The organism is Pseudomonas sp. PH1b (genome assembly GCF_000633395.1).
Lineage (GTDB): Bacteria > Pseudomonadota > Gammaproteobacteria > Pseudomonadales > Pseudomonadaceae > Aquipseudomonas.
The window spans coordinates 1-55,577 of sequence record NZ_AYMU01000022.1 but is presented as its reverse complement, the minus strand read 5'-3'; the positions used below and the strand labels follow the sequence as shown (position 1 = coordinate 55,577).

Sequence of the window (55,577 nt, the reverse complement as noted above, 5' to 3'; positions counted from 1 at the left end):
GCGTTCAAGGGGCGCAGGTGAAGGCGAGGGGAATGCAGTTCCAGCATGGGGGCTCCAGATCCGTTGGCAGCAAAGACCTGGGCCACTTTACCGGAGAAAAGTCTGACCTCTGCGGTACTTTTTTCGCATAAGATCCTCGGCCTGGGTTTTCAGGGATAGGGCAGGTAAGCGTGAACTGGGACGATCTGCGGTTTTTCATAGCCGTCGCCAATGCCAGCAACATCACCGACGCCGGGCAGGTGCTGAAGGTGTCGGCCTCGACGGTTTCGCGCAAGATCCTGATGCTGGAGCAGGCCTTGAACAGCGTGCTGTTTCTCAAGACCACCCAGGGCTATTTCCTCACCGAGGCCGGCCAGGCCCTGCTGCCCATGGCCCTGGAGGCCGAGGAGCGCTTCCGGCTGATGGAGCGCCAACTGTCCCGGCCTGGAGCGCGCATGGCGGGGGTGGTGCGCATCGACTGCCCGGAGCTGATGGGCAGCCACCTGATCATTCCCGCGCTTGCGCCGTTTCGCTTGCAGCATCCACAGATCCGCTTCGATTTCGTCAATGCGGCGCGCTCGGTCAAGCTCACCCAGAGTCACAGCGACCTGCTGCTGCGCCTGCAACGGCCGGAAGCCGGCAACTTCACCCTGCGCCGGGTTGGCGAGTTGACCCAGGCGCTGTTCTGTTCCCCGGGTTACGCCGCTGCCCATGGCTGCCCCGAAAAGCCGGCGGACTTGCGCCAGCATTCGCTGATCGGCTGGAACCAGACCCTGGCCCACATGCCCCTGGCCCGCTGGCTGGATCAGCTCAGCGGCGACCAGCCGCTGTGGATGCGCACCGGCAACCTGGAGGCGCAACTCAAGGCGGTGCAGGCGGGGTTGGGGATTGCCGCCTTGCCGGTGTACATCGCAGAGCCTCTGGGCCTGCACCGGGTGTTGCCCCAGACTCCGCCCCACCGGGCGGATATCTGGCTGCTGCGCAACCTGGCGACCCAGGGCCAGGAGCGGGTCGAACGGGTGGTGGAGTTTCTCTGCGACTTGCTGGCGCGCCATGGGTTGTGCGGGGAGTGAGTGTTGCGCGTTTGCGGCTAGGCAGTGCCGTTGCGCAGGAAGATCCAGATTGCCACCGCCATCAGCATCACGCCGAACAGGGCATTCTGGGCCAGCAGCAGCCTGGGTCGGGCCCGCAGCAGGACCTGCAGGCTTGAGCCGAGGCAGGCCCAGAGCAGATGACCGAACAGGTTCACCGCGATCAGTGCGGCGCTGAGCGTCAGCACCACGGTGCTGCCCACGTCCGTTCCCGGGCTGAAGGTGGAGAACATCACCAGCAACATGACCAGGCCCTGCACATTGCCCAGTTGCAGCACCACGCCGTCACGAAACTGCAGGGTCACGGCCTGTTCGCCAGGCTTGCGCAGGGGCCGCAGCAACAGGCGCAGGCCCAGCCAGAAAATGTACAGGCTGCCGGCGACTCGCAGCCCCCACAGCAGTTGCGGCTGGTTCGCCAGGCTGTGATACAGCCCCAGCCCCACCAGCAAGGCCAGCAGGAAATAGGTCAGGTCGAGCCCGAGGATAAAACGCAGAGAACGACGCACGCCGCTCTGGGCGCCGGAGCTGGCCACCATCAGGTTGCCGGGGCCGGCGCTCAGGGCCATGGGCAGCATGGTCGACAGCCACAGCGGCCAGTTGATGTCGTGGACAGGGGGCACGGACGGCTCCTCAATGACGGTGCGGATTGCACCGGCGCCAGCTTAAGGCGTCGCCGTGGTTCGGGTTACCGGCAAAAATCGAAAATGGTTTTGCATCGGGCCCGGTAGTGCGGGTGCAGGTGTTCTAATTCTCTTGAGCGTGCAGCGCCCCCTGTAACCACTGGCTGAAACTGCAGGTCAGGGCGCTGCCTTCGCTGTCCCGATGAATCAGCCAGGACCAGGTCGGGCCGCGTACGCTCTGCTCGCACAGCGGCGCCAGTTGCCCCTCGTTACGCGCCTGCTCGGCCAGCAACTGGCTGACCAGGGCAATCCCATGGCCAGCGCAGGCGGCGTCCAGCAGCAACCCGGGGTCGGAAAAATTCAACCCGCTACTGCCCTGGCCAATGTCCGCGCCGCCTTCTACCACCCAGTGGCTCCAGTCCATTTCCCGTTCGCCGTGCAAGGTGGTGCGGCATTCCCGTGGCTGTTCCAGCAGGCGCGGGTGGCAGGCCGGGTAGAGGCGGTCGCTGTAGAGCTCCAGGTAGCTGCATTCGGCCTGGGCGCTGAGGTCGTCGCGAATCGTCAGGTCGATGGTCTGGGTGCTCATGTCCGGCGGCTCGAAGGAGGTGAACAGCCAGAGGTCGACCTCCGGGTGCAGGCGATGGAACTCGCCCAGGCGCGGCAGCAGCCAGTGGCGGGCGAACGCCGGGGTGGTGTTGACCACCAGTTGGTTGGGCTTGCGGTACTGCTCCAGGCGACGGATGCCCACCGCCAGTTGCTGCAGCAGCGACTGGGTGGTGCTGCGCAGGTCATGCCCGGCATCGGTGAGGCTGACGCTGCGCCCGGTGCGGAAGAACAGCGGCTGTTCGAGGAAGGTTTCCAGGCTGCGGATCTGCTGGCTGATGGCCGACTGGGTGAGGTGCAGTTCTTCGGCGGCCTTGTGGAAACTGCCCAGGCGCGCGGCAGCTTCGAAGCCGCGCAAGGCATTCAGAGGTGGCCAGTGTTTCAACATGATTGATAAGTCCAGCTGATCAGTAATGGGCTAAATCTATCGTTTGTTGCGGCTTTTTCAAAGCCATAGCATGGGCGCTATCGAACATTGGTGTTTTGTTGGCTGATAACAAAACCTTAACTGAGAGGTGCAATGCCCATGCTGCGCAATGACAATCAACATAACGGCTGGTCCATGCCCGCGGAGTGGGCCGTGCACGCCGCCACCTGGATGGTCTGGCCACACAACCAGGCGCTCTGGGAGTCCGGCTGGGGCGTGACCCTGGCTCAGGTGCAGGAAGACTTCGCCCGGGTGGTCAATGCCATTGCGCGCTTCGAGCCGGTGAAACTGGTGGTCGACCCTGCGGCCCTGGAGAGCGCTCGTGCCCTGTGCGGGGCCAATGTCGAGTTGATTCCCCTGGCGGTGAACGACAGCTGGTGCCGCGACTCCGGGCCGAGTTTCATCGCGCATCCGCAGCAGGGGCTGGCGGGCGTCAGCTGGCGCTTCAATGCCTGGGGCGGCAAGTCGGCCCACGATCTGGATGAAAGCCTGGCCCGCCGAGTGCTCAACTCCCTGGACCTGGAATGCTTCGGCACGCCCCTGGCCAACGAGGGCGGGGCAATTCATGTGGACGGTGACGGCACCCTGATCACCACCGAATCGGTGCTGCTAAACCCCAACCGCAACCCGGGCCTTTGCAAGGCCGAGATCGAGGAGATTTTCAGCCGCCTGCTGGGGGTGAAGAAAACCATCTGGCTGCCGGGCGATCCGGATCACGTCACTGGCGACATGACCGACGGCCATGTCGACGGCATCTGCGCCTTTGCCCGTCCCGGGGTGCTGCTGGTGGATGCCACCCGCGATTCGGACTCGGTGTACGCCGAAGTGGTGCGCGAGAACCGTCGTGCCCTGCAACTGGCGCGGGACGCCCGGGGCCGCAGTTTTGAAATGCTCGAACTGTTCGAGGCCAGCGAGGCGGTGGACACCCAGGCCGAAGTGTTCTGCGCGTCCTACACCAACTTTTATATCGTCAATGGCGCAATCATCATGCCGGCCTATGGCATCGCCGCCGACCGCGAGGCGGCCGAGGTGCTGGCCCTGGCGTTCCCGGGGCGTGAAGTGGTGCCGGTGCGAATCAATCACCTGGCCCATGGCGGCGGCGGGGTGCATTGCATCACCCAGCAGCAGCCGGCCTGGCCGGTAAAGGGCTGAACCATGACGATCCTGACCGTTGCCACTACCCAGATGCCCTGCAGCTGGAACCTCGAACAGAACCTCGACCAGGCCGAACAACTGGTGCGCCAGGCGGCGGCCGAGGGCGCCCAGGTGATCCTGTTGCAGGAGCTGTTCGCCACCCCGTACTTCTGCATCGAGCAGCACCACAAGCACCTGGAGCTGGCCGAGGAATACGCCCACAGCCGGGTGCTCAAGCGCTTTGCCGCCCTGGCCGGGGAGCTGGGGGTGGTGCTGCCCCTGAGCTGGTACGAGCGGGCCGGCAATGCCTGCTTCAACTCCCTGAGCGTGGCCGATGCCGATGGCCGTCTGCTCGGGGTCTACCGCAAGACCCACATCCCCAACGCCATCGGTTACCAGGAGAAGGAGTACTTCAGCCCCGGTGACACGGGCTTTCGGGTCTGGGACAGCGCCTTCGGCCGCCTGGGGATCGGTATCTGCTGGGATCAGTGGTTCCCCGAGACCGCCCGCTGCCTGGCGTTGCAGGGGGCCGAGGTGCTGCTGTTCCCGACCGCCATCGGCTCCGAGCCCGGCGCCGCCGACCTGGATTCCCGTGATCACTGGCAGATGACCATGCGCGGCCATGCGGCTGCCAACCTGCTGCCGGTGGTGGCCGCCAACCGCGTCGGCCGTGAAGTGGCGACTACCGACCCGGCGTTGCAGATGAGCTTTTATGGCTCGTCCTTCATCTGCAACCACAAGGGGCGCCTGCTGGCTGAAGCCGATCGCCAGACCCCGGGCGTGCTGCTGCACGGCCTGGACCTGGCGGCGATGCGCGAGGAACGCCTGACCTGGGGCATCTACCGCGACCGCCGCCCCGACATGTACGGCGCGTTGCTGAGCCTGGACGGCCGTCACCTGGACCCACGCTGGACCCACCAAGGGGTTTGACATGCACATCACTCACCCATGCTTGCTGGCCTCGTTCGGGTTGCTGCTCGGCAGTGCACTGTCGTCGGCCCAGGCCGATGACCAGACCCTGCGCCTGTACAACTGGGCGGATTACTTCGCCGAGGACACCCTGGCCAAGTTCACCGCTGAAACCGGGATCAAGGTGATCTACGACGTGATGGACGGCAGCGAGGTGCTGGAAGCCAAGTTGATGACCGGCGGCAGTGGCTACGACCTGATCTTCCCGGGGGACACCGTGGCCGAGCGGCTGATGCGGGCCGGCAGCCTGCAGGCCCTGGACCCGACGAAGATCGCCGCCCTGGCTGACATCGAGCCCGGCCTGCAGCAACTGCGCAGCCACTACCCCCACGCCAGCCAGGCCACCGTGCCCTATACCTGGGGCACCATCGGCCTGACCTACAACGCCCAGCAGATCGCCCAGCGCCTGCCGAATGCCCCGGTCAACAGCCTGGACCTGCTGTTCAAGCCGGAGCTGGCGGCGAAGTTTGCCGACTGCGGCATCTCGATGATCGACTCCCCCGACGAGGTGCTGGCGGTGGTCCTCAACTACCTGGGACGCGAGCCGCGCAGCGCCAAGCCCGAGGACCTGGCGGCGGCCAGTGAACTGCTGCTCAAGGTGCGCCCCTACATCCGCAAGTTCCAGTCCCAACCGGTGACCGACCTGGTCAATGGCAACCTGTGCCTGTCCCTGGGTTACAGCGGCGACATGACCCAGGCCCAGCGCACCGCCGACGCGGCAGGCAAGCAGGTCGACTTCGAGTACCGCGTACCGCGCGAGGGCACCACGGTGTGGATGGACAACATGGCGATCCCCAAGGATGCGCGGCACCCGGAGTACGCTTACGCCTTCATCAACTTCGTCATGCGCCCGCAGAACATGGCGGCCATCAGCAACTTCACCGGCTACCCCACGGCCAACGCCAAGGCGCGGCCGGATGTCGATCCGCAGATGCGCAACAACCCGGATATCTACCTGGACGCGGCAACCTATGAGCGGCTGATTCCCGGCAAGGATATTCCCCAGGCCGACATGCGCGCGCGCATGCGCACCTGGACCAAGTTCAAGACCGCGGCGGTCAAGTAGCCGCGGGCCATATCCCCGCCGGTCGTCGATTGATGGCCCGCGGGCTTTCACCACTCTGTACTAACGTATCTACAGCCCTTTTCGAGAGTAAGACCGATGCCCACCCGACGTGTATTCATCAAGCAGGCCTCACTGTTGGCCGGTTTCGGCGCCATGGCGTCCCTGGGCCTGGGGCTCGACGCCAGCCGGGCCCGAGCCCAGGAGCAGGAAGGCTGGTACCTGCCCGACGAGGGCGACCGCCACCGCCAGGCCTATATCGCCTTCGGCGCCCAGGACGCCATCTGGGAAGACTTCACCGGCGATGTACAAGAAGCCCTCGGGCGCATTGCCCGGGCGATCGCCGCCTATGAACCCTTGACCGTGTTCTGCCGTGCTTCCGAGCGCGACCTGGCAGAGGAGCTGTGCGGCAGCCGCAACGTCAGCTACGTGGTCACCGAGCTGGACGACATCTGGATGCGCGACATCGGCGCCAACTTCGTCGTCGATGGCCAGGGTGGGCTGGGCGCGGTGGATTTCAACTTCAATGGCTGGGGCAACAAGCAGCGCCATGCCAAGGATGCGCGCCTGGCCCGGCGCATGGCCGATTCCGCCGAAGCGCTCTACCTGCGCAGCGAACTGGTGGGCGAGGGCGGCGGCATCGAGGTGGATGGCCACGGCACCGGGATCATGACCGAGAGCAGCTGGATCAACGGCAACCGCAACCCCGGCTGGAGCAAGGCCGAGGTCGAAGCAGAGCTCAAGGCCCGCCTTGGGCTGCGCAAGATCATCTGGCTGCCGGGGATCAAGGGCAAGGACATCACCGATGCCCACGTCGACTTCTATGCGCGCTTCATCGAACCCGGGGTGGTGCTGGCCAACCTCGACAACGACCCGGACTCCTATGACCACGCCGTGACCCTCAAGCATCTGGAGATCCTGCGCAACGCCACCGATGCCGACGGGCGCAAGCTGCAGGTGCACACCGTGTCGCCGCCACTGAACCCGCGCAAGAGTCGTTTCAGCCGGGGCAATGACGATTTCGCCGCCGGCTACATCAACTATTTCGTGATCAATGGGGCGGTGATCTCCCCGCAGTTCGGCGACTCGGCCGCCGACACCAAGGCCCTCAACCTGCTCAGCAGCCTGTACCCCGGGCGCAAGGTGATCCAACTGGACATCGACGCCATCGCTGCCGGTGGCGGCGGCATCCTCTGCGTGACCCATCACCAGCCCGAGGTGTGAGGTTCGCTGAGGCTCGTAAAGTGGTCTGCTGATGAAGCTTGAACTGGCCTGATCAAACCTGCCATTGAGCCCCTAAGCTGGCGCTCTTCACCACCCGGGACCTGATGCCTGGTGTGGGTTTTCAAAGGAGAGTGCAATGAGTGATCAACAACACGCAGTGAGCATACGGCCGATTCAGCCTGAGGATTACCAGCAGTGGTTGCAGTTGTGGCTGGCGTACCAGGACTTCTATCAAGTGACGCTGGATGAGCAGGTCAGCGTGCTTGCTTTCGAACGGTTTTGCGATCCCCGGGAACCGGTGTTTTCAGCGGTGGCGGTGCAGGGCGATGAACTGATTGGTTTCGTCAACTCGGTGCTGCACCGTTCGACCTGGGCGCTAACCGACTTCTGTTACCTGGAGGACCTGTATGTAGCCCCATCGGTGCGGGGCAGTGGTGCGGGAAAACGGTTGATCGAGTGGGTGCAGGCCTTTGCCCGGGAACAGCGCTGTGGGCGCTTGTACTGGCACACACAGGAGAGCAACAAGCGCGCCCAGCGGCTGTATGACTGGGTGGCGCAAAAGCCCGGGGTTATCGAGTATCGGATGGCGCTGTGAGGGAAGGGGGGCTTTGGGCTTTTTGGGGGGGCACATGCCCCTCCTACAGGGAACTGCACGGCCTATCTGCCTGCTGTAGGAGCTGGCTTGCCAGCGAAGGCGTCGGCCCAGGCGCTGCATGCCTTGCGGGCCTCTTCGCCGGCAAGCCGGCTCCTACAGGGAACTGCACGGCCTATCTGCCTGCTGTAGGAGCTGGCTTGCCAGCGAAGGCGTCGGCCCAGGCGCTGCATGCCTTGCGGGCCTCTTCGCCGGTAAGCCGGCTCCTACAGGGAACTGCACGGCCTATCTGCCTGCCGTAGGAGCTGGCTTGCCAGCGAAGGCGTCGGCCCAGGCGCTGCATGCCTTGCGGGCCTCTTCGCCGGCAAGCCGGCTCCTACGGACAGGGCGTAAAATGCCCCACTCGCCAACCCCCCAACCCGCTATTGCCCTTGACGAAACACCAGCGCCTTGAGCCCGCACTGCGGATCGGTATCGGCAAACTCCGGCGGGTTCTCCAGCCGCTGTTCAAAGCGCAACCCCGGCGCCGCCTCGGCCATCCCCTCCAGCAGAAACTCCACGGCAAACGCCGGGTCGTTCATGCAGGCCAGTACGCAGCCGTTGGCGGTCAGCAGCTCCGGCAAGCGCCGCAGCACCCGCGCATAGTCCTTGCTCAGCACAAAGCTGCCTTTCTGGAACGACGGCGGGTCAATGATCACCAGATCGTAGGGACCGCCTTGCTTGACCTTGCTCCAGGACTTGAACAGGTCATGGCCGAGAAAACTCACCCGGCTGGTGTCGTGGCCATTGAGCCGGTGGTTGTCGCGGCCGCGGCTCAGGGCCGCGCGGGACATGTCGAGGTTGACCACCCGCTCGGCGCCGCCGGCGATCGCCGCCACCGAGAAGCCGCAGGTGTAGGCGAACAGGTTGAGCACGTTCTGGCCCTGGGCCTGGGCCCGGACCCAGTTGCGTCCGTAGCGCATGTCGAGAAACAGCCCGTTGTTCTGTTTGCTGCCCAGATCCACCAGGTAGCGCAAGCCTTCCTCGGTGATGGTGCAGGACTCCACCGGCTCACCCAGCAGCCACTCGCCATGGCTGTCGGGCAGGTAGCGGTGTTGCAGCATCAGGCTGCGGGCGCCGCTGGTGTGCCATTGTGCGGTATCGCCCAGGGCGACCAGCAGCTGCTTGAGGGCCGCGAGCTGCTCGGCTTCCGGGGCCTTGAACAGCGACACCAGCAACACCCCTTGCAGCCAGTCCACGGTCAGTTGCTCCAGCCCCGGCCAGCAGCGCCCGCGCCCATGGAACAGGCGCCGGGTTTCGCTGGGGGCCGCAGCCAGGGCGGTGAGCAGGTGCTGGTTGAGGGTGGCGAGAGCTTGAGGTGTCATCGGTGGGGCCGGCAATTTTCGGGGGCGGCATTTAACCACAATTGCCGGCGGCCGGCGTTCAGTCGATGTACTGCGGTCGCCCCAAGGCGCGCCATTGCGCAAGGCGCTTGTCCATCACCGCTGCCAGCCGGTCATAGTTGCTCCAGCTGTTTTCCACCCGGTAGATGGTGCCAGGCTCGGGGGCCAGGATCTGTTCGTAGTCGCTGGAAAACCGACCGCTGTCCCGTCCCTTGTAGTAGGCCAGGGCGAAGGCATTGCCTTCGTCGTTGAAATCATCCTCGCTGAGCTTTTCATCCAGTATCCGCAACAGGAACTCGCGGCCATCGAGGGTGCGGGCGTGGACTTGCCCGATCTCCTCTTCGACATCGTCCAGCAGCTCCTCGCTGGCAAAGTCGTGGATCAGCATCCAGGCCAGGAACAGGCCGATATGGGTGGCCCCGGCGCTGGCGGGCAGGTCGGCGGGGAAGTCGCCGCCGTAGTGCCAGCAGGCATCGTCGTATTTCATTTGTGCAGGTCCTGAAAGGTGAGAGGGGCGTGCAAGTGGCAGGCGGGTCACAGAATGGCGTGGGTCCATCGCGGGGTGCCGGCCAGGCGACGCTTGACGCTGTCGATGCGCCATTGCCCCGCGACCCGCTTGACCAGGAAGCGATGCTCGTAGCACAGCGCCCGGGAGGCCGGATCACGCACCAGCACTTCGGCCTGGGCGGGCTTGAGCAACTGGCAGCCCAGTAGTTCGTCGGCCGCGGAGTAGGTGGTGGGGTAGCCGTAGGAGGCTCGGGGGTAGGCCCGCGGCCGCAGGGTGCAGAAACGCTCCAGGAGCTGTTGCGGTTCGGCCCAGAAGGCGGCGTCGACAGCCTCGTGGCCCAGGGCATTGCCCCGTTGTTCCCAAGCCTCCAGGGCCAGGGTATAGGCCCGCACCTGGGTGACCGGATCGCCACTGTTGTCATTGCCTGGTGCCAGCGGCGGCCAGGGCAGGGAGGGGGGCGGTGCGGACGCTGGCGGCGCCCCGGCACCGGCCTGCGCCAGCCATTGCATGATCTGGGTATGGCCCTTCTCTTCGGCCAGGGACCAGGCATTGCGCTGCTGGAAGTCCAGGGGCAGGGGATCGGCGCCGGCTTTGAGCAGCAAGCTCACCATTGCCTCGTGCCCGGCCTGGGCGGCGTTCATCAGGGCAGTGCGTTGCAGTTCGGGGCTGGCGTGTTCGAGCGCGGCGCCATGGGCGATCAGCAACTCGGCGATGGCGGTATCGCCATGGCTGGCGGCCCAGGCCAGGGGGCTGTAGCCCAGGGCCTTGCAGGGTTGCTGGACATTCGCGCCACGGGCCAGCAGCAGCGTCACGGCCGGCCGGTGCCCGGCGATAGTGGCGGCCAGAAGGGCCGTGCGGCCGGTGCCCTTGTGCTGCCATTCAAGGTCCGCACCGGCATCAAGGAGGCGTTCGAGGGCCGCGAGATCGCCGCGTGCGGCGGCTTTTTCCAGTAGGTGAGACAAGGTCGAGAATCCGTTCGGTCAGGGTAGAAACGCCGCGGCATGGTAACGCTCCAGGCGCCGTTGTTGCCATGCCCGGTATGCTCATCGCTGCCGTTCTGGCAGGCCAGTCGCGCTGGGCTACGCGGTGATAGGGGACGCCGGGTACGGCCCGGGCCATTTCAGGCGTCGCAGGCGAGGGCTGGGGGGGGAGGCGCTCAATGACCGGCAGCGCCGACCCGGCCACCTGAGGAATCCTCAGGCGGGTGGGGGGTTCATGGACGCCTTCCGAAGGCTTGCGTAGGATGGCGCGTTCGCGCTCTACGCCGTTGCAGCCTCCCTTGCCAACAGGAGTCCATGATGTTCAAGGCCATTGTGATCGACAAAGACCCCGAAGGTTATCGCGCCCGACTGACCGAGCTGGACGAGGGCCGGCTGCCCGCGGGTGATGTCAGCGTGCGAGTCGCCTACAGCACCCTGAACTACAAGGATGGCTTGGCGATCACCGGCAAGAGCCCGGTGGTGCGCCAGTTTCCCATGGTCCCCGGGATCGACCTGGCGGGCACGGTGGAGTCCAGCAGTCACCCGCGTTTTCGCCCTGGCGAGCAGGTGCTGCTCAATGGCTGGGGCGTGGGTGAAAGCCATTGGGTCGGCCTGGCGCAGAAGGCCCGCTTGCAGGGTGACTGGCTGATCCACCTGCCCGAGGCCTTCACCCCGCGCCAGGCCATGGCCATCGGCACCGCAGGCTACACCGCCATGCTGTGCCTGATCGCCCTGGAACGTAACGGCCTGGAGCCCGGGCGTGGCGAGGTGCTGGTGACTGGCGCCAGCGGTGGCGTCGGCAGCTTTGCCATCAGCCTGCTGTCGCGCCTGGGCTATTCGGTGATCGCCGCCACCGGGCGCCCGGAAGAGGCCGACTACCTCAAGGGGCTGGGGGCGTCGAGCATCATCGAGCGAGGGGAACTGTCCCAGCCGGGACGCCCCCTGGCCAAGGAACGCTGGGTGGCGGCCATCGATTCGGTGGGCAGCCATACCCTGGCCAACGTTTGCGCCGGCACGGCCGCCGATGGTCTGGTGGCCGCCTGCGGGCTGGCCCAGGGCATGGACTTTCCGGCCTCGGTGGCGCCGTTCATCCTGCGTGGGGTGAGCCTGCTGGGGATCAACAGCGTCACTCGGCCCTACCACGAACGGGTGCATGCCTGGGAGCGCCTGGCCGCCGAGGTGGACCTGGCGCACCTGGAGCTGATCACCCGTGAAGTGGGCCTGGAACAGGTGCCGGCGGTGGCCCGGGAACTGCTCGACGGCAAGGTCCGCGGGCGGGTGGTGGTCAACCTCAACCGTTGATGTAAACCCGGGTAGGTCGCGCTTGCCGCTGTGGCTGGCGCGACGGTTGAACCGCTGAACCTATAACAGCCGGTCGCCATACTCTCCAGGGCCCCGTGGCCCTCCGTGCTCCTGATCCGAGGTTGCCCGCTCCATGTCGATTCCCGCCCAGCGTCCGCTCTGGCAGGTGTACCTGATCTTCCTGCTGCCCATGGTGTTGTCGAACTTCCTGCAGTCGTTCTCCGGCACCCTCAACGGTATCTACATCGGCCAGTTGCTCGGCACCCAGGCCCTGGCGGCGGTGTCGGGGATGTTTCCCATCGTGTTCTTCTTCATTGCCCTGGTGATCGGCCTCGGGGCCGGGGCCTCGGTGCTGATCGGCCAGGCCTGGGGCGCCAGGGAGCTGGGCACGGTCAAGGCCGTGGCCGGCACGACCCTGTTGCTCGGCGCCCTGATCGGATTGTCGGGAGCGCTGCTGGGCATCCTCTTCGCGCGGCCGGCGCTGCAGGGCCTGGGCACGCCCGCCGACGTGCTGGACGACGCGGTGGGGTATGCCCAGGTGATGATGCTGATCATGCCGCTGCTGCTGGTGTTCGTGCTCTTTACCCAGTTGCTGCGGGGCGTCAGCGACACCCTGTCGCCACTGCTGGCGCTGATGGTCTCGACCCTGGCGGGGCTGCTGCTGACCCCGGCGCTGATTCGCGGCTGGCTGGGCCTGCCGCCCATGGGCATCCAGAGCGCGGCGTATGCCGGGCTGGTGGGCAACATCCTGGCCATGGGGTTTCTGGTCTGGCGCCTGCGTGGCCGCGAGCACCCGCTGGCGCCGGACCGGGCGCTGTTCGCGGCGCTGAAGCTGAGCCCGGCGATCCTTGCCAAGGTGCTGCGCATCGGCCTGCCCACCGGGCTGCAGATGGTGGTGATCTCGCTGTCCGAGCTGGTGATCCTGGCCCTGGTCAACCGCCACGGCTCCCAGGCGACCGCGGCCTATGGCGCGGTGACCCAGATCGTCAACTATGTGCAGTTTCCGGCGCTGTCGATCGCCATCACGGCCTCGATCCTCGGTGCCCAGGCCATCGGTGCCGGGCGCTTGGAACGCATCACCCCGATCCTGCGCACGGGGCTGGCGATCAACCTGTGCCTGACGGGGGCCCTGGTGCTGCTGGGCTACCTGATCTCGCACTGGCTGCTGGGGCTGTTCATCATCGATCCGGCGGCCCTGGTGAACGCCGAGCACCTGTTGCACATCATGCTCTGGAGCCTCCTGGTGTTCGGCTTCCAGGCGGTGGTGGGCGGCATCATGCGCGCCAGTGGCACAGTGCTGGTGCCGGTGGCGATCTCGATCTTCTGCATCATCGGGGTCCAGGTGCCGGCAGCCTACCTGCTGGATGCGCACTACGGCCTGCAAGGGGTGTGGATGGCGTTCCCGGTGGCCTACCTGAGCATGCTGGCGCTGCAGGTCTGCTACTTCAAGCTGGTGTGGCGCCACAAGCAGATCCAGCGCCTGATCTGATCTGTGCTTCAACGCACCTTGGCACTGCGCCACGAGCGTAGTGCCATGGGCCCGATCTGCTTTCCGGGACACCGGGGGCGAGGCTCAGCACGCTCCTGAGAGGGGCCCAGCAGAAAGGGTGACGGTACGGTTTTGGAAGCACGGTCTATAGCGATTTGCGCATGAGGCCGGTGCCGGTTCATCAGGTTCGTGGCACGGCGCTGCACCTGGCGGGCATCCCTCGGGTTTGCCGAGTCGATGGGGGCAACTGAACAGACGAGGTCGCAGACACCGGCTGTACGGTTGTCATTGAGGGACACAGAAAGAGAACACGAGAAACTCGGGCGCACCTAGGCGAGGCGACTCGATACTCAGGGGCATGGAACTCTCAACTTGCCGCAGTATCGCGGCAAGTTGGTTGGCGTGTGTCCGGAGAACTTGACTGCGCTTCTAGAGAGCCGACTTGCAGCGCAAACCTGCGCTGAAATGGTCGTTCAACGGAGCTTTACAAACTGAATGACAGGGCGGAAAAAACCATGCCTCCGCTGCCGGCCCATCCCATGCAGAACTGATCTTTCTCGGCGTTGCCCTGGCTCACCGCATCGAAGATTCCATAAGGAATCGATGCGGTAATGATGTTGCCTGTCTTATGTCCGACGTGATGCAGTTTCTTTTCAATGCCGATAAGTTCGCCAATGTGTTCCCACATGTTGGGTGAACCGGTATGAATGAATACTTTGTGAATGTCGGAAGCAGGTGCCTTGTGCATGTTGAATACTTTTATCGCTTCGTTCCTGCCATCTTCATGCAGCGCCGCGGCGTAGGAATTGAACTGGTATTGGCCACCTGTCGGTGAAATGCGCGCCATATCCTCCTCATTGCAGAACTGCTTCCAGTCCGGCAGGGAAATGGTCGACAAGTCGCTCAGGTCAGGCCTGTTAATGTAAGAGAACTTGAAGTTTCCAGGTGCCTGATTGCTGAGTATGGTGACGGTTACCGCCTCGCCAATGGTAAAGCTTGGGAACTTGTATGCCAGTTCCGATGGAGACTGCAAAGTAAAGTTCTTGGGCATCACCGGTCCGCCGTCAGACATGCCGAATTCCATGTTGACGATGGCCGCGTAGCGTATCTCGCCTGCTTCCATCTTGCTGTTGATGACATCCATGGCCGTTACCCAGCCGTTGCAGGCGTCGACCACGTCAAAGTTTCTGCAGTTCAGGCCCAGGGCCTTGCAGATGAAGGTGCTATTGGCTGGCTCAATGAACCCGCGTGTCACATTGGGGTAGATCAGCAAGTCCAGGTCGGCCTTGCTGATGTTGGCCTGTGCCAAGGCGGAATCAAATGCAGCTTCCATCAGTTCCATCGGCTTTTCACCGGCACCTAGCCAGTGCCGTGTTTCGATTCCGCTTTTATCCAGTAACTTGCCTATGGTCTTCAAGGTTTTTGGCAAGTCATCCTCAAAAGTATTTCTCGAATGCTCCTCGACCAAATTGAGAACATCCTGGTTTGTAACGATTCGCGAAGGAAGAATTCCTGAAAGTCCTGCAATTTTCATACGACATCCTTGTTTGCGTTGTGTATCCGTGGTGAAGGTTTTACCAGTGGTGCAGTGCTGATTAGTTGCTTTGAAGAACGCTGTGGTGTTGCTGGAAGGCGCTTGTTGTCGAGGCTGTGGGAAGTCTTTTTAGTTGGCTTGGTTAGTGGGAGTACATATTTCTAGCACAGCAAATCAGGAAAACAAGCCAGGCGCTGAAATTTATTTTTTATGATTTTTAGAGTGTCTTAATAGCAATGCTTTGATTGGGTTTTAATAAAGAATTTAAACTTTTGATCATGTGTTATTAGTTATGGTTAGTTCGTGACTTGCATCAATGCCCGCTCGGCAAGTTTGTTGTTTACGCAGTGTTTGGGTGGCTGTTTTCCGCCTGTTGTCCATGAATCATGGGTCGCCAATCCTGCGCGGCCAGGGAGCACAGCCCACGCCGTTTGCAAGGTCGAGCCGGCGCAGGGCGACAGTGGTTCTGACCACCCAGATCGTACCGGCAGGACTGTTCGCCACACGGCGGTGGCTGGCCTGAGCTCGGCTTTCAATGCTTCTGGGCCCGCGCCGGTGACGGGCGGCGCCAGCCTTGCACCACGATGTACAGCAGCGGGCCGATGGAGACGAAGATCGCCGTCAGCAGCAGGTAGGGCAGCACCGAGGCGATCGAGCGCCCGCGGTGGCGGGCGTCCTGCAGCATCCAGGCCGAGGCCAGCAGCGCCATCAGGTACAGGTCGATTACCACTTGCGCGGTATCGGGCCGCGACAGCAGTTGCAGGCCGAACTGCAGCAGGGACTGCTCGGCCTGGAACAGGGTGAACAGGGTGTAGCCGCTGAAGACCAGCAGGGCCAGGAGTGCCAGGTAGGGACGGTGCATGGGACGGTACTCCATCAGCAAGGGTGTGGGTGGCTGGCCTGGCGGCCCAGGTCGAGCATCAGGTACAGCAGGCCGGCAGCGCCGCAGGCAAAGATCAGGCCCTGGGACCAGGGCGAGTCGAACAGATACAGCGGGTGTTGCCGCAGGTTGTAATGCAGCCCTGCATGGACCACGGCGAACCCTGCCAGTAATCGCTGGCTGTTGCGGCGCAGGGCAGGGCGCGAATGCCCGGTGAGCCAGATCAACGCGGCAACCAGGGGCACGTGCAGGGCAATGAACAGCGCCTGGCCGAGCCTTGGGTCGAGGTCGCGTAAGCCATACAGCAGGCGCCATTCGGACTGGGCCACGGCGTCCAGTTCATGACCGGCGAACAGGGCCACGCACAGCACCCAGAGTGTCTTTCTCACGATGAAACTCCTTGAACAACGACAGGCAAACAGGCTAAGTGGCAAGCCCGTCGCCACTCAATGACCCCACAGGTCATAGACAGGCCGCCAGCCGATCCTGTCAGCTGCACCCGGTACGACGATCACCTTCAAGGAGCGAGCAGTGATGAACCCACAGACAGCGGCTCCGGCCACAGGCCGGTTGATCCGTGAAGCGCGGGCCGAGGATGTGCCGGCCATGCTCGGTTTCGATGCCTATGCCGATGCCCACCCCGAACGCGGCCAGGCCCTGCACCGGGCGGTCGAGCAAGGGCAGTGCTGGGTCGAGGTGGAGTCCTCCCGGGTGCTCGGCTACCTGTTGCTCAATCATGATTTCTTCGACCAGGGGTTCGTCTCCCTGGTGGTGGTGGCGCCTGATCAACAGCGCCGGGGCGTGGCCCTGCGGCTGCTGGCAGCGGCGCAGCAGGCCTGCAGGACGACCAAGCTGTTCATCTCCACCAACCGCTCCAACCAGGCGGCCCGGGGGTTGATTGCCAAGGCCGGCTTCGTGCCCAGCGGGGTGGTGGAGAACCTCGACCATGACGATCCCGAACTGATCTATTTCAAGCCTGTCGGCTGATCGCCGAGGCCGCACAACCGTCTCCATAGGATGCCCCCGAGCCATGTTGCCACCCCATGCCCCCGCCGCCGTCGACTCGCCTACCGTGGGCCTGCTGTTGCGCCAGCTACGCCAGCAGGGGCGCTTGAGCCAGTTGGAGCTGGCCTTGCAGGCCGGCATGTCGCAACGCCACCTGAGTTGTGTCGAGACCGGTCGTGCGCAGCCCAGTCCCGAGCTGTTGCACCGCCTGCTGAGCACCCTGGACACCCCGTTGCCAACCCGCAATCGGGTGTTTCTCGCTGCCGGCTACGCGCCGCGCTACGCCGCCCTGGGGTTGAACGATCCGGGCCTGGAACCGGTACGGATGGCCCTGATGCACCTGCTCCAGGCCAACAATCCCGCGCCGGCCATCGTGATTGACAGCCACTGGCAGGTACTGGTGGCCAACCGTGCAACCCAGGCGTTGTTTCAACTGTTGGGCCTGCCGTTGCAGGCGCTCGAACAGGGCTTCAACCTGCTGGCGACCCTGCTGGCGCCCAGTGGTTTCGGGGACTGCCTGGTCAACGCGCAAGAGATCCGCCAGGTGGCCTGGCAGCGGGCCGCGCAGGAGGCCGCGGTGGACCCGGAGCTTGCGGCGCTGCTGGCCAGCCTGCCGTTTCCCGGGGAATCGGCAGGGGCCCCGGACCTGACGACTCCGTTGCTGCTGACCCGGGTTCGCGGGCCCCAGGGCGAGCTGCGTTTTCTCTCCACCTTCACCACCTTCGGCATGCCCCAGGACATCACCGTGGCGTCATTGCGCATCGAGCACCTGATCCCTGCCGACGAGTCCACTTGGCAAGCCTTGACCCAGGCCTGCGAAGGTCTCGCGGCAAGTACTTCGGGCTAGATCGCCAGGGCTCGGGCCGGCAGCCCGGAGCCCATGTCCGAGGCGGGCAGCGCGCCGCCCAGGACCATGCGGGTCAGGGTCGTGGCAACGGCCTGGAAGTCCTTGGCGCTGGGGCCGTCGTTGTGCTCCATCAGGGCGATCTGCCAGCCGAGGGTCGGGTAGATCTGGGTGGCTGCACCGATGAACAGCAGCAGGTGTTGCGGATCGACGGCGGCGATCAGCCCGCGTTCGGCCCAACGGCGCAAGCAGGCTATTTCACTGCGGTTCTGCGCCTCCAGGCTCTCGCGCCAGGCCGCTGGCAGCTGTTGCCCGCCATGCAGCAGTTCGCTGCAGAGAATCTTCGAACGCAACGGATAGCCCTGGACGATCTGCACCCGTGCCTCGATGTAGGCCGCCAGCGCCTGTCGCGGCTCGGCCTCCTCGTGCAACAGCCGCGAAGCCTGTTGCAAGGGTTCCATCAAGGGCAGCAGGACCTCGGCGTAGAGGTTTTCCTTGGTGTGGAAGTAGTAGTAGAGATTGGCCTTGGGCACCCCGGCGCGCAGGGCGATGTCCAGAGTCTGGCAGGCGCTGAAACCCTTGGCGGCGAATTCATTGCGGGCGGCGTCGAGAATCAGCTGGCGGTGGCGCAGCCGGGAGTGGCGTTCCCGGCCTGCCGGCGTTGCGGTCAGGGGGCGTGCCGAACCGGCGTCGACGGCGGGCGAGGGCAGGCTGGCCATGGTGGATGAAGGGCGATGCATGGGGCAGTCTCGTGGGGCGGATTCGCAATATACAAAAGTATATAGCGAAACACCTGGGTCACGCTCGGCTGCACGTCGAGGTGCTGAGCCCGGCGATTCGGAGATAAGGGTGCAAGGTGCAACCGGGGCTGACTGGCCGTCCCGGTTGCTGGGCCTGGATCAGGCGCTGCGCGAGCGGATCCAGCGCCAGGCCAGGTAGCCGTAGACCGACAGGTTGACCAGCAGCACCAGGCCCCCCAGCCACAGCTGGATACCTGGTGTCAGCCCGGCAGGGTAGATCAGCGGGATCAGATAGTGCTCGATGAACCCGGCGCCGTAGCCGTCCTGCCCGGCGGCGTGGCGCAGCAGGTTTTCCCAGCGGGTCAGCGGGCATTCCAGGTGCAGCACCTCCACGGCCACGCCCCAGGCGGCAGCGGGCAGGTGCAGCAGCATCAGCCGGGTATGGCGCAGTACCAGCAGGCCCCCCAGCAGCACGAAGACGATGAATGACAGGTGAAACAGCACCAGGCTGTCAGCGGCAATGCGGTAGAGCATGAAGGTTCCTTGTGGGGGAGACGGGTCCGTGGCGCAGGCGCCCCGCGCAATATACCGATGGCGCGGGCAGCGTGGTGGGGATTTGCGTTACGCCGGCCGGGGATTTTCCCAAGGGCCAGGGGACGCTACCTATACTGCTGGAAGTCCTGGCGGCCGCTGTCGCCGACACTGCCCTTCAGGGAGGGAAATGCCTTGTGCCTGCAGGCGCTGCGCTCCCGCTGCCCCTTGCTCCCCTGGCTGAGTCGGGGGCTGCTGTGCCTGGCGCTCATCGCCATGGCCGGTTGTGCCAGCCGGGCCCCTGAGCAACCGGTGGCGGCTCCGGTCGCTCCTGGCACCTGGCAACAGGTGGATGGCGAGTTGCTGGAGGCTTGCCGTTCCGCCACCGCGCAGGTCGAGGTCTATGCCCGGGGTTCCATGGAGCACTGGCGCACCCGGATCTATGAGCAAACCGACGAGGCCTTCATTCCCTGGTTCACCGGCTACTGGACCCAGGAATGGCTGTCGCTCAAGGTCGGCTGGTATTCCCTCAACAGCCGCGGCGATGCCGACCCGTCTTCCAGGCGCCTGGCCGCCTACCTGCAGGAGCAGTATCAACAGCGGGTCCTGGCACCGGTGGCTCTGGAGATCGATGCCGACGACATCACCGGCGAGGCCATGGAATTCTATGTGCAGCTGCTGCGCCGGCAGGTGGCGGTCATCACTGCGCGTCATCAACTGCCGGCGCCGCAGTTGCAGCAGCACCTTGGGCGGATCACCGCCATCGATCTCGGTCCGCAGGCCGGGCAACGGGCCTCGCTGCAGCAGTTGATCCAGGTGCAGCCCATCGCCCGGTTGCCAGCTTATGGGCCGCTGTTGCAGCAGATCCACGGGGCACCCGCGAGCGAGGGGGATGCAACGTCGGGCATTGCCCAGGTGGCCCTGGTGACCAGCGACAAGCTGCAGGCCCAGTTCGCCGGCCGCAGTGTGGCCGGTGCGGTGGCGGCGGCCGTGGGCCGGGTGGCCGGCACCCTGCTCTCGGTGGGGGTGGCGGGCGTACGGGCCTTGGTGCACGACAATGACCGCGAGGCGCTGCAGGAGCAGACGCGCCGCGACCTGGGCAAGGCCTTCGACCAGGCATGGCTCAGGCAACTGCACGACCCCGAGCACGGGGTCATGGCCGGGGTCTACTACCTCGGTCGGCAGATCGAGGGCCAGTTGCAAGCGGCGCAACCTGCGGTAGGGCTGGACAGCGGCACGGGCTTTAGTCCCTGAACCAGTTGCGCTTCCCCCTCAGGCGTGGGGTGTGGCAGCAGCTGCGGTCCTGGCGTGGCGAGGCTGTTCCAGTGTCACTTCATAGGCGCTGATGCCTGCTGCATGGCGCCCGACAATGTAGCCGAAGGTCATGGCCGGCCCCAGGTTGATCCCGCCGGACGGGTAGAACCCGCCCATGACACTGGCCATGTCGGTGCCTGCCGCATACAGCCCGGGGATCGCCGTGCCCGACGCATCCAGTACCTGGGCCTGAGGGTTGGTCCTGAGCCCGGCAAAGGTGCCGAAGCTGCCGGGCAGGACTTTAACCCCGTAGAACGGTCCCTGTTCGATCGGCGCCACGCACGGATTCGGGCCCGGGTACAGCGGGTCGCCCTGCTTGCGGTTGTAGGCGGTCGAGCCCCGGCCGAACTCGGGGTCCTGGCCTTGCCGGGCCTGCTGATTGAAGCCCTGCACCGTGTGCGCCAGGCCTTGCGGGTCGATGCCGCAGCGCCGCGCCAGGGCCTCGATGGAGTCGGCCCGCTGCAAGTAGCCGCTGCGCACCAGCGGGCCCACCGGCAAAGGGAAGGGGCGAGCGTAACCCAAGCCGTAGCGGCGCTGGAAACGGTGGTCGCAGATCAGCCATGAGGCCACTTCCTGCCCCGCGGGCACGGCCTCGACCATGGCCGCGGTGTAATCGTAGTAGCCGTCGGCTTCGTTGACGAAACGCTTGCCGCTGGCCAGGACGCCGATCAGCCCGGGCTTGGCCCGGTCGATGATATGGGGAAAATGCCCGACACTGCCGTCGGCATGCTGCACCCGCGACACCGGGGCCCAGGCCACCGGGCTGGCGAGATCGCGGGACAGCACTGCGCCGGCGGACTCACCAAGGCGGATACCGTCTCCCGAGCAGCTCGACGGTGGCAGCGCCAGGTGCTCATCGGGCCCTGGCGCTCGGGGAAACAGGGCCTGGCGCCGTACCGGGTCATGGGCAAAACCGCCGCTGGCCAGCACCACGCCACGGCGCGCGCGGATTTCCCGAGCCCCCTGGGGCGTGTCGACCAGGGCGCCATGCACCCGCTGTGCATCCTGCAGCAGTGAACGCGCCGGCGCCGATTCCAGCAGTTGTACCCCCAGCATCTCGGCGGATTTTGCCAGCCGGCCGATCAGCGCCACGCCGTTCACCAGGTGCATGGCCCGGCCGTGCAGCGCCAGGTCCCGCAGGTGACGGAGAAAACGCTTGCCGACATGCACCAGGGACTTGAACGAGCGGGTCATGCTGAGAAAGGCCCCGAGGTCGGCTCCGGCCATGATCGGCATGCCCATGAACGAGGTTTCCCGCAGGGTCCTGCGCAGGCGTGCCAGCAACGGGCCGATGTGCCGGGCGTCATAGGGCGCGGCAATGACCTGGTGACCCTCGACGCCGGCGCCGGGCACCCGGCCATGGATGTCTGGAATGCCGTTGCCGTCAACAAACTGCAGGGCCGTGTGCTGCTCGAAGAACGCCACCATCTGCGGCCCGTTGTCGAGAAAGGCGTCGATCAGCGGCGCGTCGTAGCGCGCGCCCAATTCATGCCGCAGGTAGGTGCGCGGTTGCTCTGGGTCTTCATGGATGCCGGCACGACGGGCCAGGGGGTTGCCTGGCACCCACATCCAGCCGCCGGACCAGGCGCTGGCCCCGCCGAACGTCGCGTCCTTTTCCACCACTATTACCTTGAGACCGTGCCAGGCAGCGGTTACGGCGCAGGCCAGGCCGGCGGCGCCGGAGCCGATCACCAGCAGGTCACAGTCCAAAGGAGGCAGGGTTGCAGCGGGGACTTCGCTCACGATGACGGGCCTTTTTCGATAGAAATGAATAAATGGAATTCGGTTCCATTTTTTTTGAAAAACTATTCCACAGTGCTCGGGAGGCTGTCAAACTCGATGTGCCCAGCCCTGTGCAACGCCCGTGGAACAGGGTTGCAGGGGCATGCTGAGGACGATGCTGGCCGCCCGGCAGGGCGCAGCTCAGGCCAGGGCCAGGGCGCCAATGGCCGGCGTGTTGTTTTCAGGGATATTGGGGGTTCAGGGAATGCGCCTGCTGCACGCTCGAGCGCGAGCCAGTTCCCTCGCCACGCTGTGCGGCGGGCAAAAAAACGCCGCGCTCCCGGGAGGGCAACGCGGCGTCGTTCAACGCTTGACGGGGCGCCGGATCAGCTCACCACGCGGTAGCAGGGCACATAGGCCGCGCCACCCGGCAGCTTCATGCGGTGCTGGGCGACGAAGGCTTTGAGCAACTCGTCCAGCGGCTGCATGATCGCCGGGTCGCCGTGGATGCTGTACGGCCCTTGCTGTTCGATCAGGCGGATGCCCTGGTCCTTGACGTTGCCGGCGACGATGCCGGAGAACGCCCGGCGCAGGTTGGCCGCCAGTTCGTGGGGCGGCAGGGCATGGCTCAGTTGCAGGTTGGCCATGTTCTCGTGGGTCGGGTCGAACGGGTGCTGGAAGCCCTCGTCGATCTTCAGCAGCCAGTTGAAGTGGAAGGCGTCGTTGCGCTCGCGGCGGAACTGCTTGACGGTCTTCAGGCCCTCGGTCATCTGCCGCGCCACTTCGGCCGGGTTGTCGATGATGATCTGGTAGTGCTTGCGCGCCGCTTCGCCGAGGGTGGCTACGACAAAGGCGTTGAGCTGCTCCAGGTAGGGCGCTGCGCTCCTGGGGCCGGTGAGGATCACCGGGAACGGCAGGTCCTGGTTGTCCGGGTGCATCAGGATGCCCAGCAGGTAGAGGAACTCTTCTGCAGTGCCGGCGCCGCCGGGGAAGATGATGATGCCGTGGCCGACACGGACGAAGGCCTCCAGGCGCTTCTCGATGTCCGGCAGGATCACCAGTTCGTTGACGATGGGGTTCGGCGCCTCGGCGGCGATGATCCCGGGCTCGGTCAGGCCCAGGTAGCGGCCGCCGCTCATGCGTTGCTTGGCGTGGGCGATGGTCGCGCCCTTCATCGGGCCCTTCATCACGCCCGGGCCGCAGCCGGTGCAGATATCCAGTTTGCGCAGGCCCAGTTCGTGGCCGACCTTCTTGGTGTACTTGTATTCCTCGGTATTGATCGAGTGGCCGCCCCAGCACACGACCATTTTCGGTTCCACGCCGGGGCGCAGGGTGCGGGCGTTGCGCAGCAGGTGGAAGACGTAGTCGGTGAGGCCCTGGGAGCTGTCCAGGTCAATGCGCTGGCTGCCCAGTTCGTTCTCGGTGTAGACGATGTCGCGCAGGGCGCTGAAGAGCATTTCCCGGGTGCTGGCGATCATCTCGCCGTCGACGAAGGCATCGGCCGGCGCGTTCAGCAGTTCCAGGCGTACGCCTCGGTCCTGCTGGTGAATGCGTACTTCGAAATCGTGGTAGGCGTCGAGGATGGTCTTGGCGTTATCGACGTGGGCGCCGGTGTTGAGAATGGCCAGGGCGCACTGGCGGAACAGGGTATAGATGCTGCCGGAGCCGGCGGCACTGAGTTGTTGCACTTCGCGTTGCGAGAGCGTCTCCAGGCTGCCTTTCGGGCTGACCGAAGCATTGATCACGTGTCTTTGCGGCATTAATGAATTCCTGAAAGCGAAGCCACCGCGACGCAAGCGGGCAGTGGCGAAAAAAGAGCAGGGCAGTGAATGGGACCGCCGATGGAGGCTGTTTACTCCTGGGGTCGAGTGAGAGAGTAAAGCGGATTTGCCGATCCTGCGCTGGCTGAATCTAACTCATTGCGGCCGGCCCTGGGGGCAAAAAATGTTGCACCGAGCCCCTGGCCCAAATCTGCGGGCCGTCCCGGGCATTGCCCGGGGGCTGCAGTTGCGGCTCAGAAAGTCGCGGCTGGCCCGGGCCTGAATCGCCATCCGGCCCGGCGCGAAGCCGGGCAGGGCACACGGATGCTAGAGCACGCTGCCCCGCGTCGGATCGACCAAGGGCGAGGCCCCGGCCTGTGCCAGGCGCTGCTGCAGGGCCTGATAGTCGTGGGCCTGGCCCCAGGCATGTTCGTCCAGGGTCACGCCGACCAATTGTAGGAACTCGAAGCGTCCGCTCGGCAGTTGCCAGGGGCCGGTAAACCCGGGTGCGGGAATGAACAGCAGGGCTTGCAGCAGGCTGTCGCCCCCGGTGATCGGCTGCCCGGTGCGCATCCGGTCCCAGGGGCCCAGGGGCTGTTGCCCGGCAAAACGCTCGGCGGCCAGCAGCAACTGGTAGGCGCAGAAGTTGCGCAGCAGGCGCAAGGCCCAGGGCGATTGCTCGGGGGTTTCCAGCAACAGTTCCAGGCCCAGGCCGGAGTCGCCGTCCGGTTCGGGCTGCTCATCTTCCCAGGCGTTGGACAGCCCCGAGGTGACGTACAGCCAACTGCTGCGGCCGGCGTTGGGCGGTGACTCGAACACGCCGTGGGTCAACCAGCGCGGATCGACCTCGCTCTGGCCGAAGACCTGGCTGAACAGCGCCATGTCCAGGGGGTAGATGCCCGGGCCCAGATCGCCGAACAGCGCCGGATAGAGCTCTTCTTCACGTTGCGCCCAGGCGGCTTCGAACCATGGGGCGGGGGTGGCTTGCGACATGCGGAGGCTTCCTTGAATGAGGCGGGCGGTTGCCCATCAACCGCCCTGAAGTCTGGCCCGGGTGCGCAGCAGAAGCTGCGCTGGCGCGGTCAGTGGCAGGCCGGGTCAGCCGATCACCAGCGATTGGGTCGCTTCCATCAGCAACGGCACCAGTTCATCGACCATCCGCGTCGCCGGCCACTGGCTCAGTGAGGCGGTGATGTTCACCGCGGCCACGGTCTGCAGGTGCAGGTTGCGGATCGGCGCGGCGACGCCGATCTGGCCGATCAGCACTTGTTCGCTGGCCAGCGCATAGCCTTGCTGGCGCGCTTGCAGAATGTCCTCGAACAGCTGCTGGCGATCCACCTGGGTCTGCTGGGTGAAGGGTTCCAGGGACTGGGCGGCGAGGCTGTCGCGGATGCGTGCGTCGGGCAGGGCGGCCAGCAGCACGCGTCCGGCGGAGGTGCACCAGGCCGGCATGCGGCGCCCGGGGAGCATTTCGGTGAAGGTCTGCTGAGTGCCGGGGATGCGCATCACATAGACGATGTCGTGGCCGCTGAGCAGGCTCAGGTTGACTGTCAGCGCGCAGCGTTCGCGAATCCGCGTCAGGGCCGGCAGCGCCTTGCTGATCAAGGGGTCCGAGTTCAGGTACAGGAAACCCAGCTCCAGGGCCTTGTGGGTCAGGCTGTAGCGTCGCGAGCGCTCGTCTTTTTGCAGGTAGCCCAGCTCGCACCAGGTGTAGGTGAAGCGTTGCGCCGCACTTTTGGTCATGTCGCAGTTCTGCGCCAACTCGGTCAGGCCGAGGGAGGCGTGGCCGCTGCGGAACATCTCCAGGACCCGGATGCCTTTCTCCAGTGTGGCGATGAACTGTGGATTGGCCTGTTCGCCGGCTTGTTCTGACACCTTGCATGGCTCCTTTATTGGGCTGCCTCCGGGGCGGGGCGAGCAGGGTAGCGCATATTGACCTACCCGGCACTTGGGATTATAAATAGTACCAAAATACAATACGCAGTATCGCTATACGATACTTTAGGAAAAAGATGAGCACTCAATCCGACGCCTCCCTCGTCATGCAATCGGCCTGCAGCCTGGCCGCGGACATCCGTGCCGGGCACCTGTCCGCCCGGGAACTGACCGAAGCCAGCCTGGCCGAGGTCGAGCGGCGCAACCCGCAGCTCAATGCCCTGGTCACCCTGGATGCCGAAGGCGCCTTGCGCCGTGCCGCCCGCGCCGATGAATACCAGGCCCAGGGTGGCCGGCTCGGGGCCCTGCATGGCTTGCCGGTGGCCCACAAGGATTCCTTCCCCACGGCGGGCATGCGCACCACCTGGGGATCGCCGGTGTATGCCGAGCATGTACCGACCCAGGACGCCCTGATCGTGCGGCGCCAGGCCGAGGCCGGTTCGATCCTGCTGGGCAAGAGCAACCTGCCGGAATTCGGCGCCGGCTCGCAGACCTTCAACCAGGTGTTTGGCGCCACCTTGAACCCCTATGCGCCGGGCATGACCTGCGGCGGTAGCAGCGGCGGTTCGGCGGTGGCCCTGGCTTGCGGCATGGTGGCCCTGGCTGATGGCACCGACATGGGCGGCTCGCTGCGCAACCCGGCCAGCTTCTGCAACATCGTCGGTTTGCGCCCGTCCATTGGCCGGGTGCCGAACTGGCCCAACAACAACAGCTTTGGCCAGCTCACCGTGGCCGGCCCCATGGGGCGTTGCGTGGCGGACGTGGCCTTGCTGCTGAGCGTGATTGCCGGCCCCGACCCCCGTGATCCCTTGTCGCTGCAGGAAGCGGCCGAAGGTTTTGCGCAGCTGCCGGAGCGGGACTTTCGCGCCGCGCGCATCGCCTACAGCCCGGACCTGGGCGGCCTGCCGGTGGACCCTGAGGTGCGCGCGGTGATCGAGGCTGGTGCCCGGCGCCTGGCTGGGCTGGGCTGCAGTGTCGAGCACGCCGAGCCGAGTTTCGCCGGTGCGGCCCAATCCTTCCAGGTGTTGCGGGCACTGACCTACGCCAGCGGCTACGCGTCGTTGCTGCAGAGCCATCGCGCACAGTTCAAGGACAGCCTGGTGTGGAACATCGAGTTGGCCAAGAGCTTCTGTGCCGAGGATGTGATCGGCGCCGAGCAGGTTCGTGCGCGGCTGTTTCGCGACATGCAGCAGTTGCTGGAGACTTACGATTTTCTGATCGCTCCGGTCAGCCAGGTGCCGCCGTTCCCGGTGCAGCAGGCGTTCGTCGAGCGCATCGGCGAGCAGCCGATGCACAGCTACATCGACTGGATGCAATCCTGTTCGCTGATCACCCTGACCGGGCATCCGGCGATTTCTGTGCCCTGCGGGTTCACCGAGCAGGGTTTGCCGGTGGGGCTGCAGATCATCGGCCGCTATCGCGATGAGCGCAGCCTGCTGCAATTTGCCCAGATGTTCGAAACCGCTAGCCGCGAGCACACTGCCCGCCGGCCGGATTGACCCGGCGCGGCCACGGCCGCACCCCACTGCAACCCCTATAACAATGCCAATGATTGGGAAGTTCTATGTCCAGTACTCGCAGTGCTTCACCCCAGCCCGCGGCCGCGCAACCGATCCGTGCGGCCTTGGGCTCGTTCCTCGGCACCTTGATCGAGTGGTTCGACTTCTATATCTACGCCACCGCCTCGGCGCTGATCTTCAGCCATGTGTTCTTTCCCGGCAGCAGCCAGTTGGTAGGCACCTTGTCGTCCTTCGCCACTCTGGCCGTAGGTTTTTTCGCCCGGCCCTTGGGCGGCATCATCTTCGGCCATTTGGGTGACCGTTTCGGGCGCAAGTACTCGCTGATTCTCACGCTATTCATGATGGGCGGCGCGACCGTGGGCATCGGCCTGCTGCCGTCCTATGCGCAGATCGGCTTCATGGCCCCGGTGCTGCTGGTGGTGCTGCGGGTGTTCCAGGGCATCGCCGTGGGCGGCGAGTGGGGCGGGGCGGTGCTGCTGGCCAGTGAGCATGCGCCCGAGCGGCGCAAGAGCTTCTATGCCTCGTTCGCCCAGCTGGGCAGCCCGGCGGGGCTGGTGCTGTCGCTGCTGACCTTCCGCTACATCAGCTCGCTGCCGGAGGCCGATATGCTGGCCTGGGGCTGGCGCCTGCCGTTTCTCGGCAGCGTGCTGCTGTTGCTGCTGGCGTTCCTCATCCGCCGCGGGGTCAATGAGTCGCCGGAGTTCGAGGCGCGGCGCAAGGACATTGCCGCTCGGACCCAGAAGCAGTCGCCGGTGAAAACGGTGGTGCGCGAATCCTGGCCGCTGATCCTGCTGGTGATGGGGGCCTGCACCATCGGCATTTCCTCGGCCTATTTCACCAACACCTTCATGATTGCCTATGCCACCCAGTTCATGGGCATCAAGAGCCAGGTGATTCTCGAATGCCTGTCGGTGGTGGCCATCGTGCAGTTGATCAACCAGCCGATCGCCGCCTGGCTGGCAGACAAGGTCGGTGCGGGGCGCTTCTTGTTGCTGGTGTCGGCTATCAGCGTTTTCGTGCCGTACCTGATGTTCACCCTGGTGGGCACCGGCCAGACGCTGATGATCATTCTCGGCATTTCCCTGACCAAGATCTTCTCCTCTGCGTTCTACGCGGTCATTGCTGGCTACATCGTCGAGATCTTCCCCTTGCATCAGCGCTATTCCGGCATCTCCCTGGCGTATCAGGGTTGCGGAGCGCTGATCGGCGGCACCACGCCGATGCTCGGAACCCTGATCGCCGGGCAGTTTGGCGGCCAGTGGTGGCCCCTGGCGGTGTTCTACTCGGCGCTGGCACTCACCTCTTTTGTCTGCGTGCTGTTGCTGATGCGTCGTCGCGCCCAGGCGGGTCGGGGCTGAGTGGAGGCCCCGGGCCTGGTAGCCGGCGCCGGGAAATCAGCCAAAGGCCTGGCGCAGCAGTTGCGGCAGGATCTGTCCGGCCGGGCCCACCAGGCTGTATTCCCCGGGGGCGCTGCAGGTGTGGGGCTGCGGGTTGATGTGCACCAGGGTGGCGCCCTGGTGCAGGGCCCGCAGGGGAATCTGCGCCGCCGGTTGCACCAGCCCCGAGGTGCCCACCGATAGCAGCAGGTCGCATTCATCGGCCGCCTTGAACGCATCCTTGAGGGCCTGCTGTGGCAGGGCTTCACCGAACCACACCACCCCGGGACGGATCTTGCCGTTGCAGCCGCTGCAGCGTGGCGGTTCCAGGCTGGCCCCCTGTTCCGGCAGCTCCGGCACCGGCAGTTGGCCGTTGAACGGGCGATTGCAGGCAAAGCATTTGGGCGTGTGCAGGCTGCCGTGCAGATGCAGGACTTCGGAGCTGCCTGCGCGCTCGTGCAGATCATCGACATTCTGCGTGACCAGGGTCAGGCGTGGCACCCGCCGGGCCAGTTCGGCGATGGCCAGGTGCGCGGGGTTGGGCTGGGCCTCGAGTACCTTCAGGCGCCGCCATTCGTACCAGCCCCAGACCAGCGCCGGGTCTTCGCGAAAGGCCTGGGGGGTGGCCAGGCGTGCCGGATCGAAGTGTTCCCACAAACCGCTCAAGGCATCGCGAAAGGTCGGGATGCCACTTTCCGCCGAGACGCCGGCGCCGGTGAACACCAGCAGGTGCCGGGCCTGGGCCAGGCGTTGGGGATCGAACTCCATGAACCGTGCGTCTCCATGGTCGAGGGCTATGGGCAGATGATTATCCGGACTCTGTTCGGACCTGTCCGAAAAACTCGTCGCAAGGCGTTCTGAAAGTGAATTAATCCGTTCGGCACCGCTCATAACTCTTGTCAGCGGTCCGGTCCGTATCCAGTTCATCCTCCCAGGGAGTGCCCACCCCATGAATCCAGCGTCGCCAGCCCAACAGGGCGCCTCACCCCGATTGATCCTGGTGGTGGAGGACGAGCCTACGGTGCTGGGTTTTCTGTGCGAGATCCTGGAGGACGAGGGTTTTACCACCCACGCTTGCGAGCGCGCCGACCAGGCCTGGGCCTTTCTGCAGAAGCGCGCCGCGGACGTGGCCATGCTGCTGACCGACATCACCATGCCCGGCACCCTCAATGGCGCCAGCCTGAGCAACCTGTGCCACGAGCACTGGCCGTGGATACCGATCCTGGTGATGTCGGGATTCGAGACCCCGGAGAGTTCCGGGGTGTGTTATCCGGTGAGCTTCATCCGCAAGCCCTGGACCATCGGCCAGATCCTCGACTGCGTGGAAGGCGCGCTGCAGTCGGCCCAAGGTTGACGCTTTGCGCCCCAACCCGGCCGATCGCTGGGGTTACTCCTTGACGCTCATGAACTCACGGGCCCAGACGATGTAGTCCTCGGGCAGGGTGTAGGTGTGAGCCAGTTCGGTGGCGCTCAGATCCGAGGCCTGGGTGAAGATCTGCCGCTGTTCCCGCAGGCAGTCGTAGGTGGCCTTGATCGCGGCAAAGTAGGCGGCGTGGCCGTCGACCGCAATTTTCACCCCCAGCTCGGCCAGGCGCGCATCGTCGCGCAGTGCCGGGTTGCCGTAGGTCACTAGCATCAGTGGCACGCTCAGGTGCTCGCTGATCTGTTCCAGCTGTTCGAAATCGCGAATGCCGACCATGCAGATCGCATCGGCGCCGGCCCGCTCGTACTGCTGGGTGCGGTTGATGATTTCCTGCACCGGGAGGATCCCGGCGTTGGTCCGGGCGATGATCGCCAGTTCCGGGTCGATCCGGGCCTCCAGGGCTGCGCGGATCTTGCCGACGCCTTCGGCGACGGAAATCAGGTCGGTGGATTTGCGCCCGAACTGCGCCGGCAGCAGGGTGTCCTCGATGGTCAGCGCGGCGATGCCGGCGCGTTCCAGTTCAACCACGGTGCGCATCACGTTGAGGGCGTTGCCGTAGCCGTGGTCGGCGTCGGCGATCACCGGCAGCTGGGCCACGCGGCCGATGCGGGTGGCCTGTTCGGCGAATTCACTGAGGGTGATCAAGGCGAAGTCGGGGGCTGCGAGAACCTGCAGCGAGGCCACGGAGCCGCCGAGGATGCCGACTTCAAAACCCAGGTCGGCAGCGATCCGCGCGGACATCGGGTCAAACACCGAAGCGGTGTGGTAGCAGGAGTTGGAAGCGATCAGTTCACGGAAACCGCGGCGCAGATCTTGATGGGAAAGCCTGGACATAACAGCTCCGAGATAGGATCGAGAGATCGACCTTGAGGTCGAGTCAAATTTTGCAATCAGTTCCCTTGGCGAGCCGGGGAAAGAGCGGCTCACAGCGAAACGTTAGTTGGGCAGATGAAGATGAAACAAGGTGGGTAGCAAGGCGTCTTTATCCCGCTCGGTTGCGCGAACCGGCGAGTTTGTTATGCGAGGCCGACATAGCAGGACGAGGCTATCACGCTCCGAGGCCCTAGTTGATGAGGATTTTGCATAGCATTATGCCGGACCGGCATTGGCATTTTTTTCTAACCAGATGTTTCCGAGATTCACTACATAACTTTCTGCAGGTTTCGCGACCCGCCGGCCAAGAGCCCGGGCACTTGTCGATCCCTGGCAAATCAACCAAGCTGCCGCGCCTCGGATTGCGGCTTTTCAGTGGCGCGACGGTTTTTGTTCAAGGATGCAGGCAATGGCGCTCAAGGTGTTGGTGGTCGGTGGTTATGGCAATTTTGGCAGCATTATCTGCCGCTATCTGACCCATATGCCCGGGTTGCACCTGGTGATTTCCGGGCGCGACCCCCTGAAGCTGGCGGCCAAGGTCGCCGCCCTGCAGGCCGAGGGCGCGACCTCCTGCGAGGGCTGGTGCGGCGATGCCATGGGCCCGCAATGGGCGCCGGCGTTGCAGAGCCTGGGCATCGACTGGGTGATCCACACTGGCGGGCCGTTCCAGGGTCAGTCCTATGCAGTGGCCCGGGGCTGCATCGAAGCCGGAGTCAATTATTGCGACCTGGCCGACTGCCGCCAGTTCGTGCGCGGCATCGACGTGCTGGATGCCCAGGCGCGGGCCGCCGGGGTGACGATCCTCAGTGGCTGCAGTTCGGTGCCGACCCTGTCGTCGGCGATCATCGATGAGCATCGCGGGCGTTTCTCCCGCATCGAGCGCATCGAGCACGGCATTTCCTCCTCGGCGAAGATGCCCGGGCTGTCGACCATCCAGGGCGTGCTGGCCTACGCCGGGCGGCCCATCCTGCAACTCAAGGATGGCCAGCCCGCTGCGGTGATCGGCTGGCAGGGCCTGACCCTGCGCACCCTGCCCAGGCTGGGTACACGCCTGCTGGCCAACGTCGATGTGCCGGACCTGGACCTGTTCGCCGCGCGCTACGGCGCCCACACCCTGAGCTTCAAGGCCGGTGCCGGGCTCAAGGTCGCCGGGTTGGCCAATGCCCTGCTGGCGCAGTTGGTGAAGGTTGGCCTGATCCGCGATCCGGCACCCTGGGCGGCGCGCCTGCACCGCTGCGGCACCTGGTTCGAGGCATTCGGCGACGGCCTTAGCGCCATGTATGTCGATGTCCACGGCCTGGGGCTGGATGGCCAGCCGCTGTCGATGACTGCGCAGCTCACCGGCAGCCACGACCACGGGCCGGAGATTCCCAGCTGCGCGGCGGTGGCGGTGGTGCGCAAGGTGCTTGCGGGCCATGTGCCGGCGCCGGGGGCCCGGGCCTGTGTCGGTGAGGTCAGCCTCGACGAGTACCTGCAGGCGATCAACGATCCGGACCACCTGCAGATCCAGGTTTGGTTTTCCCGCGAGAGCGCCTGAAGCCCTCTACCACTGCAGGGGCTGGGCGAAGTCCTTCCAGAACAGCCAGCGCTCCACCTCATGGTGCTCGCCGGTGCCGATCTGCCAGTCCGGGCGAGCGGTGTCCAGGGCGATCCTGACGATGATCCCGGCATAGGTCGCGGCCACCAGGGTCTTGCCGTCGGGGCTGATGTCCATGGCGCTGAAGCTCGAACCGACATAGTGCTGCCAGCGGTCCTCGCCGGTTTCGCTGAAGGCCCGCAGGTAGCCGTAGGCATCGCCGATGATGAACTCGTCGCCCCGGGACGTGGCGGCGTACACCCGGGCGCCGTCCTGCAGCACCGGGGTGCGCGGGTCGTCGCTGTAGAAATCGGTGGACAGCCCCGGCAGGTCGGCCACCGCCACCCCCAGGCTGGCACCGTTATAGAAGTGGCAGGCATTGAGCAGCAGGCGATCGCCGCGCCGGTTGAAACAGGCGAAGTGCGGGTACTCGCTGCCCGGGCCGATCTGTGCCACCAGTCGCAGTTGGGCGTCGTACACCAGGTGCGAGCCGCACTGTTCGCCTACGGCGATCCACTGGCCGTCCGGGGACACCGCGCCGTGCTCCATGCACAGGCCGATGTTCAGGTCATCGGCGACCACGCCGTCCTTCAGGTCCTGCTCTATGTCTTCCAGGCGCCGCAGCAGCCGGGTGGCGCCTTCGGCGTGCAGCACGAAGATGCCGTCGGCGCTTACCAGCAACACCCGGCGACCATCGGGGAAGGGGATCAGGGCGCTGGGGTTGGGGCGTTCACGAGCTTCCAGTTCCAGGCCTTCGGGCAGGCCGGCCAGCGGGTCTGGCCAGGCCAGGCTGGCCACCAGCGGGCCGTTCCAGCCATCGGTGACCTGGATTCCTTCGGCCCGGCCCCAGGCGAAATAGCGCCGCTGCGGGCACACACCAAAAAACTCCACCTGCTCCAGCACCTGGCTCTGGCCGTCAGCGATATGCACCACGGAACCGGCCTGGTAGGGCGCGCCGATGCGTGCCAGCAGGCTGCCGTCGTCGAGCAGGGCCAGGGCCGGGATCATCTGTCCCTGTTGATCCAGGAGTGGCGACAGCGGGAAGTGCGCCGGCGGCCAGTCCTGGCGAAAGGCTGCCCGCCGGGCCGGGTCGTGGCCGCCCCGGTTGCTTTCTTCCAGGGCGGCCTGCCAGGCCTCCAGCAGCTTCTCGGTGCGCGGCATGTAGGGTTCTTTCAGGCCTTTCCAGCCTTCGCGGTTGCCGGTCTCGACGTAGCGATTGACGCCTTTGGCATAGATCATCACGGCGCGATGCCATTGTTGTTGCGGGGACAGTGGGGGGCTCGAATCGGCCATCTGCGCAGGACTCCTTGTAGCGTCAGAGAGGGGCAGTGCGGCCCCTGGATGGACCGCAAAGGGCCGCAGTCTATCCCGTCGCAGGGATTCGATGCACCCCGCCCGCGGCTCAGGGCGCGTAGGTGCTCACGCAATTGCGCCCGGCGTGCTTGGAGGCATACAGCGCCTGGTCGGCCCATTCGATCAGGCAGCGATGATCCCGCGATGGCCGATCGAGGCAGGCGATGCCCAGGCTGATGGTGAAGGCGATGGCCTGGTCGTTGTGCAGGACCCTCTGGGCTTGCACTGACTGGCGCAGGCGCTCGGCCAGGGTGCGGGCCCCGGCGAGGTCGGTGTGGGGCAGCAGGATGGCGAACTCTTCGCCGCCATAGCGCCCGGCCACGTCGCTGTCGCGCACGTGCTCGTGGATCAGCTCCGACAGGCGCTTGATCACCGCATCGCCGGCCTGGTGGCCGTAGCGGTCGTTGATCGACTTGAAGTGGTCGATGTCCAGCATCAGCAGGGCGATGCCATGGCCGTGGCGGCTGTACTCGAACTGCAGGCGCTGTTCCCAGTGGCCGCGGTTGTACAGCTGGGTCAGGTGATCGGTGCGCGACAGGTGCTGCAGCTGCTGGTTGGCCTTCTGCAGTGCCAGGCTGTTGATCGCCACATCGGTGAGGTCATAGATCACCAGGCACACATGATGGATCTCGCTGTTGGCGGAGCGCAGCGGCAGCAGCGTGGTGTTCTGGTACATGAACTCGCCCTGGCCGGTGATCGGCTGGTAGTTCTTGAAGCGCACCAGGTACGGCCGCTGTTTCCAGATGGTGAAGGCTGGCGTGCCGAGGGCCACCACACGCCCGACCTTGCGGCTGAACCAGGGCCGCTCGACCTCGGGGAACAGCTCGAAGAACGAGCAGTCGATGGCCTGTTTCGACGGCACCCCGGAGCGGTTTTCCATGAAGCTGTTCCACACCTGGACCCGGCACTCGAGGTCGAGCACTACGATCCCCACGTCGATGCTCTGGACCACCGCCAGCAACCAGTGCAACTCACTGAAATCCATTCGTCTGGGCATGGCTCAATTCATCAGGTAGGCGAGTTTCTGTTCCAGCAAGGCCATGGAACCCTCGGTGAACAACAGCAACAGGTCAAAGTGAATGTTCTGCTCCTCCAGGCTGTAGCTGATCTCCACCGCCTGGGTGGTTTTCCAGCGTTGCTGGTTGAGCACGATCAACTCGTCGATGCTGGTGTGCTCCCCCAGTACCTGGGGATGGCCGACGGAGAAGAACACGTCCAACTGGTCGGCGATGCTGCTCAGGCAAGCGCCGATCAGCACGCTGGACAGGTCGATCAGCACTTCCATTTCCTGGTAGGGATCGGTGCCTTGCTCCATCAACTGGGCGATGTCGGCCACCTCCGAGTCGTAGAACATCAGCAGCGCCTCGCCGGCGATGCCGCTGCCGATGTAGCTCTGGCAGATGGCGGTCAATTGCCGGGCGCGATTGGCGTCGGCCAGGAGCATCTGCAACTCGCCGGCTTCCAGCACATTGACGTGGGGAATGGGCAAGTGCACGAAGACGTCCAGGACCCTGGCGATCAGCGCCGCGGCGTAGCCCATGGAGACATTCACGGTTTCCCGGAAGGCATCGCGAAAGCTCACCAGCGGGGCCGGCGACAGGTGCGGGGTGAGCGGTGAGTCGGCGCTGTCCAGCAGTTGCAGTTGGTTGAGCAACTCACGCAGTTGCTGCGGATCGAAGGGCTTCTTGAGGAAGGCCCGGGCCCCGAGCTCGCGGGTGCGGCGCACGGCTTCTTCCTGCACGTCGCCGGAGATGACGATGATCTGCGCGTCGATGCCTTCTTCCTGCACCGCGCTCAACACCTGGTAGCCGTCCATCACCGGCATGGTCAGGTCCAGCAGCGCCACCTTTCCCAATCCGCGGCGCAGGGCTTCAAGGCCCTCCCGCCCATTGCTGGCCTGGGTCACGGACACCCGCCACTCGCTGGGCAGGGTACGCAGTACCTGCTTTCTGGCCATGCTCGAGTCATCGCAGACGAGAAGGGGAATCATCGGGATCGGACGCTCATTCGAAAAAATCCGTAGTGGGATAGTGTTCGGGAATGTAACGAGTTGCCGGTGTGATAATTATCTTGTAACAGGCTGTCCGTGCCGCGCCGCACTATAGTTCGACGGGCAATCAAAGAACAAGTAGTTCGGTGTCGTGAATATTTGTTTCAGGTCAATATTCGAACAAGTTCGATATGCCCTGTGCTACTTCGTGGTCCGGATAAGTATTCGCTACTGTGTCGCCGGTTGTTCTCGGTGGGCTCCGAGCCTGGGTTAGCTTACCCGGGCAAAGGAGGGCGAGGGCTATAGACTGCGGTTCTGGCTTATTGCCTGCCTGTTTTCTGGCGTTCAAAAAATGACGCGCTGTACATTCAACTCCATTGTTGGAAGTTGTAATTGTCCAGTCGCTTCGTGGCCGGTGCGGACATATCGAGAGTGTTGGCAAGTATCACTTCAATGGCAGTGTTGCAAGTTGACCACCAGTGATCTTGCGTTGGCGATGATTGTCTTTTGCAATATTCACTCAACTATAAAACTGTGCACTCGGTGGCAATTGGCACTCGCTGCATCAGTGTCTTCGAGGCACTAGGGAGTGCTACCCGTTGCGCTGTTGACAGGTCGAGTCGCCTGGATCCCGTGAGCGATCCCAGTGATGGTTTGCCGTGAGGCCGAGCATGCGAACCCTGGACCTGCGCGGCTGTTCCAGCGGCGGAATCCGGGCTAAATGCAACAAAACCTTGCTGCGAACAGTTCGCGGGTCGCCGCGCAAATGGCTGCAGCCCTTGTCGGGTGCGGCGTGGGCAGGTGGGGAGGGAAGCGGCGTGGTTGCGGCCAAAAAAATGTCAGATTTTGAGTCCCGGCCTGGACCTTTTCTCGCAATGCGCAATCATTACAGCGTGGAAAACATAAGGAGAGACGCATGTTCATTCGGTCATTGACCCTCGCTACTCTGCTGGCTGTTGCCGGTCCCATCCTGGCTGCCGATAACGATGGCCCCTTGACCCAGGACCTGGGCAAATCCCGGCCGCTGATCGTGATCGCCCCCAGCACCGTGGACCCGACCCTGGTGAGCCTGAAGAAGTCCCTGGACGAACCGGCCACCCGTCAAGCCTTCAACGAACGCAACATGGTCCTGTACACGGTGATCAACACCATCGGCCAGCGCGACGGCAAGGACATCGACCCGCAATCCACCATGGCCCTGATCCGCAGCCTCAAACTGGGGGCGAGCGGCCAGACCAAGGTGATCCTGGTGGGCAAGGACGGCGAGAAGAAGCTCGAGCACTCCGGGGCCATCGAGCTCAAGGACGTGTTCGCTGCCGTCGACCAACTGCCGGCCACCGAGAAGCAGGCCGCCGCGCCAGCCCCGGCCCCCGAGCCGGAAGCCAAGCCGGCCAATGCCAAGGCCGGCAAAGCGGCCAAGCCGGCTGCAGCGCCCAAGGCCCTGGACGACTGAACAGGCTTGCCGGGGGCGGGCCTGGCCCGTGCCCCGGTGGTCTGTCCGCGGGGCAGACGGCCTGGCTCACAGCTGGTTCAGGGTCTGGCACAGGCCGTGAACGATCATTTCCACTTCCGATTCGTCGATCACCAGCGGTGGCAGCAGGCGGATGGTCCTGCCCCGGGTGACGTTGATCAGCAAGCCGTGGTCCCGGGCGGCGATCTGCACCAGGCCACTGGCCGGGCTGGCCAGGTCGATGCCGATCATCAGTCCCAGGCCGCGAATCTGCAGCACCCCGGGATGCCCCTTGAGTTCTTCGCCCAGCCGCCGCAGGAGCAGCGCACCCTGACGCTCGGCGTTGGCCAGCAGGCCTTGCTCCTCGATGATCTCCAGCACCGTGCAGGCCACCCGGCAGGCCAGGGGATTGCCACCAAAGGTGCTGCCGTGGCTGCCCGGGGTGAACAACTGGGCGGCCTTGCCCCGGGCCAGGCAGGCGCCGATAGGGATGCCGTTGCCCAGGCCCTTGGCCAGGGTCATCACGTCCGGCACCACGCCTTCGTGCTGGCAGGCGAACCAGCGACCACTGCGACCGATGCCGCTCTGGATCTCGTCGAGCATCAGCAGCCAGTTGCGCCGGGTGCAGAGTTCACGCAGGGCTTTGAGGTAGCCCGCGGGTGCCAGCTGGATGCCGCTCTCGCCCTGGACCGGTTCCATCAGCACCGCGCTGATCCGTGGGCCATGCTCGGCAGCGGCGGCCTCCAGGGCCGCCAGGTCACCGAACGGCACCTTGAGGAAATCCCCCGGCAACTGACCGTAGGCCAGGCGCACCGCCGGCCCGTCGCTGGCCGACAGGGTGCCCAGGGTACGACCGTGGAACCCGTTCTCCATGACCACCACCAGCGGTTGCTCGATGCCCTTGTGCCAGCCGTGAAGGCGCGCCAGCTTGAGCGCGGTTTCGTTGGCCTCGGCCCCGGAGTTGTTGAAGAAGGCCCGGTCCATGCCGGCCAGGGCCGTCAGCCTGGCCGCCAGTTGCTGCTGCCAGTCGATGTTGTACAGGTTGGAGGTGTGCAGCAGCAGGCCGGCCTGTTCGCTGATGGCGCTGACCAGCCGGGGGTGGGAATGGCCGACTCCGGTCACCGCCACGCCGGCGATGGCGTCCAGGTATTCGCGCCCGGCCTGGTCCCAGAGTCGGGTGCCCAGGCCCTTGCAAAAGCTCAGGGACAGGGGCTGGTAGGTGCTCATCAGGCAGGCGGCGCTCATGGCGGGTAACTCCATCTCGGGTGGGTGTGGCGCCAGTATCGTTAGCCACCGGAGCTAGATAAACTCGTCATTTCTTTAATCATCTTCAAGTCAGGGTTGATAATGGATCTGTTCCAGGCGATGTCGGTGTACGTCAAGGTGGTGGAGGCGGGCAACATGACCGCGGCGGCCCGTGAATGCGGCCTGTCCACCACCATGGTGGGCAATCACCTCAAGGCCCTGGAGCAGCGCCTAGGGCTGCGCCTGCTCAACCGCACCACCCGCCGCCAGCGCCTGACCGAGTTCGGTACCGAGTACTACCAGCGCTGCCTGGCGGTGCTGGGGTTGGTGGCGGATTCCGAGCGCTTGGCGGAGCAGGTCCAGGACCAGCCTTCCGGCACCTTGCGCATCACTGCGCCATTGACCTTCGGCACCGAGCGCCTGGCCCCGGCCCTGAGCGAATTCCTCCAGCGCTGCCCCCTGGTCAAGGTGGAGTTGACCCTGGCCAACCAGCGCTTCGACCTGAGCGACGGTACCTTCGATGTGGCCATCCGCCTGGGTAGCCTGGACACCGCCTCGCTGATCGCCCGGCCCCTGCAGGACTACACCCTGACCATCTGCGCAGCGCCGGCCTACCTGGAACGGTGTGGCACTCCCCAAGTGCCGGACGACCTGCGCCAGCACAACTGCCTGGCGTTCGCCTATCCGGCTGGTGACGAGTGGAGTTCCACGGCCACCCAATGGCCCCTGCGCGGGCCCGAGGGCGACCTGCTGATTCCGGTGTCCGGTTCATTGCTGACCAACACCTCGTCCGGCCTGCACCGCGCAGCGCGAGGCGGCCTGGGGCTGGTGATGATGCCCGACGCACTGGTGGAGGAGGACCTGCAACAGGGACGGCTGGTGCCGGTGCTGCAGGACTACCAGTTGCCCCTGCGGGCGATGCACTTGTTGTATGCCCAGGACCGTTACCGCCTGCCCAAGCTGCGTAGCTTCGTCGATTTCGCCCTGGAGAAATGGGGCCGGCCAGAGGTCGACAGAACCTAGGCCGACTCGCTGGCCAGCAGCATCAGCGCCGCCGACAGGGTGTGCCCATCGGTGATCTTGCCGGCGGCAACCATCGCCAGCAGCTCCTGGCGGCTGACCCACAGCAGCGCGTCGACTTCGCCATCGGTAGCGGCGCCATCCTGCTCGGCGATCTGCACCTGGCACACCGCGACCGCGCTGGCGATCAGCGAAGTATTGCTGTGCAGCAGCCCCAGCTGGCGTACCGCCGTGGCCTGCCAGCCGGTCTCTTCCAGCAATTCCCGAGCGGCGGCCGCGCAGGGCGTTTCCCCGGCGTCGATGGCGCCTCGGGGAAACTCGATGGACTGGCCGCCGATGGCCCGGCGCCTGAGGTCCACTAGCATCAGCCGGCCATCGGCCAGGGTCGGCACGGCCACTACACCGTTCACCGCCTGGGCTTCCTTGATGATGAAATAGCCCTGTTCGCGGACCACCTTGAAGTAGGGGGTTTCCAGCAGGCACTGGTTGTCGGGGATGGAACTCATGGGGGGTATCACTCCAGAAAACAACGATCGAACAAGTACAGTTCGCCAGGCTTGAGGTGTTCCACGGTGGCCTGTGGCCGGCCGCCGTCGCCGCTTTTCTTGCGCCCGGTTTCACGCAGGTAGGCGGCCTCGGTCATCTTCAGCAGGCGCTGGCGGATGCTGGTCTTGAGCACCGGCCGCTGCAGCACCAGGGAGAAGATGTTCACCGCTTCCGGGGCGCTGAACTCGTTGCCGAGAAACATCAGCGGCAGGCTGCTGTACAGGGATTTGGACAGCAATCGCTCATGGGCCTGGGCCACCAGGCTGTTGTGGTCGAAGGGCAGCTTGAAGGCACCGCTGGCGACCTTGGCGAGGGCGAAGAACCCCTGCTGCGCGGCAGGCTCCACGGGGTCGCTGACAATCCCCAGGTAGAAGGTCGAGGACGACCAGCAACGGGGGTCGCGAAAGGCGTCGCCAACTGTGCCCACCTGTTCCATCCAGGCCACCGGCAGGTCGACCTTGGCCGAGCGCCGTAGACGCTCCACGGCATCGTTCAGGCTGCGGTCCTCGACATCGCCGTTGACCACGATGCCCGGCAACGCCCAGTGCCCGGCGAAGGGTTCGGTGTCCCGTTGGTGCAGCAGGATTTCCAGCTCGCCGCGCTCGCGGTTGTAGCGCAGCAGGCACAGGTCGATGGTGTGCAGGTAGGCGCTGGGGAGGGGAGGACGGTGGTGCATATCAATTTCCGTGGACGGCGTAGAGGCCGTAGTTTAGCGGATTCATCCCCGGAGCCAGCCATTGACTGGGCGGTGTTTCGCCGCGGGCCAGGCATTGGCGCAGGACGCTGCTGCGCACCCCGGGCTGTTCTGCGATGCACAGGATGGAGAAGCGCCGCAGCAGCTCTTCGCCGCGATGGAACCTGGGCAGTTGCTGAGCCACGTCGTTGCCCACCACCAGTGCGATGCGCTTGCCATCCAGGGCCAGGTCGTCCGCCAAGCGTTGCAGCAGGGTGTAGCTGTAGACCGGGCCGGGATCGGCCAGGGCCAGTTGCTGTTCCAGGCGGCTCACCGCCAGTTCCGCCGGACTCTCGGGTTGCAGGTGGGCGGTGATGTCCTGCAGCCAGCGGGTTCTTTGCCTGAAATCGGCCATCTGTTTGCCATCCGGATGGCGGAAGCTGGGGACCACCAGCACTCGCCGGGCATGCCGGGCGGCTTCGAGCATCACCCGGGCATGGCCGGCGTGGGGCGGGTTGAAGGCACCGCCGTAAAGCGCCAGTTCAAACATCGGCTTTCTCTCTATTGGTACACGACATGTACCTTATCATCGGTTTTGTGTCTGGGGAATAACCTTGTTCATATTCCTATATGGTTGGGGTTGTTGTTTGAGTCGATAAAAAACTTGGTGGATGGCTTGCACTGAAAGTACATGATGTGTACCTTTTGTTCCATGCAGAGGAGAGACCCCCCCATGAACAGTCCCGTGATGAAGACCGCTTCCTTCGATGTCGATGCGCAAAAAAGCTTCACCCCGCTGTGCCCGGACGAGTTGCCGGTGGCCGAGGGCGAGCGCATCGGTGGCGAGCTGAATTTCATGGCGACCCTGGCCAGCCTGCGCATCGGCAGCAAGGACGCCCACAGCCCCCAGGCGCCCTGGGTGGTGGCCGAGCACCAGCAGATGCTCCAGCCCACCGGCCTGGAACACGCCGACCTGACCTGGGTCAGCCACTGCGTACCGGGCACCGAAGGTTTCACCTTGCTGGACGAGCTGCCTACGCCCTATGACTACGACTACTTCGTATGGAAGGGCGTGGAGCCGGACCTGCACCCCTACGGCGCTTGCTACCACGACCTGCACGGCAAGCTGTCCACCGGGGTCATCGAGTACCTCAACAGCCAGGGCGTGCAACGGGTGATCGTCGGCGGCCTGGCCCTGGACTTCTGCGTCAAGACCACCGCCCTGCAACTGGCCGCCGCCGGTTTCAAGGTAATCCTGCACCTGCCGGCCTGCCGCGCCATCAGCGAGGCAGGCGCCACCCAGGCCATACAGGACATGCAGCAAGCGGGCATCGCGGTCGCCGCGACTCGTGAAGAAACCGCCAGATTGGCCAGCGTTTAAGGAAAGCCCCATGGAAAGTGCATTCGATCGCAACAACGGCGTCATCCAGAGCTTGCTGGACACCGACTACTACACCTTCACCATGATGCAGGCGGTGCTGCACCAGCACCCCAATGTCGATGTCGAGTACCAGTTCATCGTCCGTTCCAAAGAGTCCCTGGTGCACCTGATCCCACAGATCCGCCAAGAGCTGGAGAAACTGGCCAATCTGCAGATGCGCGAGGGCGAGCAGCGCTTCCTGTTCAACCGCAAGTTCCGCGAGTACCTGACCCCGGACTTCGAACAGTTCCTCGGCCTGTTCCGCTTCAACCTGCGCTACATCCACGTGAGCACGATCGACGGCCAGTTGAGCATCCGCGTCCGCGGGCCGATGTTGCACTGCATCATGTTCGAGCAGCCGGTGCTGGCCATGGTCAGCGAGTTGCGCAACCGCGATAAATACCCCGATGTGGAGCTGGCAGACGTGACCCGCCGGCTCTACCAGAAATTCGAATGGCTGGAGAAGAACGCCAGCCAGGAAGAGCTCGCCGAGTTCCGCGTCTCGGACTTTTCCACCCGTCGGCGCCTGTCGTTCAAGGCCCAGCGCTAAGTGGTGAAGATCATGCGCAGCGATTTCCCCGGGGTCTTCGTCGGCACCAGCAACGCCCACCTGGCCTATGAGTTCGACCTGCCGCTGATCGGCACCATGGCTCACCAATGGCTGATGGTGCACCAGCAGCTGGGACGCCTGCGGGAAAGCCAGAACGCCGCGCTGGAGAACTGGGTTCGCGAATACCGCGGCCGCCTGGGCATCGCCCTGACCGATTGCATCAGCACCGATTTTTTTCTCAAGGACTTCGACCTGTACTTCGCCAAGCTGTACGACGGCCTGCGCCAGGATTCCGGGGACCCGATCCAATGGGCCGACAAGGTCCTGGGCCGCTACCGCGAGCTGGGCATCGACCCCAGGACCAAGGACCTGATGTTCTCCGACGGCCTGAACTTCGAGAAATGCCTGCCGATCCTGCGCCACGTGCGCGGCCAGGCGAAGTTCGGTTTCGGCATGGGCACCAGCCTGGCCTGCGATGTCGAAGGCGTCGAGCCGCTGAGCATCGTGATGAAACTGGTGCAGGTGCATGGCGAGCCGGTGGTGAAGTTCTCCGACGACCCGATCAAGAACGTCTGCGAAGACCCATCGTTCCTCAAGTACGCCGCCCAAGTGTTCAACGTCAACCTTGCCCACTCGCCCCTGGAGGCCTGATATGAGCAGTCAAACCCAAGCGCGCATTGCCCGGGAACTGGGTATCGACCGGCAACTGGTGCCGGGCGGCGAGGGCGCGGAGATCGCCCGGCGCATCGACTTCATCAAGCAGGTACTGGAGGACTCGGGCTGCCAGACCCTGGTGTTGGGCATCAGCGGCGGCGTCGATTCACTGACAGCCGGGCGCCTGTGCCAACTGGCGGTGGAACAGTGGCGGGAGGCAGGACGGGAGGCGCAATTTATAGCGGTGCGCTTGCCCTACAGGATCCAGGCCGACGAACAAGACGCCCAGGCGTCCCTGGACTTCATCGGCCCGGACCAGATCACCACCAGCAACATTGGTGACTGCGTCGATGGGCTGATGGCCCAGGTACGGATCGACGGCCTGCAACCTTCGGCAGCCCTGACGGATTTTGCCAAGGGCAACGTCAAGGCCCGGGCGCGGATGCTGGCCCAGTACGCGATTGCCAACTTCAGCAACGGCCTGGTGGTGGGCACTGACCATGGCGCCGAGGCGCTGATGGGGTTCTTCACCAAGTACGGTGATGGCGCCTGCGACCTGGCACCGCTCTCGGGGCTGACCAAGAGCCAGGTGCGGATGCTCGCCGATGCCCTGGGCGCTCCGGCATACCTGGTGCGCAAGGCGCCCACGGCGGACCTTGAAGAGCTGGCTCCGGGCAAGCTGGACGAAGACGCCTATGGTTGCAGCTACGAAGAAATCGACGCCTACCTGATGGGCCAACCGGTGCCCGATAGCGTGCGGCAACTGATTGAAAGCGCCTACCGGCGCACCGCCCACAAACGCGCCTTGCCACGTACTCCCGCCTGACCCGACGCCTTCGCCGGCAAGCCGGCTCCTACCCCGTTACCCCCAGCCTGCAGGGGCTGACTTGCCAGCGAATGAGGCCCGCAAGAGCGCCTTCGCCGGCAAGCCGGCTCCTACACCGTCACCCCAGCCTGCAGGGGCTGACTTGCCAGCGAATGAGGCCCGCAAGAGTGCCTTTGCCGGCAAGCTGGCTCCTACACCGTCACCCCCAGCGCGCAGGCGCTGGCTTGCCAGCGAATGAAGTCCGTTAGAGCGCCTTTGCCGGCAAGCTGGCTCCTGCTTCATTACCCCCAGCCCCGTAGGCGCTCTGCCAACCCCGGCACAAGCCCTTCAGTCCGGCCATTTCCTCAAGCTCGCCCGGCACTCTTCAAGCAGCTCGGGCATATGTTCGCGCACGTCCTGCCAACCCAGCATGCCCAGCAACTCACGCGCCTCTTGGCGCAGGGGCAGCCATTGCGGGTGTTTGAAGCCGTTGTCCTCCAGCGTCACCCCGTAGGCCTCTCGGCACAGCGCTTCACAGCCGCTCAACAGGGCCTGCAGGCGCGGGTGCAGAGTGGGCGCCAGGTACGCCGGAAAGTGCTTCACGAAGCCCTCGAGATAATCCAGGTGGTTGGACCACAGGCCACACTCGGCGCAGCAACCGACCTCCGTGCGCTGGCGGTCGGCCTCCGCGGCCAGGAACTCCAGGGCCGGGCCCAGCTCTCCCAGCAGGATGATCTTTCGGTACTGGTCCTGGCCGTACCAGGTCCAGACATTCGAGGCCAGGGGGGCGCTGCAGTGGGACGGTGTTTCACTCATGCTGGCTGTCTTTCTCTTGCGTCGCCGGCACAGGCTCCCAGCCCTCGGGCCAGCGGTCGCTGAACGAATGGCTGTCCGGCATCAGGGCCGGGTCGCGGTTTTCGTCGAAGCAGCCCAGGAGCAGGGCAATGGTCGGCTGATCGTCGATGGCCCCCAGGGAGCTGCCGCATTCCCGGCAGAACGCCCGGCTTGAATAGTCCGACGATCTGAAGGTCGCAGGGACGCCTGCGGGGCCGGTCCAGCGCACCTGGGTGCTGGGGAACTCGACCCAGGCCAGGGTCAATGCACCGCTGTGCCGCTGGCACAGTGTGCAGGAGCAGGTATGGGGATTGGCGGCCGGGCCCCGGGCCTCGAAGCGGACCTGCCCGCACAGGCAGCCGCCCTGGTACAACAGGTGGTTCATGGCTGATTCTCTGAACATGCGGCGCTGGTGGCCGGTGGGCGAATCTACCACGTCTGGCGTGTTTTCAAGGCACGGCAAGTCGCTGATCGAATGCGGTGGCCGCAGATTCAGGTGTAATCCACCGACTCTCTTCGGAGGGCTTTTTTTGCCCCGAACTGCGGCCCGGATCGCTTTCGCGGGGCAAGGGGCGAGTCAGCCTGGCGGGGTTACTGAGCGAACCCCGGGGCTGCCTCAGCGCAGTTTCTCCAGCATCTGGTAGTACCACATGCCGGCCGCCAGCATCGGGTTGCCCAGCAGGTCGCCGAAGGGCACGCGGATGTGCTGGCAGGCGGCGAAGGTGTCGTAGTGACCGAGGTGCCCGGTCAAGGCCTCGGCCATGATCTCGCCCATGATGTGGCTGGTGGCGACGCCATGGCCGGAGTAGCCCTGGCAGTACCAGACGTTGTCCGAGAGCTTGCCCAGTTGCGGGATGCGGTTGATCACAATGCCCATGGCGCAGCTCCACTGGAAGTCGATGGCCACGCCCTGGAGCGCCGGAAAGGTGCGCTCGATGCACGGGCGCAGCTCGCCGGCGATATCCCGGGAATCCTTGCCGCTGTAGTTGGCGCCACCGCCGAACAGCAGGCGGCCGTCGGCGGTCATGCGGTAGTAGTCGAGGACGAAGCGGCAATCGTAGACCGCCAGGTCCTCGGGGTTCAGGCGCTTGGCCAGGTCTCCCAACGGCTCGGTGGTGACGATGCCGCCCATGGCCGGGAAGATCTTGCCCTTGAGTTTCGCCGGCTCCAGCTTGTGGTAGACATCGCCGGCCAGCAGCACCTGGTTGGCGTCGATGCGCCCCTGGGCGGTGATCACCGCCGGACGCTCGCCGTGGACAATCTGCAACACCTCGCTGTGTTCGAAGATCAGCGTGCCCAGGCTCTCGGCGGCGCGGGCCTCGCCGAGGCACAGGTTCAATGGATGCAGGTGCAGGTTGCGGGTGTTCTTGATCGCGCCGTGGTACAGGTCGCTTTCCAGCAGGCCACGCACCTGGGCCCGGTCCAGCAGGCTGACCTCGTCGCCCATGCCGCGGCGCACGGCCTCTTCGTAGTCGGCACGCAGGCCCGGCAAGTGGCTGGGCTTGTAGGCAGCATGCAAATGGCCGTGCTTGAGGTCGCAGGCAATGGCGTATTTCTCCACTCGCTGCTGGATGATCCGGTGCCCGCGCCAGCGCAGGTGCCAGATGAAGTCATCGACTTCCTCACCCAGGCTGTCGCGCATCTGCTTGCGCATCGCGGCATCGCCGGACAGGCTGCCGGTCACTTGCCCGCCGTTGCGCCCGGTGGCGCCCCAGCCGATCTTGTGGCTTTCGACAAGGGCCACTTTCAGGCCGCGCTCGGCCAGCTCCACGGCGGTGGCGACGCCGGTGAAACCGCCGCCGATGATCACCACATCCACTTGATGGGTGCCTTGCAGGGTCGGGTAGTGAGTTTCCTGGTTCAGGGTGGCGCTGTAGTAGCTGGGGCAGCGCTCGGCTGCCGGGGTCCGCGGATCGAAGGCGGCGGTCATGGTTGGATCCTCGTGAAAAAGTGAGCCGGGCCGCTGCGAGCAGGCAGCGGCCAGGGCCTGGAAATCTGGCGCTGGGCCGGCGGGCTCGGCGCTGCTTGAGCGCCCCTGAGCCGCGCACGGCAGATCGGTAACGGGGCCTCAGGCCTGGGTCAGGTACCAGCGCCAGTCCTGTTCACCGACTTCGGCCATGAACTGGCGGTACTCGGCGCGCTTGACCGCCAGGTACACGCCGAGGAACTCGCAGCCCAGGGCATCCCGGGCCCAGGCCGACTGCTCCAGGGCGACCAATGAGGTCAGCCAGTCGGTGGGCAGCAGTTCGCTGGCTTGGGCGTAGCCGTTGCCTTGGACCGGCTCGCCCGGGTCGAGGTGTTCGCGCAGGCCGCGATGGATCCCGGCGAGGATCGCCGCCGCGGCGAGATAGGGGTTGGCGTCAGCGCCGCAGATCCGGTGTTCGATGTGCCGGCTGTTGGCTGGACCGCCCGGTACCCGCAGGCTCACGGTGCGGTTGTCGACCCCCCAGGTGGGGGCCAGGGGCGCATAGCTGTTGCTCTGGAAGCGTCGGTAGGAGTTGGCGTTGGGGCAGAACAGCAACAGTGACTCCAGGAGCGAGGCAAGCATGCCGCCCACCGCTTCGCGCAGCAGCGGGGTGCCGGCGGGGTCTTCGGCGGCGAACAGGTTGCGGCCTTCGGCATCGGCGATGCTCACGTGCATGTGCATGCCGGTGCCCGCCAGGTGATCGAAGGGCTTGGCCATGAAGGTCGCCTGCATCCCGTGCCTGTGGGCCACGGCCTTGACCAGGCGCTTGTAGCGCACGGCCTGGTCCATGGCCGCCAGGGCGTCGCCGTGCTCCAGGGTGATTTCCACCTGCCCGGGGGCGTACTCGGAGATCGCCGTGCGTGCCGGAATGCCTTGCAGTTTGCAGGCCGCATAGAGGTCGGCGAGGAACGGCTCGATCTGCTCCAGTTCGCGCAGGCCATAGACCTGGGTGGTCCGTGGCCGGCCGCCATCGGCATCCAGGGCCGGTTGCGGGTGGCCTTGGGCGTCCCGTTTGCTGTCCAGCAGGTAGAACTCCAGCTCGCAGGCCATCACCGGGTGGTAGCCCTCGGCCTTGAGCCCGTCGATGACCTTGATCAACAGGTGGCGCGGGTCGGCGATGCTGGCGGGCAGGCCCTCTTGCGGGTGCATGCTGACCTGTACGGCTGCGGTGGGAATCTGCCGCCAGGGCAGGCGCACCAGGCTGCCCGCCAGGGGATAGGCACGGCAGTCGATATCGCCGACATCCCACACCAGCCCGGAGTTTTCCACGTCGTCGCCGTTGAGGGTCAGGCCGAGGATGGTGCTGGGCAGGGGCCGGCCGCTTTGGTACACCGCCAGCAGTTCTTCGCGGTGCAGCAGCTTGCCCCGGGGCACGCCGTTGGCGTCGAGGATGAACAGCTCGATCATGTCGATATCGGGGTTGGCGGCAAGGAAACGATGGGCTTCGTCGAGGGGAGCAAAATTCATGGATGACTCGCTTGCGCCGTTCAGGGCGCGCAGGTTTTCAGGTCCTGCAACGACGCCGCGCAGGGCTCGGTTGCAAGGGCAGAAAGCAGCTCGGGGAGCGACACGCCCGGGGGCGTGCGATCAGACCGTAGGCGAGTGATCCGGAGGGCGTGAGGAGTGGCGCAGGCGCGAGCGGCAGAGGGCCATGGGCAGGTTGACCAGGAGTTTCATGGGCAGCACCTGTCCGCCAGGGGCAAACCGATAACGCCGGGGCGCTCCTCATGAACCTCATGAGGCGGCTGGAGAAGGGCAAGCAAGGGCCGCAAGCACCGAGCGTCGACAGCACCACCGCTGCCACTGATGGGCGCGGAAGCTAATCTGTCGAATCCGTGAAACGGGCTCAGGTGAGGCATCGGCCAGGTGATCTCGCTGTCGAGTTCGTTGTGATTATTCTGGGCATGAACCGAGTGCCGAGGGGGCGGATAACGGGATCCGCGGCCCGGGGCGGATCAATACTGCAAGAATCCACTCGCCAATGTAAGGGGGGGAGAGGCCTCGATATCCCGTTCACGGGGTTGCTCTTTGGAGGCAGAACCCCGTGCCAGAGCCTCGCGAGAGGTCAACTCCCGGTGTGTAATTTATTTTACAGAAGGGCTTGCCGGGGTCAGTAGATGCCCGGCAGCAAGCGCCAGCTGCGGGCGCAGTACGCCTGGTAGTCGTTGCCGAAATGCCTCAGCAGCAATTCCTCTTCGGAACGGATCCTTGCGATCAGCGGGATCAGCGTCAGGGCCGCCAGCAACAGTCCCAGCCCCGAGCGAAACGCCAGGGCCCAGCCCACGGCATTCACCAGCAGGCCCAGGTAGCTGGGGTTGCGCAGATGCCGGTACAGGCCCTCGGTGACCAGGCGGTGGCCGGACTGGATCGCCACCAGGCCGCTGAAGCGCCGGCCAAGGATGAACACCGGCCACAGGCGCAGCACGCCACCGGCGATGAACAGCAGGGCGCCGAGCCAGCGCAAGCCCTCAGCGCCGAAGGTCCAGAACTCCACGCGATCGCTATAGGCCGGAAGGAAGCCGCTCAACAGACCGATCACCCCGAACACCGGCAGCACCCAGCGGTTGCCCTGGTCTTCCTGTTCGCCGCTGCTCAGGTTGACTTCGCTGTACAGCGAAGCGACCACCATCAGCAGGGTGGCGAGGGCGATCAGGGTCAATGGTGGATGGCTGAAGAACCTGGCGAAACCGCCACTGCCGTAGATCGCCAGGCCCAGGTAGGCCAGGGCGCCGAGCAGGCTGGAGACGGCCAGTTGGGGAGAGATTTTCATGATCAGTGCGCACCTGTCGGGGACCTTCCTTGAGTGTAGGAGCCCCGCTGCGCGCAGCGGCGGTCGTTGGTCCGCCAGGGCCGCGGGTGGTTTCAGGCCGGGGGCTGGTCACTGAGCTGGCTGACCAGGAAATCGATGAAGGCGCGGGTCTTCTGCGGTACCCGCCGCGCCGTGGGGTAGACCACGTTGATGCTGATGGGCGGCGCTTGCCATTCACCGAGCACCGGCACCAGGCGCCCGGCGGCCAGGGCCTCCTCGACGATGAAGTCCGGCAGCAGGGCGATGCCCATGCCGGCCTCGGCGGCCTGGGCCAGCAAGTCGCCATTGTTGGCGTGCAAGGGGCCGGTGACGTGCACCCGCTGCAGGTCGTTGCCGTTGCTCAATTGCAGGCTGACACCGCTTTGCAGGTAGCCGTAGTTGAGGCACTGGTGGCCGCTCAGGTCCTTGGGATGGCGAGGCATACCGGCCCGTTCCAGGTAGCCGGGGGAGGCCACCATGATCCGTGGTGCCGGTGCCAACTGGCGGGCCACCATGGACGAATCCACCAGGCTGGCGATGCGCAGGGTCACGTCGAAGCCGCCGCGCACCGGGTCCACCTGCTGGTCGCTGAGCACCAGTTGCAGCTCGATCAGCGGGTGTCGCTCATGGAACAGCGGCACCAGTGGCCCAAGCCGGCGCAGGCCGAAGGACATGGGGGCGTTGACCCGCAGTACCCCGCGCAACTCGGCGACGCCGTCCCGGGCGCGCTGTTCGGCTTCGTCCACCGTCGCCAGCACCTCGCGGGCGGTCTCGTAGTACTCGGCGCCAGCGGCGGTCAGGTGCAGGCTGCGGGTGGTGCGTTGCAGCAACTGCACACCGATGGCTTCTTCCAGGGCCTGGATCTGCTTGCTGACCTTGGAGCGCGGCACGTCCATCGCTCGTGCGGCGGCAGCAAAGCCGTTCTCGTCGACAGTGACGACGAAGGCGCGCATGCATTCGATACGGTCCATTATTGTCCCTTTTTTGGAATCAATGATTCTCGATTTTAGGGAATTGTCCCTTTTTCAGCCAGCCCCTAAATTAGCCACCAAGCCGGGCACACCAGGGCGCCGCCGGCGCCATCAACCGGTCATGTTCAAACCTCACTCTCTGACTGCAAAAGGAACTCGCCATGTCCATTCGTGAACTGCTGAACCCCAGCAACTCCGCCCTGATTCTCATCGATCACCAGCCGCAGATGTCCTTCGGCGTGCAGTCGATCGATCGCCAGACCCTGAAGAACAACACCGTGGCCCTGGCCAAGACGGCAAGGATCTTCAACGTGCCGACTCTTTTCACCTCGGTGGAAACCGAGAGCTTCAGCGGCTACATCTGGCCGGAACTGCTGGCGGTGTTTCCGGACCAGCAGCCCATCGAGCGCACGTCGATGAACTCCTGGGAAGACCGCAAGCTGGTGGCGGCAGTCAAGGCCACCGGGCGCAAGAAACTGATCATGGCGGCGCTGTGGACCGAGGTCTGCCTGACTTTCCCGGCCCTGGAAGCCCTGGCTGAAGGCTATGAGGTGTACATCGTCACCGACGCTTCTGGTGGCACCACCCAGGAAGCCCATGACATGTCTGTGCAGCGCATGATCCAGGCCGGCGCGGTGCCGGTGACCTGGCAGCAGGTGCTGCTCGAATACCAGCGTGACTGGGCCCACAAGGACACCTACGACGCGGTGATGGACCTGGTGCGTGAGCACAGCGGCGCCTACGGCATGGGCGTGGACTACGCCTACACCATGGTGCACAAGGCGCCCCAGCGTCAGCTGTAACCAAGGAGTTCGTCGGCCCAGGGGGCATTCGCCCCCTTCGCCAGCGGGCCAGCTTCTACGCTTGCCCAAGGTTGCACAGTTCCGGATGCCATGGGTGTCCGGTGTTCCTCCCTCGAACCCAAGGACACTTGCAATGAGCACCTTCATCACCCGCGACGGCACCGAACTCTATTACAAGGACTGGGGCCGCGGTCAGCCCGTGGTCTTCAGCCATGGCTGGCCGCTGAGTGCCGACAGCTGGGAGGCGCAGATGCTGTTCCTGGCTGACCACGGCTACCGGGTCATCGCCCACGACCGCCGCGGTCACGGGCGTTCCAGCCAGCCCTGGGACGGCAACGACATGGACACCTACGCCGACGATCTGGCGCAGCTGATCGAGCACCTGGACCTGCAGCAGGCGGTACTTTTGGGCTTCTCCACCGGCGGCGGCGAAGTGGCGCGCTACATCGGTCGCCATGGCACCGCGCGCCTGGCCAAGGCCGGGCTGATCTCGGCGGTGCCACCGCTGATGCTCAAGACCGCGGCCAACCCCGGGGGCCTGCCGCTGGAGGTGTTCGACGGCATCCGCGCCGGCGCCGTGGCCGACCGCTCGCAGCTGTACAAGGACATCGCTAGTGGTCCGTTCTTCGGCTTCAACCGGCCGGGGGCCAAGGTGTCCCAGGGCATGATCGACAGCTTCTGGCTGCAGGGCATGCAGGCCGGGCACAAGAATGCCTACGACTGCATCCGGGCGTTCTCCGAGACCGACTTCACCGAAGACCTGAAGCAGTTCGACATCCCGACCCTGGTGGTGCATGGCGACGACGACCAGATCGTACCGATCGACGCCGCGGGCCGGGCTTCGGCCAAGCTGATCGCCAATGCTCGGCTGGTGGTCTATGCCGGTGCACCACACGGCCTGACCGACACCCATAAAGAGTTGCTCAACGCCGACCTGCTGGCGTTCATCCAGCAGGGCTGAGCTTGACTGTGTAGCGTCGGTGCTGCCGGGCCGCGCCCGACGCGATCCTCCTTCCCGCACTGTGGAGCCCTTGATGAATATCGAACTCACCGACGGTGTCGTGACCTTGCTGGTACGCCACCGGATCCAGAAAGGCCGCGACCAGGAGTATGAAACCTGGTTGCGCCAGATCATCGCCAAGGCCCGCAGCTACCCGGGGCACCTGGGGATCGACGTAGTCCGCGGCCACAGCGGCGGCCTCGGGCTGTTCACCAGCGTCCTGCGCTTTGCCAGCACCGAACAGCTGCAGCACTGGCTGGACTCCGCTGACCGCCGCGAACTGGTGCAGCAGGCCCAGCATTTGTTGGCCGACGGTGACCAGACCGAAATCAACGCCGACCGCGAGTTCTGGTTCACCCCCCAGGACAGCGGTGCGCCGACCCCGCCACCGCGCTGGAAACAAGCCTGCGTGACGTTCCTGGTGATCCTGCCGCTGAGCTTTCTGGTGCCGCAGTTGTGGAAGCCCGTGTTCACCCTGTTGCCCTGGCTGGGCGCCTATGTGCCGGCCACGGTGCTGATCACCCTGAGCATCGTGCTGCTGGTGGTCTATGTCTTCATGCCCCGGGTCACCCGCCTGTTCAGCCGCTGGCTGCAACCGCGCGGCGCGGCCTGATACCCCTTGTGACCTTTATCCGGAGTAGTGCCATGAACACCAACGCAATTGCCGATCTGATCCTGTTCAACGGCCGCCTGCACACCGTGGACCGGGCCAAACCCCGGGCCAGTGCCGTGGCCATCAAGGACGGGCGCTTCATCGCCGTGGGCAACGACACCGAGGCCATGGCCCTGCGGGGCAGCGCGACCCAGGTCATCGATCTTCAGGGACGCACCGTGATCCCGGGGCTCAACGACTCTCACCTGCACCTGATCCGCGGCGGCCTCAACTACAACCTGGAGCTGCGCTGGGAAGGCGTGCCCTCCCTGGTGGATGCCCTGCGCCTGCTCAAGGACCAGGCCCAGCGCACCCCGGCGCCGCAGTGGGTGCGGGTGGTGGGCGGCTGGAACGAATTCCAGTTCTCCGAGAAACGCCTGCCGACCCTGGAAGAACTGAACCAGGCCGCGCCCGACACCCCGGTGTTCGTCCTGCACCTGTATGACCGTGCCTTGCTCAACCGCGCCGCGCTGCGAGTGGTGGGCTACGACCGCAACACTCCGAACCCGCCCGGTGGCGAGATCGTGCGCGACGCCAATGGCAACCCCACCGGCATGCTGATCGCCCGGCCCAATGCGATGATCCTGTACTCGACCCTGGCCAAGGGCCCCAAGCTGCCCCTGGATTACCAGGTCAACTCCACGCGCCAGTTCATGCGTGAACTCAATCGCCTGGGGGTCACCAGCGCCATCGATGCCGGTGGCGGTTTCCAGAACTACCCGGACGACTACCAGGTGATCAACGAGCTGGCGGCCAAGCAGCAACTGACCGTGCGCATCGCCTACAACCTGTTTACCCAGAAGCCCAAGGAAGAACTGGCGGACTTCAAGAACTGGACCAGCAGCGTCACCTACGGCCAGGGCGACGATTTCCTGCGGCACAACGGGGCAGGGGAGATGCTGGTGTTTTCCGCCGCCGATTTCGAGGACTTCCTCGAACCGCGCCCGGACCTGCCCCAGACCATGGAGCAGGAACTGGAGCCGGTGGTGCGCCACCTGGTGGAACAGCGCTGGCCATTCCGCCTGCACGCCACCTATGACGAATCCATCAGCCGCATGCTCGATGTGTTCGAGAAAGTCGACCGCGATATCCCGTTCAACGGCCTGCCGTGGTTCTTCGACCACGCGGAAACCATCAGCCCGAAAAACATCGAGCGGGTACGGGCCCTGGGTGGCGGCATCGCGATCCAGGACCGCATGGCCTTCCAGGGCGAATACTTCGTCGAGCGCTACGGCGCCAAGGCCGCCGAGATGACCCCACCGATCCAGCGCATGCTCGCCGAAGGCATTCCGGTGGGCGCCGGCACCGACGCCACCCGGGTCTCCAGCTACAACCCCTGGACCTCGCTGTACTGGATGGTCAGCGGCCGTACCGTCGGCGGCCTGGAGCTGTATCCCCAGGGCTTGAGCCGCGACACCGCGCTGGAACTCTACACCCACGGCAGCGCCTGGTTCTCCTCGGAACAGGGCAAGAAAGGCCAGATCAAGGTTGGCCAACTGGCGGACCTGGTGGCCCTCTCGGCGGACTACTTCAGCGTCGAGGAAGAGGCGATCAAGTGGATCGAGTCCCTGCTCACAGTGGTGGGCGGCAAGGTGGTGCATGGGGCAGGGGAGTTCGACAAACTGGCCCCGCCGACCTTGCCGGTGACCCCCGACTGGTCACCGGTGGTCAAGGTCCCGGGGCACTGGAAGCCTGCATCGCCACTGCTCAACCAGGTGCACCACTGCAGCGGGCCTTGTGCCGTGCACGCCCATGGCCATGAGCGGGCCCGTCAATCATCGGTGCCGGTGAGCGACTTCCAGGGCTTTTGGGGGGCGTTTGGTTGTTCGTGCTTTGCCTTCTGATACAACGTCCAGCCCTTGCAGGAGCTGGTTCGCCGGCTCCTGCTGATCTCCCGTTACTGTGGTTGCGATGCCCCTCATTACCGAGATATATCGACACTTCTCTTAACTGTTCAGAAAAGTCCTACATCCTCGATGGCCGGAGCGGTCCTAATATCGGCGTCCGTTGCCCCTGCCTTCCATCGGCAAGGCTTCAGGCAAATTGATGCCTGAATAGCGGCGCATGGGTATCGCGCTTCTTGCTCAGATCCTGTTGTCGTTTCCAGGCGCGAACCTGTTGTTCGTCACCCAGAGCATGAGGTTGCGCGGTGCCTTGCCCGGTTCCCCTTGGCGGCTTGCTTCTTCCCCATCTCTTTAAAGTTGTCCGCAGACAAGTGTCTTGCCCATTGTCCGGGTGAGCCCTTGTGCCGATCAGCGCGCGTTTTGCTTTGCGCTCCTGACCTGAGAAACACGACATGGATGTTCGTCAGTTTGCCTTTCTGGCCCGCCAACCTTCTGCCACCCTGCAAGCGCGGGAGTCGTTTTGGGGGCTGCCCAAGCGGGGCCTGGCGTTCATCCTGGCCAACCTGATGTTCTGGCAGCCTGTGGTGGCGATGGCCGATGGCATCGTGGTCAACGGC

Annotated in this window: 53 protein-coding genes and 1 pseudogene (1 of these 54 running past the window's edge); 24 read left to right on the top strand and 30 right to left on the bottom strand. The window is 64.9% G+C overall.

All coding sequences use genetic code 11. The features are described 5' to 3' along the window. Positions 1-47 carry the start of a GNAT family N-acetyltransferase gene (locus U873_RS0127715; protein ID WP_025131345.1) on the bottom strand. Its footprint begins 481 nt before the window's first position, so 47 of the gene's 528 nt are visible here — the first part of the coding sequence; the start codon lies at positions 45-47; its stop codon lies beyond the left edge, outside the window. A 123-nt stretch (positions 48-170) separates the two neighbouring features. On the opposite strand from U873_RS0127715, the gene U873_RS0127710 reads away from it, so the two are divergent. Continuing rightward, positions 171-1,052, top strand: coding sequence for a LysR family transcriptional regulator (locus U873_RS0127710; protein WP_025131344.1), 882 nt, complete (start codon positions 171-173; stop codon positions 1,050-1,052). Between the two features lie 17 nt (positions 1,053-1,069). Here the strand turns inward: U873_RS0127710 and U873_RS0127705 are convergent, their stop codons facing one another. Both U873_RS0127705 and U873_RS0127700 read right to left on the bottom strand, forming a co-directional pair. Next, the gene (locus tag U873_RS0127705) at positions 1,070-1,690 is read right to left on the bottom strand and encodes a LysE family translocator (protein ID WP_025131343.1); all 621 of its coding nucleotides are present in this window, start codon (positions 1,688-1,690) and stop codon (positions 1,070-1,072) included. Positions 1,691-1,814: 124 nt separating this feature from the next. Further along, a complete protein-coding gene (locus U873_RS0127700) occupies positions 1,815-2,681 on the bottom strand; it encodes a LysR family transcriptional regulator (RefSeq protein WP_025131342.1) in 867 nt (288 codons plus the stop codon). 138 nt (positions 2,682-2,819) lie between these two features. On the opposite strand from U873_RS0127700, the gene U873_RS0127695 reads away from it, so the two are divergent. The 5 genes from U873_RS0127695 (at position 2,820) to U873_RS0127675 (ending at position 7,705) form a co-directional block, all read left to right on the top strand. After that, positions 2,820-3,872, top strand: a complete 1,053-nt coding sequence (locus U873_RS0127695) for an agmatine deiminase family protein (protein ID WP_025131341.1) — start codon at positions 2,820-2,822, stop codon at positions 3,870-3,872. 3 nt (positions 3,873-3,875) lie between these two features. Continuing rightward, the gene (gene aguB / locus U873_RS0127690; RefSeq protein WP_025131340.1) at positions 3,876-4,784 is read left to right on the top strand and encodes an N-carbamoylputrescine amidase; all 909 of its coding nucleotides are present in this window, start codon (positions 3,876-3,878) and stop codon (positions 4,782-4,784) included. A gap of 1 nt (position 4,785) precedes the next feature. Beyond that, entirely contained in the window at positions 4,786-5,889 is a 1,104-nt protein-coding gene (locus U873_RS0127685) for an extracellular solute-binding protein (protein ID WP_025131339.1), read from the top strand. A 96-nt stretch (positions 5,890-5,985) separates the two neighbouring features. Beyond that, on the top strand, positions 5,986-7,110 hold the full coding sequence (locus U873_RS0127680; protein WP_025131338.1) for an agmatine/peptidylarginine deiminase: 1,125 nt from the start codon (positions 5,986-5,988) through the stop codon (positions 7,108-7,110). Between the two features lie 136 nt (positions 7,111-7,246). Next, the gene (locus U873_RS0127675) at positions 7,247-7,705 is read left to right on the top strand and encodes a GNAT family N-acetyltransferase (RefSeq protein WP_025131337.1); all 459 of its coding nucleotides are present in this window, start codon (positions 7,247-7,249) and stop codon (positions 7,703-7,705) included. A gap of 419 nt (positions 7,706-8,124) precedes the next feature. Here U873_RS0127675 and U873_RS0127670 read toward each other — a convergent pair whose 3' ends face one another. Genes U873_RS0127670 through U873_RS0127660 form a run of 3 tightly spaced genes read right to left on the bottom strand, consistent with a single transcriptional unit; the run spans position 8,125 to position 10,554 of the window. Then, positions 8,125-9,066: a class I SAM-dependent methyltransferase gene (locus U873_RS0127670; protein ID WP_025131336.1), complete on the bottom strand. Its 942-nt coding sequence runs from the start codon at positions 9,064-9,066 to the stop codon at positions 8,125-8,127. A 58-nt stretch (positions 9,067-9,124) separates the two neighbouring features. After that, positions 9,125-9,571 (bottom strand): hypothetical protein, encoded by a 447-nt coding sequence (locus U873_RS0127665; RefSeq protein ID WP_025131335.1) that lies wholly within the window; start codon positions 9,569-9,571, stop codon positions 9,125-9,127. A gap of 47 nt (positions 9,572-9,618) precedes the next feature. After that, complete coding sequence (locus U873_RS0127660; protein ID WP_025131334.1) at positions 9,619-10,554, bottom strand: ankyrin repeat domain-containing protein; 936 nt, start codon at positions 10,552-10,554, stop codon at positions 9,619-9,621. Between the two features lie 336 nt (positions 10,555-10,890). On the opposite strand from U873_RS0127660, the gene U873_RS0127655 reads away from it, so the two are divergent. Continuing rightward, positions 10,891-11,874 carry an MDR family oxidoreductase gene (locus tag U873_RS0127655; protein ID WP_025131333.1) on the top strand — a complete coding sequence of 328 codons (984 nt, stop codon included), beginning with the start codon at positions 10,891-10,893 and terminating at the stop codon, positions 11,872-11,874. Positions 11,875-12,007: 133 nt separating this feature from the next. Next, the gene (locus U873_RS0127650) at positions 12,008-13,363 is read left to right on the top strand and encodes an MATE family efflux transporter (protein WP_025131332.1); all 1,356 of its coding nucleotides are present in this window, start codon (positions 12,008-12,010) and stop codon (positions 13,361-13,363) included. Between the two features lie 484 nt (positions 13,364-13,847). Here the strand turns inward: U873_RS0127650 and U873_RS0127645 are convergent, their stop codons facing one another. From U873_RS0127645 to U873_RS0127635, 3 genes are all read right to left on the bottom strand, one after another. Continuing rightward, positions 13,848-14,897 (bottom strand): 3-oxoacyl-[acyl-carrier-protein] synthase III C-terminal domain-containing protein, encoded by a 1,050-nt coding sequence (locus U873_RS0127645; protein ID WP_025131331.1) that lies wholly within the window; start codon positions 14,895-14,897, stop codon positions 13,848-13,850. A 532-nt stretch (positions 14,898-15,429) separates the two neighbouring features. Further along, positions 15,430-15,759: a hypothetical protein gene (locus U873_RS0127640; RefSeq protein WP_025131330.1), complete on the bottom strand. Its 330-nt coding sequence runs from the start codon at positions 15,757-15,759 to the stop codon at positions 15,430-15,432. Between the two features lie 14 nt (positions 15,760-15,773). Further along, the gene (locus tag U873_RS0127635) at positions 15,774-16,166 is read right to left on the bottom strand and encodes a DUF6713 family protein (protein WP_025131329.1); all 393 of its coding nucleotides are present in this window, start codon (positions 16,164-16,166) and stop codon (positions 15,774-15,776) included. Positions 16,167-16,311: 145 nt separating this feature from the next. Between U873_RS0127635 and U873_RS0127630 the strand changes: the two genes are divergently transcribed. After that, the gene (locus U873_RS0127630) at positions 16,312-16,764 is read left to right on the top strand and encodes a GNAT family N-acetyltransferase (RefSeq protein ID WP_025131328.1); all 453 of its coding nucleotides are present in this window, start codon (positions 16,312-16,314) and stop codon (positions 16,762-16,764) included. 43 nt (positions 16,765-16,807) lie between these two features. Further along, positions 16,808-17,629, top strand: coding sequence for a helix-turn-helix domain-containing protein (locus tag U873_RS0127625; RefSeq protein WP_025131327.1), 822 nt, complete (start codon positions 16,808-16,810; stop codon positions 17,627-17,629). Here the strand turns inward: U873_RS0127625 and U873_RS0127620 are convergent. Both U873_RS0127620 and U873_RS0127615 read right to left on the bottom strand, forming a co-directional pair. Then, positions 17,626-18,366, bottom strand: a complete 741-nt coding sequence (locus U873_RS0127620) for a TetR/AcrR family transcriptional regulator (RefSeq protein ID WP_025131326.1) — start codon at positions 18,364-18,366, stop codon at positions 17,626-17,628. The two genes, U873_RS0127625 and U873_RS0127620, sit on opposite strands and share 4 nt — an antisense overlap. A 159-nt stretch (positions 18,367-18,525) precedes the next feature. Beyond that, positions 18,526-18,900, bottom strand: coding sequence for a DUF2784 domain-containing protein (locus U873_RS0127615; RefSeq protein WP_025131325.1), 375 nt, complete (start codon positions 18,898-18,900; stop codon positions 18,526-18,528). Between the two features lie 273 nt (positions 18,901-19,173). On the opposite strand from U873_RS0127615, the gene U873_RS0127610 reads away from it, so the two are divergent. Further along, positions 19,174-20,151, top strand: coding sequence for a hypothetical protein (locus tag U873_RS0127610; RefSeq protein WP_051586116.1), 978 nt, complete (start codon positions 19,174-19,176; stop codon positions 20,149-20,151). An 18-nt stretch (positions 20,152-20,169) separates the two neighbouring features. Here the strand turns inward: U873_RS0127610 and U873_RS0127605 are convergent, their stop codons facing one another. The 4 genes from U873_RS0127605 to U873_RS0127590 form a co-directional block, all read right to left on the bottom strand. After that, on the bottom strand, positions 20,170-21,954 hold the full coding sequence (locus U873_RS0127605; RefSeq protein ID WP_025131323.1) for an FAD-dependent oxidoreductase: 1,785 nt from the start codon (positions 21,952-21,954) through the stop codon (positions 20,170-20,172). Between the two features lie 365 nt (positions 21,955-22,319). Beyond that, the gene (ppnN, locus tag U873_RS0127600) at positions 22,320-23,693 is read right to left on the bottom strand and encodes a nucleotide 5'-monophosphate nucleosidase PpnN (protein WP_025131322.1); all 1,374 of its coding nucleotides are present in this window, start codon (positions 23,691-23,693) and stop codon (positions 22,320-22,322) included. 327 nt (positions 23,694-24,020) lie between these two features. Next, positions 24,021-24,686: a suppressor of fused domain protein gene (locus U873_RS0127595; RefSeq protein ID WP_025131321.1), complete on the bottom strand. Its 666-nt coding sequence runs from the start codon at positions 24,684-24,686 to the stop codon at positions 24,021-24,023. Positions 24,687-24,791: 105 nt separating this feature from the next. Further along, complete coding sequence (locus U873_RS0127590; protein ID WP_025131320.1) at positions 24,792-25,568, bottom strand: IclR family transcriptional regulator; 777 nt, start codon at positions 25,566-25,568, stop codon at positions 24,792-24,794. A 137-nt stretch (positions 25,569-25,705) separates the two neighbouring features. Here U873_RS0127590 and U873_RS0127585 point away from each other — a divergent pair, with 137 nt between their 5' ends. After that, positions 25,706-27,127 (top strand): amidase, encoded by a 1,422-nt coding sequence (locus U873_RS0127585; protein WP_025131319.1) that lies wholly within the window; start codon positions 25,706-25,708, stop codon positions 27,125-27,127. A gap of 65 nt (positions 27,128-27,192) precedes the next feature. Continuing rightward, on the top strand, positions 27,193-28,506 hold the full coding sequence (locus U873_RS0127580) for an MFS transporter (protein WP_029978694.1): 1,314 nt from the start codon (positions 27,193-27,195) through the stop codon (positions 28,504-28,506). A gap of 36 nt (positions 28,507-28,542) precedes the next feature. On the opposite strand, the gene U873_RS0127575 is transcribed toward U873_RS0127580, so the two are convergent. Then, a complete protein-coding gene (locus U873_RS0127575; protein WP_025131318.1) occupies positions 28,543-29,292 on the bottom strand; it encodes an NAD-dependent deacylase in 750 nt (249 codons plus the stop codon). A 181-nt stretch (positions 29,293-29,473) separates the two neighbouring features. On the opposite strand from U873_RS0127575, the gene U873_RS0127570 reads away from it, so the two are divergent. After that, a complete protein-coding gene (locus tag U873_RS0127570) occupies positions 29,474-29,878 on the top strand; it encodes a response regulator (RefSeq protein WP_025131317.1) in 405 nt (134 codons plus the stop codon). A 33-nt stretch (positions 29,879-29,911) separates the two neighbouring features. Here the strand turns inward: U873_RS0127570 and U873_RS0127565 are convergent, their stop codons facing one another. Next, positions 29,912-30,781 (bottom strand): oxaloacetate decarboxylase, encoded by an 870-nt coding sequence (locus U873_RS0127565; RefSeq protein ID WP_025131316.1) that lies wholly within the window; start codon positions 30,779-30,781, stop codon positions 29,912-29,914. Positions 30,782-31,229: 448 nt separating this feature from the next. Between U873_RS0127565 and U873_RS0127560 the strand changes: the two genes are divergently transcribed. Continuing rightward, on the top strand, positions 31,230-32,357 hold the full coding sequence (locus tag U873_RS0127560) for a saccharopine dehydrogenase family protein (protein WP_025131315.1): 1,128 nt from the start codon (positions 31,230-31,232) through the stop codon (positions 32,355-32,357). Between the two features lie 6 nt (positions 32,358-32,363). On the opposite strand, the gene U873_RS0127555 is transcribed toward U873_RS0127560, so the two are convergent. From U873_RS0127555 to U873_RS0127545, 3 genes are all read right to left on the bottom strand, one after another. Continuing rightward, a complete protein-coding gene (locus U873_RS0127555; protein WP_025131314.1) occupies positions 32,364-33,689 on the bottom strand; it encodes a hypothetical protein in 1,326 nt (441 codons plus the stop codon). 109 nt (positions 33,690-33,798) lie between these two features. Further along, positions 33,799-34,746 (bottom strand): sensor domain-containing diguanylate cyclase, encoded by a 948-nt coding sequence (locus U873_RS0127550; protein WP_025131313.1) that lies wholly within the window; start codon positions 34,744-34,746, stop codon positions 33,799-33,801. A 3-nt stretch (positions 34,747-34,749) separates the two neighbouring features. Further along, positions 34,750-35,739 carry a response regulator gene (locus tag U873_RS0127545; RefSeq protein ID WP_025131312.1) on the bottom strand — a complete coding sequence of 330 codons (990 nt, stop codon included), beginning with the start codon at positions 35,737-35,739 and terminating at the stop codon, positions 34,750-34,752. A gap of 916 nt (positions 35,740-36,655) precedes the next feature. Here U873_RS0127545 and U873_RS0127540 point away from each other — a divergent pair. Beyond that, a complete protein-coding gene (locus U873_RS0127540; protein ID WP_025131311.1) occupies positions 36,656-37,192 on the top strand; it encodes a DUF4174 domain-containing protein in 537 nt (178 codons plus the stop codon). Between the two features lie 66 nt (positions 37,193-37,258). Here the strand turns inward: U873_RS0127540 and U873_RS0127535 are convergent, their stop codons facing one another. Then, complete coding sequence (locus U873_RS0127535; protein WP_025131310.1) at positions 37,259-38,434, bottom strand: aspartate aminotransferase family protein; 1,176 nt, start codon at positions 38,432-38,434, stop codon at positions 37,259-37,261. 102 nt (positions 38,435-38,536) lie between these two features. Between U873_RS0127535 and U873_RS0127530 the strand changes: the two genes are divergently transcribed. Continuing rightward, entirely contained in the window at positions 38,537-39,457 is a 921-nt protein-coding gene (locus U873_RS0127530; protein ID WP_025131309.1) for a LysR family transcriptional regulator, read from the top strand. On the opposite strand, the gene U873_RS0127525 is transcribed toward U873_RS0127530, so the two are convergent. Genes U873_RS0127525 through U873_RS0127515 form a run of 3 tightly spaced genes read right to left on the bottom strand, consistent with a single transcriptional unit; the run spans position 39,454 to position 41,223 of the window. Then, complete coding sequence (locus tag U873_RS0127525; RefSeq protein ID WP_025131308.1) at positions 39,454-39,960, bottom strand: NUDIX hydrolase; 507 nt, start codon at positions 39,958-39,960, stop codon at positions 39,454-39,456. The two genes, U873_RS0127530 and U873_RS0127525, sit on opposite strands and share 4 nt — an antisense overlap. An 8-nt stretch (positions 39,961-39,968) precedes the next feature. Then, positions 39,969-40,676, bottom strand: coding sequence for an NUDIX hydrolase (locus tag U873_RS0127520; RefSeq protein WP_025131307.1), 708 nt, complete (start codon positions 40,674-40,676; stop codon positions 39,969-39,971). 1 nt (position 40,677) lies between these two features. Further along, the gene (locus U873_RS0127515; protein ID WP_025131306.1) at positions 40,678-41,223 is read right to left on the bottom strand and encodes an adenylyltransferase/cytidyltransferase family protein; all 546 of its coding nucleotides are present in this window, start codon (positions 41,221-41,223) and stop codon (positions 40,678-40,680) included. A 183-nt stretch (positions 41,224-41,406) separates the two neighbouring features. On the opposite strand from U873_RS0127515, the gene U873_RS0127505 reads away from it, so the two are divergent. From U873_RS0127505 to nadE, 3 genes and pseudogenes are all read left to right on the top strand, one after another. Next, positions 41,407-42,054: a nicotinamidase gene (locus tag U873_RS0127505; RefSeq protein ID WP_025131305.1), complete on the top strand. Its 648-nt coding sequence runs from the start codon at positions 41,407-41,409 to the stop codon at positions 42,052-42,054. A 10-nt stretch (positions 42,055-42,064) separates the two neighbouring features. After that, positions 42,065-43,294 (top strand): annotated as a pseudogene (gene pncB, locus U873_RS34555) (nicotinate phosphoribosyltransferase). Position 43,295: 1 nt separating this feature from the next. Beyond that, on the top strand, positions 43,296-44,123 hold the full coding sequence (gene nadE / locus U873_RS0127495) for an ammonia-dependent NAD(+) synthetase (protein WP_025131304.1): 828 nt from the start codon (positions 43,296-43,298) through the stop codon (positions 44,121-44,123). A 327-nt stretch (positions 44,124-44,450) separates the two neighbouring features. On the opposite strand, the gene U873_RS0127490 is transcribed toward nadE, so the two are convergent. From U873_RS0127490 to U873_RS0127465, 6 genes are all read right to left on the bottom strand, one after another. After that, positions 44,451-44,918 (bottom strand): hypothetical protein, encoded by a 468-nt coding sequence (locus U873_RS0127490; protein ID WP_025131303.1) that lies wholly within the window; start codon positions 44,916-44,918, stop codon positions 44,451-44,453. Further along, positions 44,911-45,321, bottom strand: coding sequence for a GFA family protein (locus U873_RS0127485; RefSeq protein WP_025131302.1), 411 nt, complete (start codon positions 45,319-45,321; stop codon positions 44,911-44,913). Before U873_RS0127485 ends, U873_RS0127490 begins: the two co-directional genes overlap by 8 nt. Positions 45,322-45,552: 231 nt before the next feature. Continuing rightward, complete coding sequence (locus tag U873_RS0127480) at positions 45,553-46,866, bottom strand: FAD-binding oxidoreductase (protein ID WP_025131301.1); 1,314 nt, start codon at positions 46,864-46,866, stop codon at positions 45,553-45,555. Positions 46,867-47,004: 138 nt separating this feature from the next. Continuing rightward, entirely contained in the window at positions 47,005-48,369 is a 1,365-nt protein-coding gene (locus U873_RS0127475) for a glutamine synthetase family protein (RefSeq protein WP_025131300.1), read from the bottom strand. Between the two features lie 643 nt (positions 48,370-49,012). Further along, positions 49,013-49,672, bottom strand: coding sequence for an isoprenylcysteine carboxylmethyltransferase family protein (locus tag U873_RS0127470; protein WP_025131299.1), 660 nt, complete (start codon positions 49,670-49,672; stop codon positions 49,013-49,015). Positions 49,673-49,764: 92 nt separating this feature from the next. Further along, complete coding sequence (locus U873_RS0127465) at positions 49,765-50,661, bottom strand: LysR family transcriptional regulator (protein ID WP_025131298.1); 897 nt, start codon at positions 50,659-50,661, stop codon at positions 49,765-49,767. A 161-nt stretch (positions 50,662-50,822) separates the two neighbouring features. Between U873_RS0127465 and U873_RS0127460 the strand changes: the two genes are divergently transcribed. The 4 genes from U873_RS0127460 to U873_RS0127445 all read left to right on the top strand — a co-directional run bounded on the left by U873_RS0127460 (position 50,823) and on the right by U873_RS0127445 (position 54,960). Next, entirely contained in the window at positions 50,823-51,464 is a 642-nt protein-coding gene (locus tag U873_RS0127460) for a hydrolase (protein ID WP_025131297.1), read from the top strand. A gap of 133 nt (positions 51,465-51,597) precedes the next feature. Then, entirely contained in the window at positions 51,598-52,425 is an 828-nt protein-coding gene (locus U873_RS0127455; RefSeq protein WP_025131296.1) for an alpha/beta fold hydrolase, read from the top strand. A gap of 73 nt (positions 52,426-52,498) precedes the next feature. Next, on the top strand, positions 52,499-53,077 hold the full coding sequence (locus tag U873_RS0127450) for an antibiotic biosynthesis monooxygenase (RefSeq protein ID WP_025131295.1): 579 nt from the start codon (positions 52,499-52,501) through the stop codon (positions 53,075-53,077). Positions 53,078-53,109: 32 nt separating this feature from the next. Beyond that, entirely contained in the window at positions 53,110-54,960 is a 1,851-nt protein-coding gene (locus U873_RS0127445) for an amidohydrolase (RefSeq protein WP_025131294.1), read from the top strand. Positions 54,961-55,577: the final 617 nt, after the last annotated feature.

Bases quoted from the DNA above. Each gene is read 5' to 3' on its own strand.
- U873_RS0127585 (WP_025131319.1), top strand. From the start codon at position 25,706: ATGAGCACTCAATCCGACGCCTCCCTCGTCATGCAATCGGCCTGCAGC.
- aguB (WP_025131340.1), top strand. From the start codon at position 3,876: ATGACGATCCTGACCGTTGCCACTACCCAGATGCCCTGCAGCTGGAAC.
- U873_RS0127575 (WP_025131318.1), bottom strand. From the start codon at position 29,292: ATGGAGTTCGATCCCCAACGCCTGGCCCAGGCCCGGCACCTGCTGGTG.
- U873_RS0127695 (WP_025131341.1), top strand. From the start codon at position 2,820: ATGCTGCGCAATGACAATCAACATAACGGCTGGTCCATGCCCGCGGAG.
- U873_RS0127610 (WP_051586116.1), top strand. From the start codon at position 19,174: ATGGCCGGTTGTGCCAGCCGGGCCCCTGAGCAACCGGTGGCGGCTCCG.
- U873_RS0127630 (WP_025131328.1), top strand. From the start codon at position 16,312: ATGAACCCACAGACAGCGGCTCCGGCCACAGGCCGGTTGATCCGTGAA.
- U873_RS0127595 (WP_025131321.1), bottom strand. From the start codon at position 24,686: ATGTCGCAAGCCACCCCCGCCCCATGGTTCGAAGCCGCCTGGGCGCAA.
- U873_RS0127620 (WP_025131326.1), bottom strand. From the start codon at position 18,366: ATGCATCGCCCTTCATCCACCATGGCCAGCCTGCCCTCGCCCGCCGTC.
- U873_RS0127670 (WP_025131336.1), bottom strand. From the start codon at position 9,066: ATGACACCTCAAGCTCTCGCCACCCTCAACCAGCACCTGCTCACCGCC.
- U873_RS0127525 (WP_025131308.1), bottom strand. From the start codon at position 39,960: ATGAGTTCCATCCCCGACAACCAGTGCCTGCTGGAAACCCCCTACTTC.
- U873_RS0127465 (WP_025131298.1), bottom strand. From the start codon at position 50,661: ATGGACCGTATCGAATGCATGCGCGCCTTCGTCGTCACTGTCGACGAG.
- U873_RS0127685 (WP_025131339.1), top strand. From the start codon at position 4,786: ATGCACATCACTCACCCATGCTTGCTGGCCTCGTTCGGGTTGCTGCTC.
- U873_RS0127475 (WP_025131300.1), bottom strand. From the start codon at position 48,369: ATGAATTTTGCTCCCCTCGACGAAGCCCATCGTTTCCTTGCCGCCAAC.
- U873_RS0127450 (WP_025131295.1), top strand. From the start codon at position 52,499: ATGAATATCGAACTCACCGACGGTGTCGTGACCTTGCTGGTACGCCAC.
- U873_RS0127530 (WP_025131309.1), top strand. From the start codon at position 38,537: ATGGATCTGTTCCAGGCGATGTCGGTGTACGTCAAGGTGGTGGAGGCG.
- U873_RS0127665 (WP_025131335.1), bottom strand. From the start codon at position 9,571: ATGAAATACGACGATGCCTGCTGGCACTACGGCGGCGACTTCCCCGCC.
- U873_RS0127480 (WP_025131301.1), bottom strand. From the start codon at position 46,866: ATGACCGCCGCCTTCGATCCGCGGACCCCGGCAGCCGAGCGCTGCCCC.
- U873_RS0127565 (WP_025131316.1), bottom strand. From the start codon at position 30,781: ATGTCCAGGCTTTCCCATCAAGATCTGCGCCGCGGTTTCCGTGAACTG.
- U873_RS0127680 (WP_025131338.1), top strand. From the start codon at position 5,986: ATGCCCACCCGACGTGTATTCATCAAGCAGGCCTCACTGTTGGCCGGT.
- U873_RS0127545 (WP_025131312.1), bottom strand. From the start codon at position 35,739: ATGATTCCCCTTCTCGTCTGCGATGACTCGAGCATGGCCAGAAAGCAG.
- U873_RS0127580 (WP_029978694.1), top strand. From the start codon at position 27,193: ATGTCCAGTACTCGCAGTGCTTCACCCCAGCCCGCGGCCGCGCAACCG.
- U873_RS0127470 (WP_025131299.1), bottom strand. From the start codon at position 49,672: ATGAAAATCTCTCCCCAACTGGCCGTCTCCAGCCTGCTCGGCGCCCTG.
- U873_RS0127460 (WP_025131297.1), top strand. From the start codon at position 50,823: ATGTCCATTCGTGAACTGCTGAACCCCAGCAACTCCGCCCTGATTCTC.
- U873_RS0127625 (WP_025131327.1), top strand. From the start codon at position 16,808: ATGTTGCCACCCCATGCCCCCGCCGCCGTCGACTCGCCTACCGTGGGC.
- U873_RS0127455 (WP_025131296.1), top strand. From the start codon at position 51,598: ATGAGCACCTTCATCACCCGCGACGGCACCGAACTCTATTACAAGGAC.
- U873_RS0127570 (WP_025131317.1), top strand. From the start codon at position 29,474: ATGAATCCAGCGTCGCCAGCCCAACAGGGCGCCTCACCCCGATTGATC.
- U873_RS0127505 (WP_025131305.1), top strand. From the start codon at position 41,407: ATGAACAGTCCCGTGATGAAGACCGCTTCCTTCGATGTCGATGCGCAA.
- nadE (WP_025131304.1), top strand. From the start codon at position 43,296: ATGAGCAGTCAAACCCAAGCGCGCATTGCCCGGGAACTGGGTATCGAC.
- U873_RS0127550 (WP_025131313.1), bottom strand. From the start codon at position 34,746: ATGCCCAGACGAATGGATTTCAGTGAGTTGCACTGGTTGCTGGCGGTG.
- U873_RS0127560 (WP_025131315.1), top strand. From the start codon at position 31,230: ATGGCGCTCAAGGTGTTGGTGGTCGGTGGTTATGGCAATTTTGGCAGC.
- ppnN (WP_025131322.1), bottom strand. From the start codon at position 23,693: ATGCCGCAAAGACACGTGATCAATGCTTCGGTCAGCCCGAAAGGCAGC.
- U873_RS0127700 (WP_025131342.1), bottom strand. From the start codon at position 2,681: ATGTTGAAACACTGGCCACCTCTGAATGCCTTGCGCGGCTTCGAAGCT.
- U873_RS0127540 (WP_025131311.1), top strand. From the start codon at position 36,656: ATGTTCATTCGGTCATTGACCCTCGCTACTCTGCTGGCTGTTGCCGGT.
- U873_RS0127655 (WP_025131333.1), top strand. From the start codon at position 10,891: ATGTTCAAGGCCATTGTGATCGACAAAGACCCCGAAGGTTATCGCGCC.
- U873_RS0127645 (WP_025131331.1), bottom strand. From the start codon at position 14,897: ATGAAAATTGCAGGACTTTCAGGAATTCTTCCTTCGCGAATCGTTACA.
- U873_RS0127485 (WP_025131302.1), bottom strand. From the start codon at position 45,321: ATGAACCACCTGTTGTACCAGGGCGGCTGCCTGTGCGGGCAGGTCCGC.
- U873_RS0127640 (WP_025131330.1), bottom strand. From the start codon at position 15,759: ATGCACCGTCCCTACCTGGCACTCCTGGCCCTGCTGGTCTTCAGCGGC.
- U873_RS0127675 (WP_025131337.1), top strand. From the start codon at position 7,247: ATGAGTGATCAACAACACGCAGTGAGCATACGGCCGATTCAGCCTGAG.
- U873_RS0127520 (WP_025131307.1), bottom strand. From the start codon at position 40,676: ATGCACCACCGTCCTCCCCTCCCCAGCGCCTACCTGCACACCATCGAC.
- U873_RS0127650 (WP_025131332.1), top strand. From the start codon at position 12,008: ATGTCGATTCCCGCCCAGCGTCCGCTCTGGCAGGTGTACCTGATCTTC.
- U873_RS0127615 (WP_025131325.1), bottom strand. From the start codon at position 18,900: ATGCTCTACCGCATTGCCGCTGACAGCCTGGTGCTGTTTCACCTGTCA.
- U873_RS0127555 (WP_025131314.1), bottom strand. From the start codon at position 33,689: ATGGCCGATTCGAGCCCCCCACTGTCCCCGCAACAACAATGGCATCGC.
- U873_RS0127535 (WP_025131310.1), bottom strand. From the start codon at position 38,434: ATGAGCGCCGCCTGCCTGATGAGCACCTACCAGCCCCTGTCCCTGAGC.
- U873_RS0127490 (WP_025131303.1), bottom strand. From the start codon at position 44,918: ATGAGTGAAACACCGTCCCACTGCAGCGCCCCCCTGGCCTCGAATGTC.
- U873_RS0127445 (WP_025131294.1), top strand. From the start codon at position 53,110: ATGAACACCAACGCAATTGCCGATCTGATCCTGTTCAACGGCCGCCTG.
- U873_RS0127515 (WP_025131306.1), bottom strand. From the start codon at position 41,223: ATGTTTGAACTGGCGCTTTACGGCGGTGCCTTCAACCCGCCCCACGCC.